35 protein-coding genes and 1 tRNA gene are annotated in these 47,018 nt (G+C 42.2%); 22 read left to right on the forward strand and 14 right to left on the reverse strand.

Going from position 1 to position 47,018, the window contains the following annotated elements:
- Nucleotides 1-373 precede the first annotated feature (373 nt).
- The 6 genes from ACO1R6_RS01890 to ACO1R6_RS01915 are packed head-to-tail and all read left to right on the forward strand — an operon-like array spanning nt 374 to nt 6,901.
- Nucleotides 374-2,398 (forward strand): BatA domain-containing protein, encoded by a 2,025-nt coding sequence (locus ACO1R6_RS01890; protein WP_486261771.1) that lies wholly within the window; start codon nt 374-376, stop codon nt 2,396-2,398.
- A gap of 1 nt (nt 2,399) precedes the next feature.
- Nucleotides 2,400-3,671: a dihydroorotase gene (locus ACO1R6_RS01895; protein WP_486261772.1), complete on the forward strand. Its 1,272-nt coding sequence runs from the start codon at nt 2,400-2,402 to the stop codon at nt 3,669-3,671.
- A 46-nt stretch (nt 3,672-3,717) separates the two neighbouring features.
- Complete coding sequence (locus tag ACO1R6_RS01900; RefSeq protein ID WP_486261773.1) at nt 3,718-4,227, forward strand: DUF4199 domain-containing protein; 510 nt, start codon at nt 3,718-3,720, stop codon at nt 4,225-4,227.
- 16 nt (nt 4,228-4,243) lie between these two features.
- Complete coding sequence (locus tag ACO1R6_RS01905) at nt 4,244-4,783, forward strand: DUF4199 domain-containing protein (RefSeq protein WP_486261774.1); 540 nt, start codon at nt 4,244-4,246, stop codon at nt 4,781-4,783.
- A 5-nt stretch (nt 4,784-4,788) separates the two neighbouring features.
- Nucleotides 4,789-5,772 (forward strand): glycosyltransferase family 2 protein, encoded by a 984-nt coding sequence (locus tag ACO1R6_RS01910; RefSeq protein ID WP_486261775.1) that lies wholly within the window; start codon nt 4,789-4,791, stop codon nt 5,770-5,772.
- A complete protein-coding gene (locus ACO1R6_RS01915; RefSeq protein ID WP_486261776.1) occupies nt 5,765-6,901 on the forward strand; it encodes a glycosyltransferase in 1,137 nt (378 codons plus the stop codon). The genes ACO1R6_RS01910 and ACO1R6_RS01915 overlap by 8 nt, the downstream gene beginning before the upstream one ends.
- A gap of 89 nt (nt 6,902-6,990) precedes the next feature.
- Here ACO1R6_RS01915 and ACO1R6_RS01920 read toward each other — a convergent pair whose 3' ends face one another.
- Nucleotides 6,991-8,091, reverse strand: a complete 1,101-nt coding sequence (locus ACO1R6_RS01920) for a glycosyltransferase family 9 protein (RefSeq protein ID WP_486261777.1) — start codon at nt 8,089-8,091, stop codon at nt 6,991-6,993.
- 87 nt (nt 8,092-8,178) lie between these two features.
- On the reverse strand, nt 8,179-9,528 hold the full coding sequence (gene purB, locus ACO1R6_RS01925) for an adenylosuccinate lyase (protein WP_486261778.1): 1,350 nt from the start codon (nt 9,526-9,528) through the stop codon (nt 8,179-8,181).
- 254 nt (nt 9,529-9,782) lie between these two features.
- Between purB and ACO1R6_RS01930 the strand changes: the two genes are divergently transcribed.
- Complete coding sequence (locus ACO1R6_RS01930; RefSeq protein WP_486261779.1) at nt 9,783-11,783, forward strand: biosynthetic peptidoglycan transglycosylase; 2,001 nt, start codon at nt 9,783-9,785, stop codon at nt 11,781-11,783.
- A gap of 196 nt (nt 11,784-11,979) precedes the next feature.
- Here ACO1R6_RS01930 and ACO1R6_RS01935 read toward each other — a convergent pair whose 3' ends face one another.
- A complete protein-coding gene (locus ACO1R6_RS01935; RefSeq protein ID WP_486261780.1) occupies nt 11,980-12,936 on the reverse strand; it encodes a TerC family protein in 957 nt (318 codons plus the stop codon).
- 152 nt (nt 12,937-13,088) lie between these two features.
- Nucleotides 13,089-13,820 carry a polyprenol monophosphomannose synthase gene (locus ACO1R6_RS01940; protein WP_486261781.1) on the reverse strand — a complete coding sequence of 244 codons (732 nt, stop codon included), beginning with the start codon at nt 13,818-13,820 and terminating at the stop codon, nt 13,089-13,091.
- A 270-nt stretch (nt 13,821-14,090) separates the two neighbouring features.
- On the opposite strand from ACO1R6_RS01940, the gene ACO1R6_RS01945 reads away from it, so the two are divergent.
- Nucleotides 14,091-14,609, forward strand: a complete 519-nt coding sequence (locus ACO1R6_RS01945; RefSeq protein ID WP_486261782.1) for a D-glycero-alpha-D-manno-heptose-1,7-bisphosphate 7-phosphatase — start codon at nt 14,091-14,093, stop codon at nt 14,607-14,609.
- Nucleotides 14,610-14,660: 51 nt separating this feature from the next.
- Here the strand turns inward: ACO1R6_RS01945 and ACO1R6_RS01950 are convergent, their stop codons facing one another.
- Together ACO1R6_RS01950 and ACO1R6_RS01955 are read right to left on the reverse strand one after the other, a co-directional pair.
- On the reverse strand, nt 14,661-14,816 hold the full coding sequence (locus ACO1R6_RS01950; protein ID WP_486261783.1) for a hypothetical protein: 156 nt from the start codon (nt 14,814-14,816) through the stop codon (nt 14,661-14,663).
- 73 nt (nt 14,817-14,889) lie between these two features.
- Nucleotides 14,890-16,293 (reverse strand): type III PLP-dependent enzyme domain-containing protein, encoded by a 1,404-nt coding sequence (locus ACO1R6_RS01955; protein ID WP_486261784.1) that lies wholly within the window; start codon nt 16,291-16,293, stop codon nt 14,890-14,892.
- Nucleotides 16,294-16,561: 268 nt separating this feature from the next.
- Here ACO1R6_RS01955 and argS point away from each other — a divergent pair, with 268 nt between their 5' ends.
- The 3 genes from argS to ACO1R6_RS01970 all read left to right on the forward strand — a co-directional run bounded on the left by argS (nt 16,562) and on the right by ACO1R6_RS01970 (nt 19,936).
- Nucleotides 16,562-18,352, forward strand: a complete 1,791-nt coding sequence (argS, locus tag ACO1R6_RS01960; protein WP_486261785.1) for an arginine--tRNA ligase — start codon at nt 16,562-16,564, stop codon at nt 18,350-18,352.
- 136 nt (nt 18,353-18,488) lie between these two features.
- A complete protein-coding gene (locus ACO1R6_RS01965; protein WP_486261786.1) occupies nt 18,489-19,001 on the forward strand; it encodes a glutathione peroxidase in 513 nt (170 codons plus the stop codon).
- A 23-nt stretch (nt 19,002-19,024) separates the two neighbouring features.
- On the forward strand, nt 19,025-19,936 hold the full coding sequence (locus ACO1R6_RS01970) for a 1,4-dihydroxy-2-naphthoate polyprenyltransferase (RefSeq protein WP_486261787.1): 912 nt from the start codon (nt 19,025-19,027) through the stop codon (nt 19,934-19,936).
- Nucleotides 19,937-19,972: 36 nt separating this feature from the next.
- Here ACO1R6_RS01970 and ACO1R6_RS01975 read toward each other — a convergent pair whose 3' ends face one another.
- Nucleotides 19,973-21,265, reverse strand: a complete 1,293-nt coding sequence (locus ACO1R6_RS01975; RefSeq protein WP_486261788.1) for a DEAD/DEAH box helicase — start codon at nt 21,263-21,265, stop codon at nt 19,973-19,975.
- 415 nt (nt 21,266-21,680) lie between these two features.
- On the opposite strand from ACO1R6_RS01975, the gene ACO1R6_RS01980 reads away from it, so the two are divergent.
- From ACO1R6_RS01980 to ACO1R6_RS01990, 3 genes are all read left to right on the forward strand, one after another.
- Nucleotides 21,681-23,858 carry a T9SS type A sorting domain-containing protein gene (locus ACO1R6_RS01980; RefSeq protein WP_486261789.1) on the forward strand — a complete coding sequence of 726 codons (2,178 nt, stop codon included), beginning with the start codon at nt 21,681-21,683 and terminating at the stop codon, nt 23,856-23,858.
- Between the two features lie 310 nt (nt 23,859-24,168).
- Nucleotides 24,169-24,921, forward strand: a complete 753-nt coding sequence (locus ACO1R6_RS01985) for a YebC/PmpR family DNA-binding transcriptional regulator (RefSeq protein WP_486261790.1) — start codon at nt 24,169-24,171, stop codon at nt 24,919-24,921.
- Nucleotides 24,922-25,067: 146 nt separating this feature from the next.
- Nucleotides 25,068-25,745 (forward strand): hypothetical protein, encoded by a 678-nt coding sequence (locus ACO1R6_RS01990; protein ID WP_486261791.1) that lies wholly within the window; start codon nt 25,068-25,070, stop codon nt 25,743-25,745.
- 27 nt (nt 25,746-25,772) lie between these two features.
- Here ACO1R6_RS01990 and ACO1R6_RS01995 read toward each other — a convergent pair whose 3' ends face one another.
- Both ACO1R6_RS01995 and ACO1R6_RS02000 read right to left on the reverse strand, forming a co-directional pair.
- Nucleotides 25,773-27,647 (reverse strand): ABC-F family ATP-binding cassette domain-containing protein, encoded by a 1,875-nt coding sequence (locus ACO1R6_RS01995; protein WP_486261792.1) that lies wholly within the window; start codon nt 27,645-27,647, stop codon nt 25,773-25,775.
- 556 nt (nt 27,648-28,203) lie between these two features.
- Complete coding sequence (locus ACO1R6_RS02000) at nt 28,204-30,066, reverse strand: ABC transporter ATP-binding protein (protein ID WP_486261793.1); 1,863 nt, start codon at nt 30,064-30,066, stop codon at nt 28,204-28,206.
- 381 nt (nt 30,067-30,447) lie between these two features.
- Here ACO1R6_RS02000 and ACO1R6_RS02005 point away from each other — a divergent pair, with 381 nt between their 5' ends.
- The 6 genes from ACO1R6_RS02005 (at nt 30,448) to ACO1R6_RS02030 (ending at nt 39,241) form a co-directional block, all read left to right on the forward strand.
- Nucleotides 30,448-31,281, forward strand: a complete 834-nt coding sequence (locus ACO1R6_RS02005) for a serine O-acetyltransferase (protein WP_486261794.1) — start codon at nt 30,448-30,450, stop codon at nt 31,279-31,281.
- A gap of 257 nt (nt 31,282-31,538) precedes the next feature.
- Complete coding sequence (gene cysK / locus ACO1R6_RS02010) at nt 31,539-32,453, forward strand: cysteine synthase A (RefSeq protein ID WP_486261795.1); 915 nt, start codon at nt 31,539-31,541, stop codon at nt 32,451-32,453.
- A gap of 719 nt (nt 32,454-33,172) precedes the next feature.
- Nucleotides 33,173-35,698: a PAS domain S-box protein gene (locus tag ACO1R6_RS02015; protein WP_486261796.1), complete on the forward strand. Its 2,526-nt coding sequence runs from the start codon at nt 33,173-33,175 to the stop codon at nt 35,696-35,698.
- Nucleotides 35,699-35,704: 6 nt separating this feature from the next.
- Entirely contained in the window at nt 35,705-36,094 is a 390-nt protein-coding gene (locus ACO1R6_RS02020) for a response regulator (protein ID WP_486261797.1), read from the forward strand.
- A 355-nt stretch (nt 36,095-36,449) separates the two neighbouring features.
- A complete protein-coding gene (locus tag ACO1R6_RS02025; protein WP_486261798.1) occupies nt 36,450-37,232 on the forward strand; it encodes a PASTA domain-containing protein in 783 nt (260 codons plus the stop codon).
- 149 nt (nt 37,233-37,381) lie between these two features.
- Nucleotides 37,382-39,241 carry a T9SS type A sorting domain-containing protein gene (locus ACO1R6_RS02030; RefSeq protein ID WP_486261799.1) on the forward strand — a complete coding sequence of 620 codons (1,860 nt, stop codon included), beginning with the start codon at nt 37,382-37,384 and terminating at the stop codon, nt 39,239-39,241.
- Between the two features lie 515 nt (nt 39,242-39,756).
- Here the strand turns inward: ACO1R6_RS02030 and ACO1R6_RS02035 are convergent.
- On the reverse strand, nt 39,757-40,899 hold the full coding sequence (locus ACO1R6_RS02035; RefSeq protein ID WP_486261800.1) for a site-2 protease family protein: 1,143 nt from the start codon (nt 40,897-40,899) through the stop codon (nt 39,757-39,759).
- Nucleotides 40,889-41,518, reverse strand: coding sequence for an HAD family hydrolase (locus ACO1R6_RS02040; RefSeq protein ID WP_486261801.1), 630 nt, complete (start codon nt 41,516-41,518; stop codon nt 40,889-40,891). Before ACO1R6_RS02040 ends, ACO1R6_RS02035 begins: the two co-directional genes overlap by 11 nt.
- Before the next feature lie 105 nt (nt 41,519-41,623).
- On the opposite strand from ACO1R6_RS02040, the gene ACO1R6_RS02045 reads away from it, so the two are divergent.
- Both ACO1R6_RS02045 and ACO1R6_RS02050 read left to right on the forward strand, forming a co-directional pair.
- Nucleotides 41,624-41,697 (forward strand) — tRNA-Ile (locus ACO1R6_RS02045).
- Nucleotides 41,698-42,278: 581 nt separating this feature from the next.
- Entirely contained in the window at nt 42,279-42,956 is a 678-nt protein-coding gene (locus ACO1R6_RS02050; protein ID WP_486261802.1) for a YdcF family protein, read from the forward strand.
- A 709-nt stretch (nt 42,957-43,665) separates the two neighbouring features.
- Here the strand turns inward: ACO1R6_RS02050 and ACO1R6_RS02055 are convergent.
- From ACO1R6_RS02055 to rnk (ACO1R6_RS02065), 3 genes are all read right to left on the reverse strand, one after another.
- Nucleotides 43,666-44,523 (reverse strand): DUF6371 domain-containing protein, encoded by an 858-nt coding sequence (locus ACO1R6_RS02055; RefSeq protein ID WP_486261803.1) that lies wholly within the window; start codon nt 44,521-44,523, stop codon nt 43,666-43,668.
- A 290-nt stretch (nt 44,524-44,813) separates the two neighbouring features.
- Complete coding sequence (rnk, locus tag ACO1R6_RS02060; RefSeq protein ID WP_486261804.1) at nt 44,814-45,218, reverse strand: nucleoside diphosphate kinase regulator; 405 nt, start codon at nt 45,216-45,218, stop codon at nt 44,814-44,816.
- 224 nt (nt 45,219-45,442) lie between these two features.
- The gene (rnk, locus tag ACO1R6_RS02065) at nt 45,443-45,847 is read right to left on the reverse strand and encodes a nucleoside diphosphate kinase regulator (RefSeq protein WP_486261805.1); all 405 of its coding nucleotides are present in this window, start codon (nt 45,845-45,847) and stop codon (nt 45,443-45,445) included.
- Nucleotides 45,848-47,018: the final 1,171 nt, after the last annotated feature.

The following is a 47,018-nucleotide window of genomic DNA, read 5'->3' on the forward strand; positions in this document are numbered from 1 at the left end:
AGTAGGTAGCCGCCAACCCCTTTTTTTTCTTAGCATATACCTACCGGTATATACCCAAAGAGCCCCTCTGTTAAGAAGGGCTCTTTGCGTTTAGTAGAAAAAGAAAAGGGAATCCTCTAATATGCAATTGCTAGAAAAAATATTTCTCCTATACTTTTCCAAACATGCTCTCACTTACCTTTTCTAGCTATCATTCTTTTTTACCCCAATTAGATAACTAGATCTAAGATTTACTGTTAATGATATATTAACACTATAATCCTGCCTTCATTTAAGTTAAAATTTTACTCGTAAGATTAATTTTATAATATTGAGTTATTCATACGTTTTATTCAAACGGATGCCTATATTGTATTAACTTAAGGAGATTTTCATGAATTTTGTAGCTCCCATTTTTCTTTATGGATTATCGGCTATTGCCATACCTATTATACTGCATTTAATTGAGTTAAGAAGGGCGAAACGGGTAATATTTACCAATGTGTCTTTCATTAAAGAAGTTAAAAATATTACGTCCAGTCATCGGCGACTGAAGCAAATATTAATTCTTTTGGCTCGAATTGGGTTTATTGTTTTTCTGGTGCTATTATTTGCGCAGCCTTTTTTGCCGGCTCGAAATAATTTTAACCAATCACGGGCAATTAAGCTATACCTCGATAATTCCCTTAGTTTACAAAACGAATCGGAGGAAGCAGGTAAAAACTTGTTAGACCAAGCCGTAGAACATAGCCAAAGCGTAATAAACAATCTGGGGCCTTCAACCACCATCAATATTCAGAATAATTCCCGGTCTTCTAGCAATTACACCAATTTTACCCCTGTAAAAGCAAAGAATCATTTAGCTGAACTTAAGTTCTCTACTTACAATAAAAAATTTCCGGCTTTGCTTTCCGGTTTTTCTTTGAGCAGTACCGGCGAATATGATGCTATAATTTATTCTGATTTTCAGAAAAATACGTTCCGGGAAGAATACCTGCGGGAGATGGCCCAATCTGATAATAATTTTTATCTGGTACACCTGAAAGGACATGCTGGTTACAATGCCTCGGTAGATAGTGTTTACTTAGAAGATGAGTTTGTTCGGTTAAATGCAAATAATAAAATTACGGTGCGGTTGCGGAATAGCGGTACCGAAAATATTGAAAACTGTAACGTAAAATTTTTTATCGGTGACCAGCAGGTTTCGGCGCTTAGTGTATCAATACCGGCTAAACAAACCAAAAACGTGGAACTGGTTTACCGTTTAGCCGATGCCAATCTTAAAAAATGCCGCATTGTTTTACAAGATTACCCGATAGATTTTGATAATACCTATTATTTTACTTTGCAAGCTTCGGCCCAGATAGCCATTGTAGATATTTTACAAAGTAATACCGCACCTACCACCCGTTTGTATACCAACGAACCTTTATTTAAATACCAGGCCTTTACACCGCAGCAATTTAATTACACCTTGCTCAAAAACTCAGACCTGATTATTTTAAACTCACTTAACCAATTAACAACAGCTTTTGCCGAGAACCTGAGCGATTATTTAACGGCCGGCGGAACGGTAGCAATAATACCAGCTGCTAAAGGTGAAGCCGCTACATATGCTAATTTTTTCCAAAGGTTGGGTATAGCCAATATTAGTTACCAGGCCGTTGCGCCAAATCCAAGTGCTCAGTCTGAATTAGCGGCTGTAGATGAGAACAATCCGTTTTTCCGGAATATTTTTGAAGCTACTTCTAGTAAAATGAAAATGCCCAATGCAACGCCGGTACTAGCCTGGAATCGTTCATCGGGTGATATTCTTAAATTCCGGAATGGCAGGAATTTTCTTTCCTCTTTCCGGAAGGGGAGCGGCCGGGTCTATATTTTTGCTTCGCCGCTAACCGAAGAATACACCGATTTTGCGAACCATGCTTTGTTTGTGCCGGTCATGTACAAAATAGCCATGCAAAGTTTTAAACAAAAACAGCAGGTGGCCTATACCTTGGGCGGCAATAATATTCAGTACCCAGCCAATAATATTAATGCTAAAGAAGTCGTAAAACTGGTAAAAGATAGTGTAACGTATATTCCGGAACAGCAAATAAATAATGGGATTGCCGCCTTAACTATTCCGGACGAATTAAATGAGAATGGTTTTTACGAGTTGCATTCCGGAAATCAGCCTTTAACCACCATTGCTTTAAATTACAACCAAAGAGAATCGGACCTGGATACTTACAGTGTAGCCGAACTGAAAAGACTGGCCGGTGATGCGAAAAATATCAAAGTTTTGGAAGCTTCGGATGAGGTTGCGATTAAAAAATTGTTTGCGCAAGACAACTTAGGCACGCAACTATGGAAATATTGCCTAATATTGTGTTTAATTTTTGCGTTAACCGAAATCCTGCTAATCAGGTTCATGTAACATGAATATTCTGCTCAAAGGCATCAAAATTATCAGTTCAGCTTCTAGTTTCCATAATCAAGTTACCAATGTTTACCTTCAGAACGGCCATATTAACTATATAGGCCCGGAAGATAAGCCCGCCGACAGGGTAATAGCCGAAGAAGGTTTATGCGTGTCGGAAGGTTGGGTAGATATGCGGTGTTGGGTAGGGGAGCCAGGCTTAGAGTATAAAGAAGACCTGAACTCGGCGGCTTTAGCTGCGGCAAACGGAGGCTTTACCGAATTGGTTTGTATGCCAGATTTACAACCGGTAGTACAAACCAAAAATGCTATTGGCTATTTACAACGGCAATCAGACACTTTACCCGTAAGCTTTTATGCGGCCGGCGCAGTTACCGTAGATATTCAGGGAAAAGATTTAACTGAAATGATTGACCTGAACCGGGCCGGTGCGGTTTATTTTACCGATGGCGATATACCGGTACAACAGGCCGATGTTTTGGTAAAAGCCTTGCATTATGTGCAGTATTTTAATGGACTAGTAGTGCAACGGCCCCAGGATAAATACCTAAGCCAATTAGGCCTGATGCACGAAGGTACCGTAAGCACCCAGCTGGGCTTAAAAGGCATTCCGGCCCTGGCCGAAGAAGTATTGGTAGAAAGAGATTTACAATTGCTGGCTTATGCGGGAGGTAAACTCCATTTTTCTTTAATTTCCAGCGCTGGTGCTTTAGCCCGAATTAAAAAAGCAAAAGCCAATGGTTTAGCCGTAACCTGCGATGTAGCCAGTTACCAGGTAGCCTTTACCGACGAAACCATGCTGCCTTTCGATACCAATTATAAAGTAGACCCACCTTTCCGCTCAGAATCAGATCGCGAGGCAATCATAGAAGGGTTAAAGGATGGCACTATCGATGCTTTGGTATCGGCGCACAAACCGCAAGACACCGAATCGAAAAAACTGGAGTTTGACCTGGCCGAATTTGGCATTATAAACCTGGAGACGGCTTACGCGGTAGCAAATACATTTTTGGGGGCTGCTCTAGGTACCGAAAAAATAATTCAGAAGTTTACGAGTGCACCCCGGGCTATCTTAAATTTACCCGGCTTGGTGATAGAAGAAGGGGCTCCGGCCAATTTAACTATTTTTAACCCCGAAAAAAAATGGGTGCCGCAGGTAACTAATTCGGCTTCTAAGTCAGATAATAGTCCGTTTTTTGGACAGGAACTTACAGGGCAGGTGCGCGGTATTGTGCACAAAAACACATTAACCTTAAACGAAAATTATTAAATGCTTACCGCCGCTATTTTAGGTGCGGAAATTAAAAATTGAATGAATGTTTGAACAAGCAGTAATGCGAACCGGAATCCGGTATGGCGTTTTGTGCGCACTGGTAAGTTTTGGTATAACTTTAACTTTGTATTTTGCCGGAGCCAACCCTTACGGGCAAACCAGCATTTTTAGTTTAGTTTTTATGCCGGTTTTTATATTTTTAGGTTGTGCTAATTTTAAAAAATATAACGATCAGAATATTGGCTTTTTAAAAGCATTAAGAGTAGCTTTAACTATTACATTTTACGCTGCATTGGCATCGGCTATGTTGCTGTATATTTTTTCGGTGTTTGCTGGCTTAGAAGCCATTGAACGGCACATTGCCGAAATGAAAGAAATGTTTGAGGCTACCCGGGGTGAAACCATAAAAATTATCGGCGAAGCAAATTACAACCAAACCTTGGCGCAATTAGAAAAAACCACGCCTTACCATTTGGCTGCCGACGATTTTATGAAGAAATTAATGACGGGGTTTATAATATCTATTATAGCGGCTGTTTATTTCCGTAAATAACTTTAACCTAATCTCTATGAACGAAGATTTTACTTTAGAGCAAAGTCCCCGGGCCAGTGTAAAAGCCGTAGGCCTCCGTTATGGTTTACTGGTAGGTATGATCATGATGATCTATAGCCTGATACTCTATGTAACCGAGCTGAATAATAACCAGTTTTTGTCTATTATTTCTTTTTTAATCCTGATTGTTGGAATATACTTGGCTCACCAACACTTTAAAAAAGAAAATGGCGGTTACATGACTTACGGGCAGGGGCTAGGTACTGGTTCTTTGTTATCGGGCATTGTGGGGGTGCTTTCGGGGTTGTTTACCTTTGTTTACATGACCTTTATTGACTCCGGTTTTATGAACCGCGCCCAGGAAATGCAAATTGCCGAACTGGAAAAGCGCGGCATGAGCGACGAACAAATAGAACAAGCTTTAAAAGTGGCCCAGAGTTTTACCAGCCCCGGCATGATGGTTATCTGGTCTATTGTCGTAATGTTATTTTTTGGCTTTTTACTTTCGCTGGTAATTGCCGCCATCACCAAAAATTCCCGTTCGGAATTTGAATAACCTGCATGCAGCAAAATACGCTTAATATTTCTGTCGTTATTCCTTTATTAAACGAGGCCGATTCTTTGCGGGAGCTTACCCAATGGATTAGCCGGGTAATGCAGGAACATCATTACACTTACGAAGTTATCTTGATCGACGATGGTAGTACCGATACCTCATGGGCCATAATTCAGGGCTTGGCTACCGAAAACAATAATATCAAAGGCATCCGGTTTAACCGCAACTACGGCAAATCGGCGGCCTTAAACGTGGGCTTCCGGCAGTGTATCGGCGAAGTGGTTATTACTATGGATGCCGATTTACAGGATTCGCCGGACGAAATACCGGAACTTTACGATTTAATCAAATACGAAGGTTTCGACCTAATTTCGGGCTGGAAAAAGAAGCGCTACGATCCGCTTTCTAAAACTATTCCAACCAAATTATTTAATGCTGTTACCCGAAAATTGTCGCGCATTAACCTGCACGACTTTAACTGCGGCTTAAAAGCGTATGACCAAAGGGTGGTAAAAAGCATAGAAGTGTACGGCGAAATGCACCGTTATATACCCGTAATTGCCAAATGGAACGGATTTGCTAAAATCGGCGAAAAGATAGTACAGCACCGCGAGCGCAAATACGGTATAACTAAATTTGGTTTAGAACGATTTGTGTACGGCTTTCTGGATTTACTCTCCATTACCTTTGTATCGCGGTTTAAGAAAAGACCGATGCATTTTTTTGGTACCATGGGTACTTTATCTTTTCTGATTGGTTTTTTAATTACCCTTTGGCTGATCATTGAAAAGGTATATTATTCTTTGTTTCTGCACCAGCGGGTCAGGAATGTAGTAGACCAACCGCTTTTCTTTTTGGCTTTAGTGGCCGTTATTATTGGGGTGCAACTGTTTTTAGCCGGTTTTCTCGCCGAAATGGTTTCTTTATCGGGCAGTCGTAAGAACGAATATCTTATCCGCGACCACATCGGCTTACAGGTGAATGGCTAAAGTAGTAATTATTGGACCGGCTTACCCTTTACGGGGAGGTTTGGCTACGTACAACGAGCGCTTGGCCCAGGCTTTTCAGGAACAAGGCGATATTGCCGAGATTGTAACGTTTAGTTTGCAATACCCGGGTTTTTTATTTCCGGGTCAAACGCAATATTCTACCGAAGCGGCTCCCGCCAACCTACATATTAAAGTTATGATTAATTCGGTGAATCCGCTCAGTTGGGTTAAAACCGGGTTATATCTGAAAAAAGAACGGCCCGACTTTATTCTTTTCCGTTTTTGGTTGCCTTTTATGGGACCCGCTTTTGGTACAATAGCTCGTATTGCTGCCCAAAACAAGCACACTAAAATTATTGCCCTTACCGATAATGTTATTCCACACGAAAAGCGGATAGGCGATTTACCTTTTACAAAATATTTTTTAGCCGCTTGTCAGGGATTTATTACCATGTCCAGATCTGTGCTGCAAGACTTAGCGCAGTTGCAGCCAGCCAAACCCAAGTTTTACCACCCGCACCCGCTCTACGATAATTTTGGTGCCCCCGAACCTCAACCAGATGCCTTAAAAGCCTTAAACCTCGATCCGGCGTACCGTTATATTTTGTTTTTTGGGTTTATCCGGGCCTACAAAGGTTTAGATTTGCTATTGCAGGCTTTTGCCGATGCACGGCTGCAAAGCTTACCGCTAAAGCTAATTATTGCCGGCGAATTTTACGAAGATGCCCAACCGTACGAAGCCCTTATCCAAAAACATAATTTAGAACACAAGCTGGTACGGGCTACCACGTTTATACCCAATAGCCAGGTAGTGCATTATTTTTGTGCCGCCGATATAGTAGTACAGCCTTACCGACACGCTACTCAAAGCGGCGTATCGCAAATTGCTTACCACTTTAATAAACCCATGTTGGTTACCGATGTGGGGGGCTTGGCCGAATTAATTCCGGACGGAAAAGTGGGTTATGTAACACCCGCCCAACCCCAATTTATTGCCGATGCCCTGTACGATTTTTATAGCCTAAACCGGGCCGAAGAATTTATCGCCAATATTCCGGAAATTAAAAAGCAGTTTTCGTGGGAGAGTATGGTAGCCACCATGAAACAGCTGGCCAGGCAACTAAATTAATTTAGCTCTCAGAATACAATTTATACTGATTGCAAAACAGGATTAAGTAGGCTTTAGGCGTATTGTCGTTAAACTCAGTATTAATTAATTTAGGAAGCCACATTTGCTCCTAAACAGGCTTGTACGTGATGAAAAACTTTGGTAGCCGGCAAGTCCTCCATGCAAGATGTTCCAAACTGGCAGGTACCGCGGTAAAAACAAGCACATTCCTTATCCGGCGAAACGATAAAGCCCCGGCCGTATAACTCAAATTCGTACGGATTAAAAATATTATTCATCAATACAATTTGCTTTTGCAGCGCAATGGCAATGTGCATGGCCATGGTAACTTGGGTTACAATCACGTCCATCTGGTACATGAGGTTTATAAACTGCTCTAGTTTAAAATACCCCAAATAAACAGCACCCGTTCTGTTTTGCAAAACCTGGTTACGGGCATCTTCCTGCTCGCCGCCCAATAGTACTACCGTGTAATTTTCTTTTTGCAGTTGTTCAATCAAAGCAATCCACTTTTCATCCGACCACAAACGGGTGGTCCAGCGGTCGCCGCAACCGGTATTTAAGCCAATTAAATATTTGCTGCGGTCTAAATCCCAACTATAGCCTTTGTCTTGGTGGTTGTCAAAAATGTATTCTTCGCCGGCAAACTCCCAGCCACAAATTTGGAATATTTCGGCTACGTACGATTGTTTATTCTCCAGGCTGATTTGGTCGAATATGCCGGTTAAATATTTATGATTGGCTAAACTGTTAGACGGGAAGGCAACGCCGTTGCGCAAACTATAGCCATATTTCTCATCGGCCCGGATGCTGTCGTGTAACGCGCAGGCTTCTTTATCTTTATCCAGGTTATACAAAACATCAAAGCTGGTATTTTGCAGATACAGCACGGCAGCCAAATCAAACTTTAATATTTCGTTTATCTCGTCGCGGGGTAAAATAGCCGGCGTGTGGGTGAGCCAGGTAATTTTTGCATCCGGATATAAACTTCTGATTTTTCGGATAAGCGGCGTGGTCCGGATAACATCCCCAATGGCACCTAACTTAATAATCAAAATCCGTTTCTGAATGGGCGTATAAACCGGACAATTGCCACACTGGTAACCAGCTTCCTTGTTGGGTTTACACGGTATATCGCCCCGGAAATGAATACAATTGGTATGGACGGTAACGTTATTTACTTCTGCCATTGGTTAAGTAATAGAGAATTAAGAATTAGAAATTACCGGTTTGTAAGAAAATATTTAAACATAATTTCTAATTCTTAATCTTATAAATTATAATCTTATGCCCGTGTATGTGGCTGGAGTTATTGCTTTCAGTTCGGTTTTAATGGCATCAGTAACCTCTAAACCATCAATAAATTGCGAAATGCTGGTAGCGGTAATTTTTTCGTTGGTGCGGGTTAAAGCTTTTAACGCTTCGTAGGGTTGCGGATATCCTTCTCGCCGCAGAACCGTCTGTATGCCTTCGGCTACTACTGCCCAGTTATCTTCTAAATCCTGGTTCAGGGCATCCTGATTTAATTCTAATTTACCTAATCCTTTCTGCAACGATTTTAAAGCCAATAAACTATGTGCCAGCGGCACACCCAGGTTCCGGAGTACAGTAGAATCGGTTAAATCGCGTTGCAGCCTGGAAACTGGTAATTTAGCCGCTAAATATTCAAACAAGGCATTGGCTAATCCTAGGTTTCCTTCGGCATTTTCAAAATCGATGGGGTTTACTTTGTGGGGCATGGCCGATGAGCCTACCTCGCCGGCTTTGATTTTTTGCTTAAAGTACCCCAAGGAAATATATTGCCAAACGTCGCGGGCAAAATCTGTTAAAATGGTATTTAACCTTTTCAGGCCATCGCAAAAAGCAGCCAGGTTGTCGTAATGCTCTATTTGGGTGGTAAATACGCTTCTTTTTAGGCCCAACGTATTTTCTACAAAATTTTGGCCAAAGGCTTGCCAGTCGGTGCCCGGGTAAGCTACATAGTGGGCATTAAAGTTGCCGGTGGCGCCCCCAAACTTAGCCGAAAAAGGTACTTGCTGCAAAAGTTGCCGTTGTGCCTCCAGGCGTTCTATAAAAACGTATATTTCTTTGCCCAGCCGGGTAGGGGAAGCCGGTTGCCCGTGGGTACGCGCCAGCATGGGAATATTTTGCCAGGTATCGGCCAGTGTTTTCAGCTTTTCTATTAGCTGCTCGTAAGCCGGCGAAATTATTTGGGTATAAGCTTCTTTTAACGATAAAGGTATGGCGGTATTATTTACATCTTGCGAGGTAAGGCCAAAATGAATAAACTCCATGGAAGCCGCTAAACCCAAAGCCGCAAATTTTTCTTTCAGGAAATATTCAACAGCCTTTACATCGTGATTCGTTGTTTTTTCGAGTTCTTTTATTTGCGTGGCATCGGTCTGAGAAAAATTCTCGTAAATACCCCGTAAAGCCGGGAAAATAGCGGCCGGCACTTCCTGTAACTGGGGCAAAGGCAACTGGCACAACGATATAAAATATTCTACCTCAATCCGGACACGGTAATAAATAAGCCCGTACTCCGAAAAATAAGGGGCCAGTTCTTTTAGTTGGTGGCGATACCGACCATCAATCGGCGAAATGGCCGTGAGGGCATTCAAATCCATAGCGGTTGTTTTTTAGGCAAAATTAATAAAATATGCCACTTTAGCACGTTAGAAATTGGCCTGTAAGCCGCATTTAACAGATAATACTACATTAAAAAAGAAAGGCATTGTATTTGCTCCTATCCTGTGCGAAATTTTTACGTTAAACAAGCGTAAAGCAGAATATAAATATATAGTTGCGCGGTTTTTTTTAAAAGCAGCTAATTTATTAAGCTATATTCTGTTATTTCGCACAATTATTCAATTAGAAAAATTTGAACTGGAAAGCATATTTTAAAAGAACCTGGAAGTGGTGGGCTATAGGGGTTTTCTCTTTTTTATTTATAACCTTTACCTTACTCTTTGTTTTTCGGGCGCGCATTCTCCGGATAGTGGTGCGGGAAGTTATAACCAAGGTTGAGCAAAAGTACCCGGTAAAGTTTACCATCCAGAGCGCCGATTTTAGTAATTACAATACGGTCCGGATGAAAAATATTGCCCTGGTACCAATTGATAGAGATACCTTGCTTAAAACCAGCAATATTGATGTTGAGATTAGTTTTAGATCGATGTTGTTTTTCCGGCCGGTATTTAGTCACTTAACCATCGAAAACGCTTTTCTGACGGCTGTAAAACACAATGGCCAGGACAATTATTCTTTTTTACTCAAGAAGAAAAGTACCGCCCCTACCCGCGAAACCTCTAAAAACCGGAATTACGGCGAAGTGTTAAATCGCTTAATTGAAACCGCTTTTGAGAATGTGCCCGACGAAGTAGATTTTCGAAATTTCCGGGTAAACTACGAAAGCGACAACCGAACCATAGATATTGCCATGCCCGAGCTAAGCATTGAAGATGGCAACATTGAAACCAATTTATTAGTAAAAGCCGATACCATTGTAAATAGTTTACGGGTAAAAGGCATTATCGACCCGGATGATTACCACCTGGAAGGTAGCCTGTACACCAACGATCCGGCCGGTATCCGGTTACCCTACATTCAGCAGAAATGGGATGCCAAGGTTTCTTTTGATACCTTACACGTAAGCCTGGCTAATAAAACGTACCGTAACGACCGCTTAACCGTACGGGGCACCGCCCGGGTACATAACCTGGAACTAAACCATCCGAGAATTGCTGATGCCGACGTGCGGGTAAATAATAGTGCCATTAATTATGTGATTACCCTCGGCGAAAATTATTATTCGCTGGATAGCTTAAGCAAAGTAACGGTAAACAAAATGGTAGTTTACCCGCAAGCTTCGCTCGAAACCAAGCCTTCCAAAAAAATAACTTTAAAAGTTAGGTCGGCTAAAACCGAAGCCAATGATTTTTTTAGTTCGTTGCCCGAAGGGATGTTCGAGTCTTTTGAAGGTTTAAAGGCGCAGGGTTTTCTTACGTACAATATGAACTTTTTTGTTGATCTGGACCAGGTAGACAGCCTTAAGTTTGATTCGCGCTTAGATGCACAATATTTTAACATTTTACAGTATGGCAAAACCGATTTCCGGAAACTGAACCAGCCTTTTGAGCATACTGTATATGAATACGGAAAACCCTTGCGCACCTTTGTGGTAGGGCCGGCCAATCCTAACTTTACGCCTTATAACCAAATTTCGCCGTACCTTAAAAATGCCATTTTAACTTCCGAAGATCCTCGGTTTTTTACCCACAAAGGTTTTCATGAAGGTGCCTTCCGGCATTCTATTATCGATAATATTAAAAAGCAAGGTTTTGTGCGGGGGGGCAGTACCATTTCTATGCAATTGGTAAAAAATGCTTTTCTCACCCGCAATAAAACCATTGCCCGGAAAGCCGAAGAAATATTGATTGTTTGGCTGATTGAGAATAACCGTATATCGTCGAAGCAGCGGATGTACGAAGTTTACCTGAATATAATTGAATGGGGGCCTAATGTGTACGGGGTAAAAGAAGCCAGTCGCTTTTTCTTCGAAAAACACCCGAGTCAGCTTAACCTGGCCGAGAGTTTATTCTTAACCAGTATAATTCCCAGTCCTAAACGCTACAGTTATTCGTTTGATGCTTACGGCAACCTGCGTAGCCGGCCACGTTATTATTTTAAATTAATTTCGGGTATTATGCGCCGCAAAGGCTTAATATCGGATTATGATTACGAAACGCTTTACCCGGCGGTAACTTTACGCGGCCGGGCCCGCAGCCTGATTGTAACGGCTACGCCACCCCCCGATACCACTATTGTAGAAAGTTTGCCTATGGATTTAGATTTAGATAGTCCCATCGATTTACTGGATTAATTTGCCTGGTAAAAAGTAAAGCCAATATCTTTAAACAGGTATTGGCTTTTTTTATGTGAGGCTACCCCAACCAATAATAATAGTTACAACCAGTAAATTAAATCAGGTATAAATTACCCCTAGCGTACTTAGCCTAAGTTGGTAGCAGAGTTAAAGGCTCCTTGCTAATTCTTAACAATACTACTGCACAAATAAGCTATTGTTCGGGGTTATGCTTATTGGGTGGTAATACATCTTTAGGTGGTTTCTGCGGAAATATTATTGATAATATTATCGAAACAGCCAGAATGAAAACTACTATCAGCAACGCATACAGCATATCCAGTTTTATGTAATTGGCGAGCAATAATTTGGCACCAATAAATACCAGTATAAGCGATAACCCATAATGCAAGTAATGAAACAGTTTCATGATACCAGCCAGCGCAAAATAAAGGGCTCTTAATCCCAGTAAAGCAAATACGTTAGAGGTATACACAATAAAAGAGTCTTGCGAAATAGCCAGAATAGCCGGAATGGAATCGGCGGCGAATACCACATCAGTGGTTTCTACCATTACCAAAACAATAAAGAGGGGGGTAGCATAAAGGGTTTTATTTTCCCGTACAAAAAATTTTCCCCCAGCCAAATGGTTGGTAATCGGCATAAAACGGCTTACAAACCTTACCAACGGGTTGGCTTCGGGGTCAATGCCTTCTTGTTGGGAGGTGGCCATTTTTATACCGGTAAACACCAGGAAAGCTCCCAGAATATACGTGATAAAATGAAATTTCTGGAGCAAAGCTACGCCCACTAAAATAAAAATGCCCCGTAAAATTAAAGCCCCAAAAATGCCCCAGAATAAAATTTTATGTTGGTACTGGAGCGGTATCCGGAAATAATTAAAAATCATCAGGAACACAAACAAGTTGTCTACACTGAGGGATTTTTCGATAAGGTAACCCGTTAAAAATTCAATGGCCGGCTGCGAGCCATCGCGCAGGTAAATAAATAAATTAAAAGTCAGGGCCAGGGCAATCCAGAAACAAGTCCATAGCAACGACTCTTTTACTTTTACCTCGTGGGCTTTCCGATGAAATACAAATAAATCCAGGAACAGCAGCGCGAGGACAAATATGTTAAACCCTACCCAGAAAGTTATGCTATAGTCCATTTTCGGGAAGTAAAGGCGGTTTATTGTAAATATTACAAATGTATTAGCCAGCTTAAGATTACAGGTAATAATTTAAACTAGCTAACCTCCTATACGGGATAAATGGTAAAGCAGCGGGTTCCTTTTAGTGATTAAGGCAACGCCAGCTTATATTAACGGTTAAAATGCCGGAAATAACTGTTTATTTTCATGGAAATAACACCGTAAAAGGCCTCTTTAATAATGCCTTTGCTCATTTTAGAATGCCCTTTGGCGCGTTCCGTAAAAATAATAGGTACTTCCTTTATCTTAAAGCCGTATTTATAAGTCAGGAATTTCATTTCTATCTGAAATGCATACCCAATAAACCGGATCTCGTCTAGAGGAATTGTTTGCAGCACCTGGCGCGTATAGCATTTAAAGCCGGCTGTCGCATCCTGAATAGGCATACCGGTTACCATCCGTACGTAATAGCTGGCAAAGTAAGACATAAGTACCCGGTTCATGGGCCAGTTAATTACGTTTACGCCACCAATATAACGGCTGCCAATGGCCATGTCGTATCCTTCGTCGGCGCAGGCTGCCCGTAACCGGATTAGATCTTCGGGATTATGCGAAAAATCGGCATCCATTTCAAAAATATAGTTATACCCCCGGCGTAAAGCGTATTTAAAACCATGAATATAAGCTGTACCCAAGCCCAGTTTGCCTTTACGTTCTTCCAGAAATAGACGGTCGGGAAATTCTTTTTGCAGTTCCCGGATTATCTGGGCTGTACCATCGGGAGAGTTGTCGTCAATAATTAAAACATCAAAAGGTACAGACAGGGAAAATACCTTTCGGATAATGTCAGGCGCGTTTTCTTTTTCGTTGTAGGTGGGAATTACAACAAGGGAGTCATTCATGGCCCAAAGATAGGAAATTGTCTTTAAAACGTTTCAGCGGCTAAATAATTAATGTATAATATTGCCTTGGTTAACCCGCCAGATTTACAAATTTAATTTGCGACCAGAATTTTTTTAATTTTGACCGGATTAATATTATCAAACAAGCTGATAAGTTGGTAATTAAAAATGGCTGATTGGGTTAGAGAAAATAGCTACTTCTGATTAACCCGTAAGTAAGCCCAATAATAATTTAGTATAAACTGTTTTTATCAGCATATATTTTAACGCATGCCGCAACAAAAATGTGTTTTCCTGGATCGGGATGGTGTTCTGAATGAAGAACGGGGCGAATACACGTACCAACCCAACGACTTTAGGATAATTCCGGGAGTGCCCGAGGCTTTAACTTTACTTAAGCAAAATGGCTATAAGTTAGTAGTAGTTACCAACCAGGGCGGAATAGCCAAAGGCGTATTTACCCGAAAAGATATGCAGGCATGCCACCAAAAATTACTGGACGCTTGCCCCGGTTGCATCGATGCCATTTATTATGCCCCGGCGCACCCGGCGGTATCGGCGTCGCTGGCCCGCAAACCTGATTCGCTGATGCTGGAGAAAGCCATTGCCCGGTTTAATATAGATGTAACCCAATCGTGGTTGGTTGGCGACCAAACCCGTGATTTAATTGCCGCTCAGAAAGTTGGTATAAAACCTATTTGGATTACTAGCAATACTGCATCTGCAACGGCCGGCGTTTTAAAAGCTACTAATTTGTATGCGGCCGCTCGGTTAATTCTACCGCAATAAAAAAGCCGGTAATTTTTACCGGCTTAATATAAGTGCGTAAACCCTAAAACTTTAGCTGCGTACGGCAATTATTTTAGCGCCGGCAGTGTCCTTGGCATAGTGGGTTGGGGCCTGGTTCTGGCCTTTAGAATAAGCCGGACAGGTTTTTTGGGAGCAAGAGGCCATACCCATCAGGCAAACCGCCGCAAAAAATGTTAAGAGTTTCATGTATCTGCTAAATATTAATAAGCCAAAAATATAATTTATTTAATAATAAGCAAAATATAGTAAAAGAAATATTTTACTTATATCCCAAAATTTGCAACATCGAATCGCTGCTTTGCTCTTCGGCAAACAACCAGCTCTTTAAATTACCTGTTTCGTCCCGATCAATAATTACGTGTTTGGGCGCCGGAATAAGGCAGTGTTTAATGCCGCCATAACCACTCAGCGACTCCTGGTACGCACCCGTATGGAAGAATCCAATATATAACGGTTCGGAATCTTGTTTTGTTATCTTGGGTAAAAAAACCTGGAACGAGTGAATTTCGGAATTATAATAATCCTGGCTGTCGCAGGTTAAGCCGCCAATTTGTATCCGCTGGTAATCTTTACGCAAGTGGTTTATGGCCAATAAAATATAGCGTTGGCTCAGCGCCCAGGAATCAGGCAGGTTGGTTATAAAAGAACCATCTATCATGTACCAAAGCTCTTTATCGTTCTGCAGTTTTAAATCCAGAATAGAATAAATATTAGCCCCGCTTTCGCCTACCGTAAAAATACCAAACTCCGTAAAAATATTGGGTTCCGGCACGCCTTCGTCTTTACAAATCCGCTGGATGGTACGCAATATTTCTTCTATCATGTACCGGTAATTGTAATCAAACTGAATAGAAGTTTTAATCGGGAAACCACCGCCAATATCAATCGAATCCAGTTCCGGGCAAACTTTTTTCAGCTCGCAATATTTATGCACAAAACGGCTCAACTCACTCCAGTAATAACTGGTGTCTTTAATACCGCTGTTAATAAAATAATGAAGCATTTTTAGCTCAAACTTGCTGTCGCCTTTAATTTTATTCAGGTACAAATCTACCACGTCGTTGTACCGGATACCCAACCGTGAGGTATAGAACTCAAATTTAGGTTCTTCGTCAGATGCTACCCGGATGCCCAACCGTACTTTGTTGGGGGTATTTACATGCTCTTTGTAATAATCTATTTCTTCGAGGTTGTCCAGAATGGGCGTGCAGTTATAAAAACCATCGTTAATCAGCTCCGAAATATAGCGGCGGTACAGCTCGCGTTTATAACCGTTGCAGATTACGTAGGTATCTTTGCTGAGCTTGCCCTTTTCGTTTAAAGCCCGGATAATCGGAATATCGTAAGACGAAGAAGTTTCGATGTGAATGTTGTTTTTCAGGGCTTCTTCCAGTACAAAAGAAAAATGCGACGATTTGGTGCAATACGCGTACGTATAACTGCCCTGGTAATTTAGTTTTTCCATCGACTCCCGGAAAAGCTTTTTTGCCTTCTGAATCTGGGAGCTGATTTTAGGTAAATAAGTAAGTTTTAAAGGAGTACCGTATTCTTTTATTATTTCCATCAACGGAATGCCGTTGAAAATCATCTGGTCGTCTTCTACGTGAAATTCTTCTGTGGGGAAGTCGAAAGTCTGATTTATCAGATCTATGTATTTATCCATCTTTTATGTTTAGCCCTAACTGGTCGTGTAAAATTGTTTGTATTTTACCATCTTTGCAAAACTTTGTTCCGGTAAGCCGGAAATTAGCGTAAGTTTTACCGTTCTAAATCCCCGAATAATTAAATATTAAAAACGATTGGGATTTAGGAAAAGATTTAAAACCGAAAAATAAACAAAATAGCGGTGTAATAATTCAATTTACCGGCCGCAATTTTACTAAATTTTTACCTGTTCTTTTTATTTGAATAACAGGTAACACAACAACTTTATGATAGCTTTAGAAAAAAATATTTCGGCGGCCGTTAGCCAGGCATTACAGGAGTTATTTGGCATTGTTTTGCCGGCCGAAGAAGTAAACCTGCAACCCACCCGCAAAGACTTTGCCGGTACGTTTACCCTGGTAACTTTCCCCTTTACCAAAGCAGCCGGCAAAGGACCCGAGCAAATTGGAAATATTTTGGGCGAATATTTAAAGAGCCAGGTAGCCGCTATTGCCGATTTTAACGTGGTAAAAGGCTTTCTGAACCTGGTTATCAGCAACGAAACCTGGCTACATGTTTTCCGGAACGTAGTAGCTCCCGAAGCTGCCGCAGAAGAAGGGCCGCGGCAAAAAGTAGTAATTGAGTATTCTTCGCCCAACACCAACAAGCCTTTGCACCTGGGGCATTTACGCAATAATTTTTTAGGTTACTCGGTGGCCGAAATCTTAAAAGCCAACGGCAATGAGGTCGTAAAAGTAAATCTGGTAAACGACCGCGGTATTCATATTTGTAAGTCGATGGTGGCTTACCAGTTGTTGGGCAACGGCGAAACGCCTGCTTCTTCTGGAGTTAAAGGCGACCACCTGGCCGGTAAATATTACGTAGCTTTTGATAAACTGTACAAAGAGCAAATAGAGCAACTGGTAGCCAACGGGGTAGAGGCCGATAAGGCCAAGAAAGAAGCGCCGGTAATGCAGCAAGCCCAGGAAATGTTGGTAAAATGGGAGCAGGGCGAACCCGAAATCATAGATCTGTGGCGTACCATGAACGGCTGGGTGTATGCTGGTTTCGACGAAACGTACCGCACCATTGGCGTTGATTTTGATAAATTTTATTACGAGTCCGAAACGTATTTACTGGGCAAAGACTCCGTGGCCGAAGGTCTGGATAAAGGTGTGTTTTTCCGGAAGCCCGACGGCTCGGTGTGGGTTGATTTAAAAGACGAAGGCCTCGACGAAAAACTTGTGCTCCGCGCCGACGGCACCTCGGTGTATATTACCCAGGATTTAGGCACGGCCCAACTTAAGTACGACGATTTCGCCTACGATACCTCTATTTATGTAATTGCCGATGAGCAGAATTACCACATGCAGGTACTTAAAGCCATTCTGCGCAAATTAGAAAAACCTTATGCCGCCGGTATTTACCATTTATCGTACGGTATGGTAGATTTGCCCAGCGGTAAAATGAAATCGCGGGAAGGAACCGTAGTAGATGCCGATGAACTGGTAGCCGAAATGGTGGAAACGGCCCGCCAGCGCACGGATGAATTAGGTAAGATAGAAGGCTTAAGTACCGAACAAGCCGAGCAACTTTACTTAACCCTGGCTATGGGTGCACTTAAATATTTCTTGCTTAAAGTAGATCCCAAAAAGCGGATGCTGTTTAATCCCGAAGAGTCCATCAACTTTGTGGGCAATACCGGTCCGTTTATTCAGTATACGCACGCCCGCATTGCGGCCATTTTGCGCAAAGCAGCTGAGTTAAATATTACGGCTGCGCCCGAAGATTTTGCCCCGCTTACTCAATTACACGAAACCGAAGCTGAAGTAATTGGTTTATTAGCTAATTATCCGAAGGTGGTAGCAGAAGCTGCCCATTTATTTGCGCCCTCAGTAATTGGGCAGTTTGCCTACGATTTAGCCAAAGCGTATAATCGTTTTTACACCGAAGTTTCTATTTTCCAGGAAACCAATCCGGCCGCTTTGGCTTTCCGGGTGGCCTTATCGGGGCAAGTAGCCGGCACTATTAAAAAGGCCATGCGCTTGCTGGGCATTGATGTACCCGACCGCATGTAAAGAAAGGAAACGTATTAAATCACTCATGTTATTTCTTTAAAACCGCAATCTCGTGTCTAAACTTATCTGGCTAATATTAGTATGTGCTGGAATGGCTGCTTGTCGGCAGCCTTCAGAAAATAAACAAGTTACTACTATGGAAAACAATGCGAATCAGGCGCAAAGCAACGCCCCGGCTTCTGTTTACGATTTTGAATTTAAAACCCTGCAGGGCGAAACCATTGCCTTAAATGAATTTAAAGGCCGTAAAATATTAATTGTAAACGTGGCTTCGGAGTGCGGCTATACACCCCAGTACAAAGAACTGCAAGAACTTTACGATAAGTACAGCAGCAAAGTAGTGGTATTGGGGTTTCCGGCCAACGATTTTGGCGGCCAGGAACCGGGTTCTAACGAAGAAATTGCGACTTTTTGCGAACGCAACTACGGCGTGCAATTTCCGGTTTTCGAGAAAATAGCCGTTACCGGTCCCGATACACATCCTTTGTATAAATATTTATCAGATAAATCGATGAATGGGGTAACCGATGAAGCCCCTACCTGGAATTTCTGTAAATATTTAATTGATGAGCGGGGGCACGTAGTTGAATTTTTTCCATCTAAAGTAAAGCCTTTAAGTCCGGAAATTGTAGACGCCATAACGCAATAATTTAGTACCTAAGGCAAATATTGGTGGCGAATAAATTAAAGGTAAAAGCCTGGATTTCGGCTTTTAGGTTACGCACCCTACCGCTGGCGCTGGCCTGTATTGGCATGGGTAGTTTTTTAGCGGCAGCCCACAACAGTTTTCGGGTAGAGGTAGTGGTGTGGTGTACGCTAACTACGCTGTTCCTGCAAATATTATCTAACCTGGCCAACGATTACGGCGATACCAAACACGGCGCCGACAGTGAGCACCGGCAGGGACCAAAGCGGGCTGTACAAGCCGGATTAATAACTTCTAACCAAATGAAACAAGGGATAATTATTTTTACCTTACTCTCATTTGGTTCGGGCGTAATGTTGCTCTGGACTGCCTTTGGCCGCGAAGGTATTTATCTTTTTCTACTGTTTTTAGGCTTAGGATTGGCAGCAATTTGGGCTGCTATTAATTATACGGCGGGTGCGCGCCCTTACGGGTACGCCGGTTTTGGCGATATTTCGGTTTTTTTGTTTTTTGGATTCATTGGCGTAGGCGGCACTTATTATTTACAGACGCAAGAATTAGACCTTTCTATATTATTACCAGCCGCCAGTATTGGTTTTTTCGCTACGGCCGTACTCAATATTAATAATATCCGCGACATAGCCTCAGACCAGCTGGCTGGTAAATATTCTTTACCGGTCCGGATTGGTCCAACCCGGGCCCGCGTTTATCATCTTTTTTTATTGGCCGGTGGCTTTTTCTGTGCTTTGGCTTACACCCTTATTAATTATACCAGTACCTGGCAATTTTTATTCCTGATAGCGTTGCCCTTGCTTCTGGTAAATGCCCGCCAAGTCTGGCAAATCCGCCAATCTGCGTTATTAGACCCTTACCTGAAACAAATGGCATTGACTACACTAATATTTGTATTAACCTTTGGTATCGGCCTGTTGTTATAAGTTATAAGTAGTTGCTGGAGCACATTATTTTATAGCTTAGCTTTGCGCCGCAGCGCCGGTTGGGTTCGTTCCTTTGTCGCGTTGGTCGTTTGAGCGAGGGCGGTTAGGTTTCCGGTTTTTGTTAAACGGCTTTTTATTCCGCTTTTTGGCTTCTCCATTGCCTTTGGGGCTACTTGCCGAAAGTTCCGGAGCCGGGCCTAATTCGGCCGGTATAGGGTATTTGGGTAGTTCTTTTTCTATGAGCCGTTCAATCCGGTTTACCCGGTAAAATTCTTTTTCGTTTATAAAAGTAATAGCGGTGCCGGTAGTGGCGGCCCGGGCGGTGCGGCCAATCCGGTGAATGTAATCTTCGGCATCGTGCGGCACATCAAAATTTATGATGTGGCTAATGTTGTCTACATCTATACCCCGCGATAAAATATCGGTAGCTACTAATATTTTAAATTGCTTATTCCGGAAACCTTGCATGGCGGCTTCCCGCTCTTCTTGCGTCCGATCCGACATTATTCCTTCGGCTGTATGTCCCATGCGGAGCAAGGCCCGTACAATTTCGTTTACCGCCGATTTACGGGATGTAAACACAATCATGCTTTGCACCTCCATCTCTTTAATAAGATGCTGCAACAAAGGCAATTTTTGCTTGTCGTACACGATATAACTGCGCTGATCAATCCCCTCGGCCGGTTTAGATACGGCCAAACTAATTTCAGAAGGCTGGTTTAATATTTTACGGGCCAGGTCTCTTATTTTACTCGGCATGGTGGCCGAAAACAAAAGTGTTTGCCGTTGTTGGGGCAAATGTCGCACAATGCGCATAATATCATCCATAAAGCCCATATCCAGCATTTTATCGGCTTCATCCAGAATCAGGTATTCCAGTTTATCGAGCTTTAAATAACCCATGTTCATGTGCGCAATTAAGCGGCCCGGCGTAGCAATAATAATATCGGCACCGCTGGTAATGGCTTTCTTTTGAGCATCCCAACTGTCGCCTTTGTTGCCGCCGTAAATGGCAATAGACTGGGCCGAAACAAAATAGGCAAAACCTTCTACCTGTTCATCAATCTGTTTAGCCAGTTCGCGGGTGGGCACCAATACTAAAGTACTGGTATGGTCGTGGTTGGCGTGCGATATTTTATTAAGCAAAGGCAATAAATAGGCGGCTGTTTTGCCAGTGCCAGTTTGGGCACAGGCTATTAAATCTTTACCGGTTAAAATTTCCGGGATTGCTTGTTTTTGTATAGGAGTAGGACTTTTAAAGCCCATGGCCTGAATACCAGCCATTAAATCCTCGTGTAAACCAAAAGCGTCAAAGGTTTCTTCGGTCATCTCAATTATCTGTGTTTTACTGTTTGTAAAAGTAGGAATAATTTTCTTGTCAATTTACAGAATTTATACCTCAGTATAAATACTGATGTGGTAATGCATTTCTATAATTTTCCTAAGAATATTTTGAGATTTTAGGTAAGTGATAAAAAGGTTGCGCTGAAAAGTTGAAATTATTTAAAAAATTACATTTCAAATTTGAAACCCAAATATATATAATATTATATGTAACCTAAAAATGAGTAATTAAAGCCGATAATTGTATAAATGGTTTAAGAAAAATATATAACTATTAAGTTTTAATTGAGGAAAAATGCAACTACAGTATTTAAAGGTCGTTTAAGAATATTAATAAATCGGGCAACGGGGCCTGGTTGTGAAGATAGACCTGATTGTTGAACTTTAACTCTTTTTTAAAATGAAAAAATACTTACCTTCTATAATTATATTCTTTTTTTCCATCTTTATAGTTCAGTTTTCTTTTGCCCAGGGTAATGGCAACGGCAATGGCGGCAATGGGGGCAACAACAATGGTGGCAATACTTACCGGATTGTAGGTAACCAAAAGCCTTGCGTCGGAACATTAGAAACCTATTCAATTGAGCCTAATCCGGGTAATAATGCAATAGAATGGTCTTGGGATGGCCCTCGGGCCCAAGCTAGTGAAGCTGAATGGCAAGTTGTTTCTATTTCTTCAGATAAATCAAAAATTACTTTTAGAGTGGGTGATAAACCCGGCACCGTGCGGGCTAAACCAATTCCTGGTTCTAATAACACCGAGAATTTACCCGTACACCCCGGCGAAGGCATTCAGGTGGTACTGGAAGGACCCAATAGCGTTTGTGCCAATGTGCAACAAGTTTATAATGTAGTTATCAAAAACCTGGGTAAAGGCAAAAAAGATGGCAAAGACATTAGCCTCGATGATTTAAAAATTACCTGGTCATTGCCAAGTGGTTTATCTGTAGTGACCGGACAAAATACCAGCTCTTTAACCGTTTTACCTTCGACCAGCTTTACTGGTGGTAGTGTAAGTGTTACGGTAGATGTGCCCGCCGATGCTGGTAGCGGCCCCGGTAACAATGGCAATGGGGTAGGTGGTTTTACTGGTTTTTGTGGCGGCTCGGTAAGTGCTAATATGCAGGTTGCATTGGGAACTAACTGTATGCCTCTTTGCCCCGTGACCAATGTTTCAATTGCTGGTCCGGCTATGGTTTGCCCGGAACAGGATGAACTGGTTACCTACTCGGCCAATGTAACCAATGGTACTGCTAATATGCAGTATGCCTGGACCGTGCCCGCTGGCTGGACCATTGCCGCTGGTGCTGGTACTAACCAAATTCAGGTGCGGGTAGGTACTACACCGGGCCAGGTAAGCTTAAGTGTGAGAAATAATTGTTCGGCTACGCCTGCCACTACCAGTAGGTTAATAACGTTTAGTAATAATTGTGGTACGCCATCATCGGTATGTCCTATGCCTTCGGTCATTATTAATGGTCCGGCTTCGGTATGTGCCAACCAGACTAAAACAGTGAACTTTACGGCTGCGGTAAGTAACAGCCCGGGTAATATCACTTATAACTGGTCGGTTCCGGAGGGTTGGGTTATCCAGAGTGGTTTAGGAACAAATCAGATTGAAGTAAAAGTAGGCAGTTCGGTTGGAACAGTAGGCGTTAATATTACCAACGATTGTGGTAACCAGGCCGGCACTGTACGCAATATAACTTTAAGCAACGATTGCGGAACTACCCCGCCGGTATGTAATGCCCCTCTTGTAAACATTTCCGGACCCGATAGTTTGTGTGCTTTCCAGGACGAACCTGCCATATTTACAGCCATCGTTACCAACAACACGACCGATATTACTTATGAATGGGAAGTGCCCTCTGATTGGCTTATTCTTTCAAATAACGGTCCGGTGTTAGAAGTATTAGTCGGTTTTGAATCGGGACCAGTTACGGTTACAGTAAAAAATACCTGCGGCGAAGCAGTTAATGCGCGAGTACCTTATGTAGGAGAAGATTGTTCGCCTATTATACCGCAACCAGTGGAGCTGCTAAGTTTTGCCGGCGAATCGACGAAGAGCGGGGTATTGTTGCAATGGCGTACGGCTACAGAAAAAGACAACGACCGGTTTGAAATAGAACGGAGCAGCGATGGCCGTACCTTTGCCAAAGTTGGTCAGGTAAAAGGTAATGGCACCAGCAATACCCAAAAAACTTATACCTTGCGCGATAGCCGCGCCGGAAAAGGAACGCATTACTATCGCCTGAAGCAAGTTGACTTCAATGGCGACTTTGAGTACAGTAAAATTATTCCGGTAAACCACAGCTACGGCGTTACTTTGGCCGAGATGGTGATTTCGCCAAATCCGGTAAGTAGTGGGCAGTTTACCCTGCGTTTGCCGCAGGCAGCTACTAATGCCCAGGTGCAGCTTATCGATATGAATGGCCGGGTACTTTATACCCAAACCTTACAGGCCGGTAGCAACGAAGCTTCCTTCTCGACGCAAAGTCTGAACATGCGGCCTGGTTTATATTTAATAAAACTCCATGACGGAGACCAGATTAGCCAGGGCCGTTTGGTAGTAAAATAAAGTACTTCATAAAACTATGAAAAAGTTGGCGGCAGTTACGGGGTAAAGTACCGTAGCTGCCGCCAACTTTTTAGGTTAATTGTAAAAACAATAAAGTTCTGACAAAATAGCTAAAAAGGTGTTGGTTAAATTGGCGCATTATCCAGGAAATATTGGTACAAACTATTAAATGCTTTAATATTGGATACTTATTATCTAAGCATAATTTTTACGCTTCTAAAGGCGTTAGTATAGACTAAAGTAGTTTTAACCCAACCAAATTTTTATTTAACTTGGGCTTTCCTTAAAACTAAAAACAGAATTAAGCTTTATGTCAGGGCATAGTAAGTGGTCAACAATTAAGCGCAAAAAAGGGGCTTTAGATGCCAAAAGGTCTAAATTATTTACCCGGATTATAAAAGAAATAACCGTTGCCGTACGCGAGGGTGGCCCCGACCCGGACGGTAACCCGCGGTTGCGATTGGCCATTCAGAACAGCAAGGCCGCCAATATGCCTAAAGAAAACGTAGAGCGGGCTATTAAAAAAGGCAGCGGTTCCGACGGCGACAATTATACCGAGGTATCATACGAAGGCTATGCCAGCCACGGGGTAGCGGTATTTGTAGAATGTTTAACCGATAACTTAAACCGAACGGTGCAAAATGTGCGGTCGGCTTTTAGCAAAAACGGTGGCAGTTTAGGTACCAAAGGTTCTTTAGAATTTATTTTTGACCGGAAAGGTGTTTTTACCATTAAACGCAGCGACAACATTCCGTTAGACGAAGAAGATTTTACGCTGGAAATGATAGATGCCGGCGCTGAGGATATAGTATTTGAAGAAGATTACGTAACCGTATATTCTTCGATGGAAGATTTTGGGGCCTTACAAAAGAGAACAGAAGAGCTAAAACTGGAAGTGGAAAATGCGGAATTACAGCGCATTCCAAAAACTACGGTGGGGTTAGATGCCGAAGCAGTAATAAAAGTTTTTAAACTAATAGACGCACTGGAAGACGATGATGATGTTCAGAAAGTGTATCATAACATAGAATTAAACGAGGAGGCTATGGCAGCTTTGGCTTAATTTTTTCAACAAAATTTGGTGTTCTTTCTTATATTGTAAAATAAACCGGCTAAATAAAGAGATTTTTTAATTATGTCAGGTTTAAATATAATGTAAATAATACAAGGCGCAGTTTTAAAGCTGCAGTTTAAAATCAAGTTTGTACAATGGAGGATAAACTGGAAATTATTTTCGAAGGTTTAAAGCAAAAATCTACAACCAAACAAATAATTTATCGCAATACAAAAGAAATGTTCGAACAATTACGGGTTGTCGCCTCGGAAATTGTTGAACAGCTAAGTAAAAAAATTACTGAAGTAGATTCGAGTGTAATTATTGAGTACCGGAACATTAATGATTTTGAGTTTCAGATTAAGTTCTCCGGCGACTTACTCATTTTTGTTATGCACTCAAATGTAATTACGTTCCCGGAAGACCACGACCTCCTGAATACTCCTTACGTAGAGGAAGATTTCCGGCGGCGCTTTTTTGGGCACATTATGGCCTATAATTTTATGGCCGATTCTATTAAATACGGCCGTATGACCGATCCTGGTTATTTATTGGCCCGTTTGCTCATTAACGTCGAAAATCATTTTTACCTCGAAGGTGTAACCCAGTTAGATTTGCCCTATAACGATATGGCCAACAATGTTATATCCGAAGATACTTTACGGCTTTTTGTTGAAAGTGCCATGATTGCATCGGTAAACAACGATTTAATGGCACCAGATTTAGATGATATTAAGCGCATTACGGTTAAGCAAAAAATGGAGAACCAGCAGGTTAGCCGCGGACAAAAACTAGGCTTTAGTTTTAGCTACGAACAGCAACAAATTAAATAAAAGAAAAAGGGCCTTTACGGCCCTTTTTTAATCCATTATATCTGACAACTCCAGCCAGCGTTCGGTTTTCTCATCCAGTTCGGCTTCCAGGGTTTTAAGTAAAGCGGCGGCTTCGGTTATTTTCCGGTGGTCGGCGTCTTCGGCGTTCATTTCCTGCAATAAGGCCGCTTTTTTATCCTCTAATTTCTGAATGGCGTTATCTAATTCCTCAAATTCCCGCTTTTCGTTATAAGAGGCCTTGCGCTTTTTAGTGGTATCGGGTTCCGATACTGTGGGGGCAGCCGGTTGCGGCTTAGCTACTGTTTTTTCAATTTCTTCTTTTTCGGCTAAGTATTCGCGGTAATCGGTGTAATTGCCAGGAAAGCTCTTAACCTCGCCGTTGCCTTCAAACACAAACACGTGTTCTACCAGGCGGTCCATAAAGTAGCGGTCGTGCGATACAATGAGCAAGCAACCACCAAAGTTCAATAAAAAGTCTTCCAGAATATTCAGGGTTATAATATCCAGGTCGTTGGTGGGCTCATCCAGAATCAGGAAGTTAGGATTTTTAATGAGTACCCGCAACAGTTGTAAACGCCGTTTTTCGCCGCCGCTTAATTTGCTTACGTAGGTGTATTGCATAGCCGGGCTAAACTGAAAATGCTGCAGAAACTGGGCGGCAGTAATAACTTCGCCGTTGCCGGTTTCTACTACTTCGGCTATTTCTTTTACAATATCAATTACCCGTTGGTCTTCTTTAAAGGTAAGTTCGTTTTGGGTATAATAGCCAAATACAGTGGTTTCGCCGGTATTTATTTCGCCGCTATCGGGTTTTAGCTGGCCAATAAGCATGTTCAGGAAAGTGGTTTTACCGGCCCCGTTTTGCCCGATAATGCCAATCCGGTCTTTTTTCTTAAATACATAAGAAAAATCTTCTACAATTTTTTTATTGCCAAAGGCTTTACTGATGTGCTCAACCTCAATAATTTTACCGCCCTGGCGGGTTGTTTTTACCGATAGCTCCAGGTTAGATTTGCTTACCTTAGAGTTGGCTTTGTCTTTTAAATCGTAAAAGGCTTCTATCCGGGATTTAGATTTAGTGCCGCGCGCCTGCGGTTGTCGTCGCATCCATTCCAATTCTTTGCGCATCAGGTTACGGGCTTTCTCTACTTCGGCATCCTGTATTTGTTCGCGTTCTTCTTTCTTCTGAATAAAGTAACTGTAGTTGCCTTTGTAGCTAAATATTTTGCCCCGGTCGAGTTCGGCAATTTCGGTGGCTACACGGTCCAGGAAGTAGCGGTCGTGGGTAACCATTAATAATGTTTGCTGCGATGCGGCTAATAAACCTTCCAGCCACTCAATGGTATCTAAATCCAAGTGGTTGGTAGGCTCGTCCAGAATTAATAAATCTGGCTCATCAATTAAAACCCGCGCCATGGCTACCCGCTTGCGTTGCCCGCCCGATAAATGACTGATTTGGTTTTCGAGGTTGTTAATGCCTAATTTCGATAATATTTGCTTTATTTTTAGCTCGTATTCCCAGGCTTGCAGCGCATCCATGCGTTCTATTAACTCCTGCATTTTGGTGGCACTGGTGTTGGGGTTTTCTAAACAGCGTTCGTACTCCCGAATGGTATCGAGTATTTCGTTGCCACTGGCAAAAATGGTTTGCTGTACGGTGAAAGCTTCGTTAAAAATTGGTTGTTGGGGTAAAAAGCCGATTTTAATGCCTTTACGCGTACTTACTGAGCCACTATCGGGTGGAATGGTACCCGCCAATACGTTTAATAGAGTAGTTTTGCCGGAGCCATTAATGCCTACCAAAGCTACTTTCTGGCCTTGGTTTAAGCCAAAGTTCAGGTCCTGGAAAAGCGGCTTTTCGCCGTATGATTTAGATATTGAGTCAGCGGAAAGAAAATTCATAATACAAAGTTACCTAAAATAAGGTAATGGGGGAAAAAGAATCATGTTTTGTAACTAATACGTTTTATAGTAGTGGACCTAAGATGATTCTTTTGCAAGATTTTCATCTTTCAGGGCGTTGGTGCTAACGGTTGGTTGTGGCATAAGTTTGCTCTAGGCTGCGAGGGGGCGTCGGTGCGTTCAGACGGTCTAAGATTCCTTTGCTCGTGCCTCGCAATGCTAAAGCACCGGAATTCAAGAAGAGAATCTTCCAGAAGAGAATCTTCCAGAAGGTCTTCACCTCACCGACTGCGATATTTGCCTGTAGTAAATGCTATTCTGTATTACACTAGCAGGAAAAATTCTTTTCGCAATCCTTTATTACAACAAGTCTACTGCCGAAGCTGCGTTAGTGCAACATCTTCCGTAATTTAGGGAAGTGCCCCGAGGGCGGAAGGGTAAATTTCTACTTGAAATAATTTTAAAAGTTGGAGGTTTGATTTATGAAAAACATAATATTCTTTTATTCCCTTTATCCCAAATGTTAATTTAGCACCATTCCAAATCAACTCAGGTTTTATTGATAACCCTTGGCTTGCAGGTTAAATAATTCGGCGTAGCGGCCATTACGGGCTAATAATTCCTGATGCGAACCTATTTCCAGGAGTTCGCCGCGTTCAATTACCAAGATTCTATCGGCCATGCGTACCGTTGAGAAACGGTGCGAAATGAGCACCGCAGTTTTGCCGTGGGTAAGTTCGGCAAAACGCTGGAAAACCTCGTGCTCGGCACGGGCATCCAGGGCAGCAGTGGGCTCATCTAAAATTAACAGTTGCGCATCGCGCATGTAAGCCCGGCCCAAAGCAATTTTCTGCCACTCGCCTCCCGATAAATCTACGCCTTTGGCAAACCGGCGCCCAATCATTTGGTTATAGCCTTCCGGTAACTTATTTATAACCGTATCGGCCAGGCTTTGGGCAGCGGAGCTTCGGATGCGCGGGTCATTGTCTTTTTCTTCGATGCGGCCCACAGCAATATTATTCGAGGCCGTCATCTGGAAACGGACAAAATCCTGGAAAATCACGCCAATATTTCGGCGTAAATCTACCGGGTTGTATTCGCGCAGGTCGTAGCCATCGAGCAAAATACGGCCCTCTGTAGGGTCGTAGAGCCGCGACAGGAGTTTAACGAGCGTAGTTTTACCGGCACCATTTTCGCCGACCAAAGCCAGTTTTTCGCCGGCCTGTAAAGTAAAGTTTAAGTGCCGGATAGCCCATTTATCGGTATTGCGGTATTTAAAACCCACATCATCGAACCGGAAACCTTCCCGAATAGGAGAGGGAAAAGGACGGGCATCATTTTTAGGCTTAATATGCGGTTGAATCGAGAAAAAATCGAAGAAGTCTTGCAGGTAAAGAGCACCTTCGGCAATGCTCGAAAAGCGGCTCAGAATGGTTTCTAACAGACCTCGCAAGCGGGCAAACGAACCGGCGTAAAAAGTAAGGTCGCCAATGCTAATGTGCCCGTTTACGGTTCTGACTAAAATGTACAAATACGCCGCGTAGTAGCCAGCGCTGCCCAAAGCGGCAAACAACGTTCCCCAACTGGCCCGCCGCACGGCTAATTTGCGGTTATCTAAATAAAATTTGCTAGATAACTCCCGGAAGCGGTCGATGAGAAAGCCGGATAAACCGAATATTTTAACTTCTTTGGCGGTTTCGTCGCTGGCACCGGTTAGGCGCAGGTAATCCAGTTCGCGGCGTTCGGGTGTCCAACTGTGCACCAACGAGTAACTACGTTCGTTAAAATGCGATTCGCCCAAAAAAGCAGGAATTACGGCAACAACCAACAAAATAATAAGCCACGGATTAAAAGTAAGTAAACCTACCGCCAGGAAAACCATGGTAATGGCATCTTGCATTTGCCCCAATACCTGCGACATAAGCACCGTGCGACTTAGGGTTTGCCGGCGCGCCCGCTCCAGCTTATCGTAAAAATTAGCATCTTCAAACTGATCCAGATCTAAGGATGCGGCGTGCTCCATTAGCTTTACCGAGGTGTTGTTGGCCAGCAAATCGCCGAGCAAACTATCCAGCAAAGCCGCGCCGCGGTTTAGTACATCCGAAAAAATGGCCAGCCCAAATTCTATGGCTACCAAACTAAATAAATAAGAATGGCTGTACTGTCCATCGTGTTGGGTCAGGAATATTACCTGGTCGATAATAAGCCGGGCAATGTGCAGCATGGCCAACGGAATAGCCGCCCGCACAATCCGGATAAAAATACTGCCAATGGTCATGGCTGGATTGGTTTCCCAGATTAGCCGCAGAAAAGCCGGAATATTTTTTAAAGCCGTAAAACGATCTTTAACCGATAAAGGTGGCTTGCCATTGGCGGTAGCCGGTTTAGTTAAATATAGTAATCTGGTCCAGAAAGACATGTGCGTTTTTTATGGCGTAAATTAGGGTTTATACCTTTTAACAGGTTAAACCTGAGATTACCCGGCAATTCCCAAATCAGGAGGCCGGTTGTAAAACAGCAATATATGTAAATAGTTGCTGCCGATAATCGCTGTCCAAGGTGCAGCTAACCTTATACGATTGATATTTGAAATAATGTTTATTACTGCCGGATAAAATCAGAACACCTCCAGCACTGCGACAAAGGTTTATAATTATTAATATAATCCGAATTAATGCAGCGCCCGGCTATTGTTTTTTGATTTTTAACCTGCGCTTTTTGTTATAATTCAGAACGTAGTAAAAAATAAAATAATTAAGCCGAACTTTACCCGGTTTTATTCTTAGCCGTTTAAATAAACATGAAAAAACAGTTTGCCCAGCAACTATATATGGCCCATGCGCAGGCCGGTACTTCCGTACCCCGCTCGGCTATCTGCCAGTTTATGGATAGTACTTTGCAATTATTATTTCCGGAACTGGCCGAACAAAAATTTAATTCGGAAAAAGATATTTTGCTGCACCTGGATTTATTGGAGCAAAATTTATTAAAAATACTAACCGGCATGCCCTTGCCGTCGCATTTGGTGCCGGCCTTGCTGGCCAAAACTTTTATCTCCGGCTTACCGCAAATTTACGAGTTACTTTTAAAAGATGCCCAGGCTATTGCCGAAGAAGACCCGGCAGCCCAGTCCCTGGACGAAGTAATCCGGACTTACCCCGGTTTTCTGGCGATTGCTATTCACCGGTTGGCCCATGCCATGCACCTGTTACAAGTGCCTCTATTGCCACGGATTATGGCCGAGGCAGCCCATACCAAAACCGGTATTGATATTCATCCGGGTGCCCGCATTGGTTCTTATTTTTGTATAGACCATGGTACCGGAATCGTAATTGGCGAAACAACTGTAATTGGCAATCATGTTAAAATTTATCAGGGGGTTACTTTGGGCGCTATGAGTGTAGCCAAAGAAATGGCCCGTATTAAACGCCATCCAACCATCGAAGATCACGTGGTTATTTATGCCGGGGCCACCATTCTGGGCGGTAATACCGTAGTGGGTAGCCACAGTGTTATTGGGGGTAATGTGTGGCTCACCGAAAGCGTGCCGCCGTATTCCCGTTTATACCATAAAGCACAGATCCGGGTAAGCCGCAGCGAAGATCCCGAGGATAGCATTGTGTTTAGTATTTAGTTGTTAGGTTTAAGATATTTGGGCAGTTTAATTTTTAGATGATGCATAAGGCCTGAATAAACCTTGTTGGAAATAAAGACTTATCTATATTTTTACTATCCTGTACAATGCAATGGAAAGAGAATTTTAGATTTACTTTATTTTCTTTTCGGAACAAAATAAAGTAAACCTAAAACAAACTTTTGGCTGCTGTTTATTTATACCCCGCAAATATAAACTAACAATTAATCACTAATTACTTATTACTAGCTACGAATATGAAGTTTAACAATATATTAGAAACCATTGGCCGGACGCCTTTGGTCCGGATAAATAAATTATTCCCAAGTAATATTGAGGTTTGGGTAAAACTAGAGCGGGCTAATCCCGGTGGCAGTATCAAAGACCGGATAGCCTTATCCATGATTCTGGATGCTGAACAGAAAGGCTTACTCACGCCCAACAGTATTATTATTGAGCCCACTTCGGGTAATACCGGGGTAGGGTTGGCAATGGTAGCGGCTGTTAGAGGGTATAAACTCATTTTAGTAATGCCCGAATCTATGTCGTTGGAACGCCGGCGCCTCATGACGGCTTTTGGCGCCACTTTAGAACTTACACCCCGCGAAAAAGGAATGCGGGGAGCCATAGAACGGGCGAACGAACTATTGCAGGAGCTACCAGATACCTGGATGCCGATGCAATTTGAAAACGAAGCCAATACCCAAATTCACATTCAAACCACTGCCCAGGAGATAGTAGAAGATTTACCGGAAGGCTTCGATTATCATATTACCGGCGTTGGCACTGGTGGGCACATTACCGGCGTTACCCGGGTGCTGAAAGAAAAATTTCCGAATATTAAGACATTTGCCGTAGAACCAACTTTATCGCCGGTTATAAGTGGCGGAGCTCCTGGTCCGCATCCCATCCAAGGTATTGGCGCTGGTTTTATTCCGGCTATTCTGGATACTTCGCTTTTAACCGGTACCATCCAGGTATCGCAACACGAAGCTTTTGAATATGCTCGCCGGGCGGCACGCGAAGAAGGTATCTTTATGGGAATTTCTTCCGGGGCATCATTGGCCGCCATTGCCCAAAAACTTCCCGATATACCAGCCGGGTCGCGGGTATTAACTTTTTGCTACGATACCGGCGAGCGGTATTTGTCGGTAGAAGGGTTGTTTGTGTAGGTTTAAAGAAAGTAACTACCCCAGCTACATCTAAAAGGGTTCGGGGGGCTTATCTGGTGTTGGTAATAAATAATACCTGATAAAATTTATCAAACACCAATCAAGGTTTATAAAGTAGTAAAGAAGCCTTCCTGATTTAAAGGAGGGCTTTTTTGTTTATTGCCGGTCTGCCAACTGGTTTAATCTGGACTGATATACTTGCTTTTACCAGACCTTTCTGCTAAGACAGGTTTAATAAATTTATTAGATGCAGGAAAGACATAGGAGTATATAACAGATTTCTGAAACCTTTCTCCAAATGTTTAGGCCTTAAACGTAGGAGGGGTGATAACTGCCTTTCTAGACAAAAGGTCTTGACTGTTTTAAATATTGATTAATTTATGTGTGTTGCTTGGGTGTTAAAGAAAATAATTTGAATAATAGGAGCTTGGTAATTTGCATTGTGTATAAATTGATATAAAAAAATAAAAAAAACTAACTTTTTTAAAATTAGATTATTAAGTGCTTTGTGTACGTGTTTTGCTTAAAAAAATATTGTTTATGTAAGGTTTGTTATTATCTTGATCCATTTCTAAAATAAATCTCGTTATAATTTATTCTTTTTGTTTTATATATAATTTTTTAAAGTTGTTAGTTTAATATGTATTTTTGTAAAATATAATTATATAAATAAGGAGAGTTTGTCTCTGAAATGAAAAATGGATGATAACTCTAGCGCAATGATTTTTGAAAAGTTGGTTAAGTACTCGCTGGATATAATTTGTGCTATCGACCGGCAGGGAAAATTTTTATTTGTAAACAAGGTTTGTGAAAATATTATTGGGTATACGAGCGAGGAATTAATAAACCAGCACTACACAAAATTTATTCATCCAGAATACCGGGAGCTAACCCGCGTAGCAGCGCAAAATATTATAAGCGGTGCCAACACCAATAATTTCGAAAATTGCTTTATTCATAAGAATGGTCAACAAATAAGGCTGCAATGGTCGGTATTTTGGTCAGGAGAAGATGAAACGTTTTTTTGTGTGGCGCGCGAGGCAATGGCCCAGGAAATGGCTTGGCAAAAGCTAAAAGAAGAAAAAGAGTTACATCAAACCCTTATAGAGCATACCTCTGATGGAATAGCTTTGTTAGATGAAGCCGGAAATTATATTTACGTAAGTTCTTCTATCCGGAACAGTACTGGTTATGAGCCGGATGATCTTATCGGTAAAAACGCTTTCGAGCGAATTCATCCGGATGATTTACCTAATGCGCAGGAATATTGGTCAGAACTGGCTACCAAAAAGCAGGTTGAATTTTTCGATTTCCGTTTTCGTGATGCCAACGGAGAATGGCTTTGGTTCGAAACCATTGTAAATAACCAGTTACACAACCCAGCCATCCGAGCGGTAGTAGTAAATTCGCGTAATATTACCGAACGTAAAATCAGCAGTTTTCAGCTAGCCGAAAGCGAACAACGCTTTCGATCTCTTTTCGAGAATAATCCGGACATGATTCTGATTGAGAACCACGACGGTATTATTGTGGATGTAAATCCGGCTACCGCAAACTTTATTAACCTACCCCGGAAAGATTTAATCAATCGGCCGCTCTCAGATTTTTTACCGCCGGATATTACTACTATTTGCATGAGTCATTTGCAAAAGGCTTTAGCCGGCAACACCACAAAATTTGTATTGGAACTGCCGGTAAACGATAATAAAGACAAAGTAATTTTAGATGTTTTAAAAGTACCGGTGCAGGTAAATGGCCAAATTACGGGTGTTTATAGTATTCTGAGTGATATAACCGCCATTACCCAATACCACAACACCATTAAAGAACAAGCCAAAAAGCTCAATACCATTTTTGAAAGTATTACCGATGCCTTTTTTACCTTAGATAAAAACTGGCATTTTACTTACATTAATAGTGAATTCGACCGGATATTAGAAGTTGAACATCGATATATGCTGGGAAAAGAAATCCGGGAATTTTTTCCGGAAGAAAGGAACCAGGTTTTTTTTCAGCAATATCGCTATGCTCTTGAAAATAACAAATCAGTTCATTTTGAGGCTTATTACCCAGAAAAGGATATTTGGGTAGAGGTTAAAGCCTTTCCGTCGGAAGAGGGCTTATCAGTATATTTTGATGATGTAACTGAAAAAGTAAAAGCAAAGCACGAACTCGAAAAGTTATCGTTGGTGGCCAGCAAAACTACCAACAGTATTCTTATTAGCGATGCGAACGGCCATATTGAATGGGTTAATGATAGTTTTACCCAGCTCATGGGTTACGCTTTGCCCGATTTAAGAGACAAAAAACTAACTGAATTATTTCTGGGGCCTGCCACCGACAAACAAACCATAAACCTGGTCCGGGAGAAAATAATTTTTGGCGAGCCTTCTCTAACCGAAATACTGGTTTACAAAAAAATGGGCGAACCTTTGTGGATTTCCCAGAATATAACGCCGGTACTAAACGATGCAGATAAAGTTTCGCGGTTTATTGTTATCCAGACCGATATTACAGCCCGCAAAGAAGCCGAAGCCGCACAGTTAAAATTAACCAACGACCTGTACCGGCAAAACCGCGATATGCAACAGTTTACCTATATTGTTTCGCATAACCTGCGCGCACCGGTAGCTAATGCATTGGGCTATGCGCAATTGTTGGTAAAAGTAGATAAAAACACCAACGTATTTGATAAATCATTGGCTAATCTTAAAACCAGCATTATTCGCCTCGATACTTTGCTGAAAGATCTTAACCTGATTTTGTCTATTCAGGATAATAAAGAAACCATTGATAAAGAAAAGGTAGATGTAGCACTGGTATGCCAACAGGCAATAAGTAGCGTGCAGGAATCGCTGCAGGCCTGTGGGGCTAAAGTAACTATGGAGTTAAAAGAAGAAACTTTTTTGCACGGCAATAAAGCTTATTTTTATAGTATTTTTTATAATTTACTCACCAACGCTATTAAATACCGCTCTCCGGAGCGGCCATTACAAATTACCATTACAAGTATTATAAGCGCCAGCGCAGGAACTATAATTTCGTTTGCCGATAATGGATCGGGTTTTGATCAGGAAAAAGTAGGCAAAAATATTTTTAAACTATATAAAAGATTTCATTCCAGTGCCGAAGGCCGCGGCATTGGTTTGTTTTTAGTAAAATCCCATATAGAATCGTTGGGCGGACACATAGAAGTACAAAGCCAGGTAAACCAAGGCACCAAATTTTTAATTTTTTTGAAATAATTCCCCATGAAAATTTTTCTCATTGATGATGACGAGTTAAGTATATTTCTCACCCAACATATATTAAGGCTGGAGGGGTATAAAAATATTCAAACTTTTTTATCGGCTACAGAGGCCTTAAAATATTTAGTGAATAGCAACCTGGCCGAAATTCCGGATGTAATTCTTCTGGATTTAAATATGCCCGTCATGACCGGTTGGGATTTTCTGGATGCGTTAACCCCTTATCAAACCAAGTTGCAGGGTAAATGTGATATTTATATTCTTACTTCGTCGTTAGATGTAGCCGATACTGTCAAAAGCAAAGAATATGCTTTGGTGTGTGATCTGTTGCACAAACCCATTTCCCCCGAAGATATTTTACTCATTTCCCAGAAATGTAAGGAAAGGTCTTAATGGTTAAAAACCTGCCTTTAAACTCTTAAACTTAAATGTTTACCGAAAAACACTTTTACAAACCACTGTTATTAGTTTATAGATAATTTATTCTGCGCGCTGGCATTAGTTTTTCAGAATCCTTTAGAGCAGGATTTTGGTCTGGTCTATTACTGATAATCAGAATAAAATAATTTTATATCTTGCGGGCTAAAGTCATTCCAGAAAAGTTGGGAAAAAGCTTTGCGGCGAGTTCGTGGCGAATTATTAAATTTGCCGGACAATGGCCGGTATATTAAGCCTGGCTATTAAATAATATAGTAGGGCCGGCGCATGGCCTTACTTAGATTTTGTTTTTAAATTAATCAGCATAAACGTGTTTTTAAAAGCTAATACCTTCGGCGACGTTATCAAGCATATAATCATTATTGCTATTATTATTGCTTTAATGTTGTTCGGATTCTTTTTTGTGTATTTGCCGGCTACCACTAACCACGGCGAAACTTTTACGGTACCCCAGGTAGAAGGCATGCAATTGCAGGAAGTAGAAGATTTTCTGGAGCAGCGCTCGTTACAGGTTTATGTGCAGGACTCTAGTTTCGACTCCAACAAAGAACCCTTTGTGATTACTAAACAAGAGCCCCGGGCCGGTGCTAAGGTAAAAGAAGGTCGCAAGATTTATATTACCTACAACATGAAAACGGCTCCCATGATTAAAATGCCGAAACTGGTAGAAGGCTCGGTAAAAAATGCCGAGATGATCCTGAAAAGTTATGATTTACGCCTGGGTAAAAAAGAGTTTGTGCCTAACCTGGCCCAAAATCAGGTTCTAAAGCAATTGGTAAATGGCCAGGAAATTCCGGCCGGTGCGCCCATTGCTAAGGGTTCTACGGTAGATTTAATTGTGGGCGATGGTTTGGGTACTTCGGAGTTCCAGATACCCAGTGTAGTAGGTATGCCAGTAGATGAAGCCACTACTCTGTTGGTAGGAGCCGGTTTACAAATAGGTTTGGTGCAATATATTCCGGCGCCAAACGGCGAAGCCGATGGTACCGTAATCCGGCAGCGGCCGAATGCCTCGCCGGGTTCTATGATACGTGTAGGCGAGTTGGTTGATATGTGGGTAGCTGGTCCGGAACCGGTGCAGGGAATAAATTAATCTGCCGGTTCAGGTTAGCTGCTACCGCCGGCAGGCACAGAAAATCCGTAAATTATTTAATTCTAATACGCAACGGCAATATTTAAGTCAGATCGCTCGTAAACAGAAGATAAAGCCAGTTTTATCTTTAACCTAGCTACCTTAACCGAATGTTTAAATTTTTTGCCGGGTTTTTATTTACATTTTTATTAAGTGGTGCGCTGCCGGCTCAGGTTCTAACCCCTTTAGATTCCTATAACCTGGTGCATACACGTAAAACTACGGCAAACCGCCATGCCCGCACAACCGCCGAAGGAGATACTTTAAAGTTGCCTTTCTTTGATGATTTTGCCGATTATACGGGTAAGCCCAGTGCGCAATATTGGCAAGCCGGAGGCGGCGTTTACGTAAATAACCAGTTTGGTGTAAATCCGCCGTCTATTCACGTAGCTACTTTTGAGGGGGTAAATGCCGCCGGTTTACCTTACAGCAATGCTGTTGCGTACGGCTATACCGATTCGCTTACTTCCAAGCCCATTAATTTAACGGGCTTGCGTCCGGTCGCCGATTCGGTGTATCTGAGTTTTTATTGGCAGGCCGGGGGCTTGGGTGGTACGCCCGAAACAAATTCTGAGGCGCAGCCTTCTTTTCTAGAACTCGAATTAAAAGACCAGAATGGCAACTGGCAATCGGTGTGGCGCCAGCCCGGCAATAACCAGAAAACCGAATTTGCCCGGGTAGTGCTGGCTGTTAATAATCCAGTTTATTTTCATCGGGGTTTCCAGTTCCGGTTCCGGAGTGCGGGTATCCGCAGGGGCACCGGCGATACCTGGAACCTGGATTATATTTACCTGAATAGCCGCCGCAATCCTAACCGGCCCGATTTACCCGATGTAGCTATTGCGCAACGTTTGGGCTCTTTGCTGGAGCGGTACACCGCTATGCCGGTAAACCAGTTTTTCGCTAAACCCGCTACCGAATTAAACGATTCGGCGAGTACCCGCCTGAATAATTTTAATAATTTATTTGCGCCCATTGCCTGGCGCGGCTACGTAAAAACATTAACCCCGGCCACGCCCGCCGATACTTTTTTGCGGGGCAACGCTGCGTTGGCCCCATTAACGCAAAGGTTTTTAATTACCGGACAACCCAATGCGGCGGCAGTGCCAAACGGTGCCAATGCTTTACAAATTAAACAATCTTTGTTTTTGAGCACCCGCGAGAGCGATGCCCGCCTGCGCCAGAACGATACCGTAACCCGCCTGACCGAACTAAGTAATTATTTTGCCTACGACGATGGCACCGCCGAAACTAATTTTTCGCTGAATAATTCGGGTACCCGGCAGTTGGCTTATCGGTTTGATGTAAATGAACCCGATTATGTGCGGGCGGTGCAGGTATATTTAACCAAAACCAATGTGCCCGGCACGGTTATGAATTTCCGGATTTGGAGCGACGAAAATGGCCGGCCGGTTAGTACCCCTTTGGCCCAACGCTCGTTTACCATTCCGCCTATCGACTCCCTCAATCGCTTCTACGAAATCAGTTTTCCGGCGCCTATATTGGTTAGAGATAGGTTTTACATTGGTTATAGCTTAACATCATCGGTTACCAGTTTTGTAAATATTGGTTTCGATTTAAACGAGAAAGCCCCGGAGCGCATAAACTACAACAATGGGGGTGGTTGGGTGGCGTTTAACGAAGAAAGCGGCGCTTTAATGCTGCGGGCCATTACCGATAATATTACCAGTAGTCCCGATGAATTTCCGGACAGCCCTATTGAGCAGCCCGGCGACCCTACTCTAACCGATATTGTAATATTCCCCAACCCCAGTACCGGCTTAATACAGATTAAAGGTAATTACAAAGATCTGTGCCTGCTGGATGTAGCCGGTAAAGTAGTGCTGTGCAAAAACAAAGCAACGGCTGGTTCGCAATTAGATTTAAGACACCTCGCCAAAGGCCTGTACGTGCTGCGCCTGACCCAAAAAGATAAGGTTGTTATCCGGAAAATAATTCTCCGCAATTAAAAGAGTTGTAGAAATATTCTTTAAAAGGTAGCCTAAGCGCCATAAATATTATTACAGTGCCAATATTTATTCTCTTACCGGTGAAAATGCCCGGCAAGTACAACTGTTTACCCTAGTTCTAAAACGTTAAACAGGTTCATTTTACCAATACACCAGTGGGCTTAATCCAATGCTCTCGCCAGCGTCTCGCTGGTGATGTTTTCTACCGGCCTCTGGTCGCATTATTCTTAAAAAAATAATCAGTTAGCAAGTTTCTACTGGCCAGAGGCCGGAAAATAAGACTCAGGCAAGGTGTGCCCGCGGCATATACCATCTGATGCTTATCCTCATCAAGCACAAAACAAAAGTAATAATGATATTAAAAGAACAATAACTTTAGAAGCAATTATTTAAAAACCTTTTAATTATAATTTCTAATCAGTAAATATTTATCTCAGATTAGGTTAAACCTAAACGCTTTAGGTTGCCAGGTAAAACCGGCTTAGCTGCCAGAGATATACTAACTGGCTCAAATATTATTCTACTACAAAAGGCATAGGCGAAAAGCAAAGAATAAAAACCAACAGCGCCAGGCAACCCAATAATTTGCGGCCTACCGAAAGTGGCCGCTCGTCGGGAGCGGGCGGGTGAAAAATACCTAAAAACCGCGATAAGATTAAGCCAAAAACCAACCAGCCGTGGTAGCCGTTCAGGGTCGGGAATAATACTGCCAATCCGTACTGTACCGCCATTACGCCTACTACAAGTACATACGCGTATTTTACTTGCGGCACTGTCCGCTGAAATACCAGAAAAAGGTATACGGCATAACTGGGGTACAGCCATTGTGCCGTATCGTTGGGAACCGCCGGCGACAAAATACCTAAGCCGGCGTACCCAATAAAAAATACAAATAATACCGGCGAAAACCGATTAAAATTCCGGTACCCGATTAAACCGTATAAAATATGACCGCCATCTAACTGACCAATGGGTAATAAATTTAAGGCCGTAAAAAACAACGATAAATATCCGGCAAACAGCAAAGGATAATGCATTAATTCGTACCGGTTGGGTACCAGGCTAGGGTCGGGTGCTACGTAAGTCTCAAAAAAAAGAAATAATAAATTTTGCCCCAGCGACAAAGAGCCGAAAGTATCGCGGTATACATGTTGGGCATAATTAAGGCCGTATTTTTCGTAATCCGGATGAATTTTAAAAATATATTCCGGCTCCGGCAAATGAGTAAAACCGTAAAATAATAAAGGCAGTGTAACCACAAACCCGGCCAGCGGACCGGCAATGCCCACATCAAAAAACTCTTTTTTAGAAAAAATGCGGTCTTTAATGCGAATAAAAGCCCCCATGGTGCCAATAGTAGACGTAAAACCCAGCCAGATAGGAATGTAATAGGGCAAAGTTACCCGGATGCGGTAAAGGCGCGCCGTAAAATAATGCCCGAATTCGTGGCAGGTAAGTACAAACAAGAAAGGTAAAGAAAACCATAACCCTTCCTGAATCATTTCCCAGGGCATACGCTGCACCAGTTTAAAGCTAGTAGTAAAGCTGAAAACGGTGCGTCCGTAAATCCATTCGGCGCCGGCAATGGTAGTGGTAATAAGGGTAAGTAAAAAAAGGAATATATGTAAAAAATAACCTTTTGCTTTTTTATAAAGCATCTTTAAAAGCTTCGTTTATGGTAAGAGGTGGCGCCAGATGTAACGTTTTTAACCCTATTTTATTTGCACTTTCAATGTGCTGAATACTGTCATCGACAAACAGGGTTTCGGCGCGATTAAGGTTGTGTTGGGCCAGTATCTGTTCAAATACGACGGCATCGGGTTTGCGTTGTCCAATCAGGTGCGAATAATACGTTTGTTCAAATAACGAATCGAGGCTGGGAATATGAAAAGTATCGGCCACCATTTTGGTAAACTGCACCAGGTGTAAGGCATTGGTGTTGCTGAGTAAAAATAACCGGTATTTTTTGCCGAGTTCCTGAAGCAGGGCAATCCGTTCGGCCGGAATATCGAGTAAAAGCGCGTTCCAGGCGGCATCAATTTCGGTATCGGTGCCTTCTATGGCATATTGCTCGCGCAGCGCCTGCCTGAATTCGGCATCGGTAATGCGGCCGGTTTCGTAAGCATCGAACAAACCCGATTGCTGGGCTTGGGTAAACGCCAGCTCCTGACCGTTTTTGCTTAGCTTCCGGAAAGCATCGTGGGTTAACTTAAACTGGATGTTGAGAATGACACCACCTAAATCGAAAATAATATTTTTGACACCGTCTAAAAGCATGGGCCGTTAAATTTGTTTAAAAACGTAAATATTTATTTGGAAAATGCGCTGCAAATATGTAAAATTGCACCTCCAAAATCAAAGAGAACCACAATTCTTTTTGACGGGCCTATAGCTCATTCGGTTAGAGCAACTGACTCATAATCAGTAGGTGCTTGGTTCGATTCCAAGTGGGCCCACCTGCTAATCAGCCACTTACAAGATAAAACTTGTGAGTGGCTTTTTTATTTGTACACATTTTTGCTTCTTGCTGAGTAACCTTGCAACAGGTGCAAAAGCTGGAGCCGCTATTCATTTGCCTTGTCAGAATCATTTTAACCTGACTACTACTAGCTCTGGTTAGGATATTTACCTGATATTTATTCACGTGCAGCGCCTGAACCAAAAGCTGGTACATACCATGCAGAGCGGGAACAGAACGGCATTTATAACTGCTCTAAAATTTTTATTCAGCAGACAGGGGTAAGCTTAAAGGGAATTTTACTTTTAATCTGGCGGTTGGCGTAGAGTTTTACCGGACAGGATAAAAAAACGCTCTGGGAAGTGTAATTTTTATTGAGCCATAAGATAAAAAGCCACGACCCAACGGTATTTGTTCCGTTATTACTGCCAATCAGTAGCCTTTGCCTTTTTCTTTACTGGGTTACTGCGGCTAGAGCTAAATTATTTGTTAATCTTGATATTCTAAACCGGTTCAATATTGAGATTATTAATCTGTGCCTTTTTACTAGATTCTGGCAGTACTTTGTAAATTTGGGATATGCAATTAAATGACGAAGTTTTAGCCTTAAGCCAGCTTATCTGGGATTACCACCACGTAAACCATGCCTTAGAACCGGCCGATTGTATTATGGTACTGGGTAGCCACGACCTCCGGGTAGCCGAAAGAGGTGCTGAATTATGGTTAAAGGGATATGCTCCTTATATTTTATTTTCAGGAGGGTTAGGCCGCTTAACAGAAGGCATGTGGCAGGAAGCCGAAGCAAATAAATTTGCCCAGGTAGCCATAAGTATGGGGGTGCCGGCTGATAAAATTTTAATTGAAAACAAATCTACGAACACCGGCGAAAATATAACTTTTAGTTACCAGTTGCTACAAGAGCACCAAATTAAAGTAAAGCAACTTATTCTCGTCCAGAAACCTTACATGGAAAGACGCACCCTGGCTACTTTTGAAAAGCAATGGCCTGGTCCGCCCGTTACTTTTCAGGTTACATCTCCCTTGTTAGCTTTTTCTGAATACCCCAATGCAGAGATTTCACAGCAAGCGGTAATTAGTATTATGCTGGGTGATTTGCAACGGATTAAAATTTATCCGGCAAAAGGATACCAAACGTACCAGTTTATTCCGGAAAATGTTTGGCAAGCTTTTCTAAAGCTTACAGAAAAGGGTTTTACTAATCACTTGTTACCGGAATATTACTTGAATAATAAATAATATAGGTTCTTACTTGGTAAAAAAGGGGCATCAGTAGGCTGAATAAACCAGTCATTTTGTTGTGGTAGAGTATTGGCCATTGCATTAAACCCGTTAGGGCTGAAGAACTTGGTAGATTTTAATATGAGTAGAAATAAATATATGAGGTATGGCTTTAGTTAACTGATATTATATTCCGATATGCCTCTTAGATTATTAGTTTTTTTAAAGCATACTCGGCTACTTTGGTTGATGTCTTTACCGTTGAATAAAATGAGTTGTCTCCGCTGCCTGGAGCCTTCCGCAGGAAACTCCAGGCTTTAAAAGGAGCTTGAAGGGCGCATCAAGAAACAGGCAGCTACATAATGTAAAAGTCTGCTTCTTCACAGGAATAAGCTTTTACCTGTGCAGCCAGAAGTCGGTTTTAGCCTGTTCTCCTGAAAGAGGCCTCAGAACCGGTTCTATATGCTAGAAGTCAGCTACGTTTTCCGAGAAGAAGTTCTTCAGCTTTTTTTTGGTGAGCATCGTGTCAATCATTTTAAAGACCAATAAAGCATTGTTTATCTTAGGTTATATAAGAAGGCCGGGCCAGAGGCTCTCAGGTCATTCCAGCGTTATGGTATAGATACTTGTTTAAACTATCGGGTATTAAACCAGAACCGCTCTTCCCGCTTAAAAATCCTGATTTTAACCAGTACCGGTTAGTTGATAAAATATTGCCGCCGAAATATTATGTAGAACGGCTGACTAAAATATCGGCAATATCGTCGCCATCTTCCCGGGTTTTATCTATTTCCAGAATCCGGGTGCGGCAGCCCACTTGTTTTAAAATAGCTTGCATTTTGTTCGCGCCTTGCCGGCCGGTCAGGTGCATGTCGGGTATTATCATTACCTTCCGGCCTTTTAATACTTCGGCTCTTTCTTTTTTCAAACTCATGGCGCCGCCCGTAGCCAGCCAAATAAAATCCGGGAAATGCACGTGGCCAATTATGGCCGATTTTTCACTTTCTACAAGTACTATTTTGGCTGTACTGGGGTAGGTAGCCAACTGAAATTCGCCGAATAAACAATAGGCATAACCGGCCTGGTTGGTAAATATAAGCGGACTGGGTTTGCTTTTGTATTCATTTTCGTCGGCTTTTACCCGGTGGCCATTTGCGTGATAATATATTCTTTTGGGTTTGCGGTAATTTCCGTTTTTATCCTGGTACCAGAAAATAGTGCCCCCATCTTTGGTGGTACCCACAGAAAAGTAAGCTAACAAATAATCGGCGGTGGTGGGGTATTTCTCCTGCAGCCAAAACGCAAAATTATTCAGGTGATAGCTTTTTTGCGTTCTTTTTACCAAATCGGTTGCTACATACTTTATTTCTGGCGGAGGTAAAGGTTTTAAAACTGCGGCCAGTCGGCTTTTTTCTTCAGAATTACTCGGGAAGAAACTATTGCCGCAACTGTGGCAGTGCCCGTAAGCCGGATTGGGTACCCCATCCAAAAGAATAGGTGAAAATTTGCCGTCGCGATTGCTCTTGCCACACGGGCACGTAGCGGCCACTTTAAACCGGTTCGCCTCCAAAAATTTAAATGTCATAAACTCAAGTATCAGGCCGCAATTTCTGGCTTTTTAAGTATTTCTGCATTTAAAAAGGTAAAAAATGGCATTAAATATTGCAGGTAGCGTAGCTTTTTTCAGGCAAGTTAAAAAGGTCATACAGCAGGCTTCTGCAATTTTTATAAAGCGGTTTTGCTACAATTTTAATCAGCAGCAGAGTTAAATTATTAACGCCGGTTAGCAAACTAACTTTTAAAAGTAGCATTGCTAACCGGCGTTAACCAAGCGCTAACTTGTTTTAGATGTAGCGCCTTTATTTATTTAAAATATTAATGCTGTAAGTCGCCTTCGGCCTGCGGCTGGTAAACAATTTCTTCTACTTTGTAAATCCGGGTACCATCTGGTACGGGCCACTCTATTTCATCGCCTACCTGGCAGCCCAAAACTGCCGTGCCCACCGGAGCCAGTATTGAAACTTTTTGCTTGCGTAAATCGGCATCTTTCGGATAAACAATGGTTATTTCCATTTCGGTTGCGCTTTTTATTTCCTTTATTCTTACCCTGGAATTCATGGTAATTACATCCGACGGAATTTCCATTGCCGAAACTACTTTGGCACGCTGCAGTTCTTGGGTAAGTGCTGCTACTACTTGGGGCCGGGTGGCTAAACGTTGGGCTTGCACCATGTTTTGTAAGCGCTGATAATCGTTCTCGGTTAAATAAATTGGTTTCATATTGCTTTATTAGTTTAAGTTGATTAAAAATATTTAGGGTAATTGTTAATTTCCTGACCTGTAGGTACCTGTCAACCCATGAGGGATGGCCGGATACTTTTGGGGGTATATTTTATTTAAAACCAGGTTTGTATTCTGTTTTTGGTTAAAAGCCTCTGGTATTTAATAGTTGTTGGTCTTTTTTGATGTAGGGTATATAATTGCCTTTAAATCAGCAGAAAGTCTTAAAGATGAAAATCGCCGGCTGCTTCTGGTTGGTAAATTATTTCTGCTATTTGGTAAGTAGCTTCTGCTTCTGGGGTTGGCCAGCTTACCTGTTGCCCCACACTGCTACCAATAACGGCTGCTCCGACCGGCGACAAAACGGAAACTTTTCGGGAAGGCATGTGGTGTTCTTGGGGGTAAACCACGGTAATAATCATTTCGGCAACGCTATCTACAGCCTTTAACCTTACCGTAGAGTTCATGGTAACAACATTCGGCGAAACTTCCAGCGTAGGTATTACCTGGGCTCGCGTTATAACTTGGGTAAGCGGTAGGGGTTGTTCGTTTTCCGGATCGGATTGGTTTGCCTGAACCATGGTTTGCAGCCGATGATAATCTTTTTCGGTTAAATAGATTAATTTCATATTAGTTCAGATTTAAATGTATGATTAGGTTTTTAAGTTTTTTGAGTGGAGGTATCTGGCAAGCCTCTTAGCAGTGCTGTCGCTACCCGACACCAGGCAGTAAAATTTTTTGCAAGAATTAAACTACTGGTGCGGCTAAATCAAAAGCACACAGTTTTGCCGGTAAACCAGGTTTAAAACAATAGCCAAGGCTTGCACGCAAGTTGGCCTAGTAAAGAGCTATGGGGCTAAAAGGCTAGGACAAAATTTTGCCTGGCGCTAATTTTAATAGTCATCGGGAGAAATTATTTACAACAAAAAACTTTAAAACGGATGTAGAAAGCTGCTGCACCTGGTGGGTACAGAACCAATAGGTTTGGCATGATAGCTATAGCCGGAAGCACCCGGCTTCCGGCTTATTTATTAAAGTCTTTAGGCGCTGTAAAAAAAGGAAGGCAATAACCGTTCAGCACATCACTTAAAGATACGTGATGCGAGGCTGCTACCAGGCCGGTGAGTGGCTTGGTAAATAAATAGATATGTTGTTTTGTTGGCAGCAAGGTTTTTAACTAATAAGGTAAAGTAAGTTAATTATCGGCACAATTGCAACTAAAAACGACCGGTAATGTTAAATTCCGCTTGCCTGGTTTTAAAACAAAGGATTTATTTCTGCTGGTAGAATTAAGCAAATACTACTATTTAAGAACGATGAGTAGTGGGAAAAGCGCAGATTGATGCAGAGAATTTAAGGTATATGCCTGTTTATAATGATTAAAGGGAGAGAAATTAACTAAAATGGCTGCTCTGATTATTAGTTGCGAATTGGTCTCTGAATAGCCAGTAATAAAATTTAACTGCTTTTGCTTTTAACGATAGATTAATGGAGTATCAGGCTTGTTGCTGTTCTGGGCTTGCTGGGGCCGTGATGTATACGAGATTATAAATAAAAAAGAACCTCTCGCTTTACGTGAGCTAAATGGCACGCAAACGGAAGGTTCTTTTATTTAATGTTAAACGCCGGAGCTAATTATTTTCCGGGTTAGACTCTGTTTTACAAATGCGCGATAGGGTCAGGGGTGTTGTCTTTGTCGCCAATAACCTGTCCAATGCTGTTGATGGCATTGCCTTTGAGCAGCAGCAAGCCAGCTAAGTGGGGAGCGGCAAAAGAAGTACCGGTGCCGGAAACCGTACC

This window comes from Adhaeribacter sp., from assembly GCF_057359045.1.

Coding starts and splice junctions, on each gene's coding strand:
- ACO1R6_RS02020 (WP_486261797.1), top strand. CDS start 35,705: ATGAAAATTTTTCTCATTGATGATGACGAGTTAAGTATATTTCTCACC.
- ACO1R6_RS01920 (WP_486261777.1), bottom strand. CDS start 8,091: ATGGCAGAAGTAAATAACGTTACCGTCCATACCAATTGTATTCATTTC.
- ACO1R6_RS01910 (WP_486261775.1), top strand. CDS start 4,789: ATGCAGCAAAATACGCTTAATATTTCTGTCGTTATTCCTTTATTAAAC.
- ACO1R6_RS02030 (WP_486261799.1), top strand. CDS start 37,382: ATGTTTAAATTTTTTGCCGGGTTTTTATTTACATTTTTATTAAGTGGT.
- ACO1R6_RS02035 (WP_486261800.1), bottom strand. CDS start 40,899: ATGCTTTATAAAAAAGCAAAAGGTTATTTTTTACATATATTCCTTTTT.
- ACO1R6_RS01940 (WP_486261781.1), bottom strand. CDS start 13,820: ATGAATGACTCCCTTGTTGTAATTCCCACCTACAACGAAAAAGAAAAC.
- ACO1R6_RS01980 (WP_486261789.1), top strand. CDS start 21,681: ATGAAAAAATACTTACCTTCTATAATTATATTCTTTTTTTCCATCTTT.
- argS (WP_486261785.1), top strand. CDS start 16,562: ATGATAGCTTTAGAAAAAAATATTTCGGCGGCCGTTAGCCAGGCATTA.
- ACO1R6_RS01950 (WP_486261783.1), bottom strand. CDS start 14,816: ATGAAACTCTTAACATTTTTTGCGGCGGTTTGCCTGATGGGTATGGCC.
- ACO1R6_RS01900 (WP_486261773.1), top strand. CDS start 3,718: ATGTTTGAACAAGCAGTAATGCGAACCGGAATCCGGTATGGCGTTTTG.
- ACO1R6_RS01955 (WP_486261784.1), bottom strand. CDS start 16,293: ATGGATAAATACATAGATCTGATAAATCAGACTTTCGACTTCCCCACA.
- rnk (WP_486261805.1), bottom strand. CDS start 45,847: ATGAAATTAATCTATTTAACCGAAAAAGATTATCATCGGCTGCAAACC.
- ACO1R6_RS01905 (WP_486261774.1), top strand. CDS start 4,244: ATGAACGAAGATTTTACTTTAGAGCAAAGTCCCCGGGCCAGTGTAAAA.
- ACO1R6_RS01990 (WP_486261791.1), top strand. CDS start 25,068: ATGGAGGATAAACTGGAAATTATTTTCGAAGGTTTAAAGCAAAAATCT.
- ACO1R6_RS01935 (WP_486261780.1), bottom strand. CDS start 12,936: ATGGACTATAGCATAACTTTCTGGGTAGGGTTTAACATATTTGTCCTC.
- ACO1R6_RS01915 (WP_486261776.1), top strand. CDS start 5,765: ATGGCTAAAGTAGTAATTATTGGACCGGCTTACCCTTTACGGGGAGGT.
- rnk (WP_486261804.1), bottom strand. CDS start 45,218: ATGAAACCAATTTATTTAACCGAGAACGATTATCAGCGCTTACAAAAC.
- cysK (WP_486261795.1), top strand. CDS start 31,539: ATGAAGTTTAACAATATATTAGAAACCATTGGCCGGACGCCTTTGGTC.
- ACO1R6_RS02015 (WP_486261796.1), top strand. CDS start 33,173: ATGATTTTTGAAAAGTTGGTTAAGTACTCGCTGGATATAATTTGTGCT.
- ACO1R6_RS01965 (WP_486261786.1), top strand. CDS start 18,489: ATGGAAAACAATGCGAATCAGGCGCAAAGCAACGCCCCGGCTTCTGTT.
- ACO1R6_RS01895 (WP_486261772.1), top strand. CDS start 2,400: ATGAATATTCTGCTCAAAGGCATCAAAATTATCAGTTCAGCTTCTAGT.
- ACO1R6_RS01945 (WP_486261782.1), top strand. CDS start 14,091: ATGCCGCAACAAAAATGTGTTTTCCTGGATCGGGATGGTGTTCTGAAT.
- ACO1R6_RS01975 (WP_486261788.1), bottom strand. CDS start 21,265: ATGACCGAAGAAACCTTTGACGCTTTTGGTTTACACGAGGATTTAATG.
- purB (WP_486261778.1), bottom strand. CDS start 9,528: ATGGATTTGAATGCCCTCACGGCCATTTCGCCGATTGATGGTCGGTAT.
- ACO1R6_RS02050 (WP_486261802.1), top strand. CDS start 42,279: ATGCAATTAAATGACGAAGTTTTAGCCTTAAGCCAGCTTATCTGGGAT.
- ACO1R6_RS01890 (WP_486261771.1), top strand. CDS start 374: ATGAATTTTGTAGCTCCCATTTTTCTTTATGGATTATCGGCTATTGCC.
- ACO1R6_RS02055 (WP_486261803.1), bottom strand. CDS start 44,523: ATGACATTTAAATTTTTGGAGGCGAACCGGTTTAAAGTGGCCGCTACG.
- ACO1R6_RS01995 (WP_486261792.1), bottom strand. CDS start 27,647: ATGAATTTTCTTTCCGCTGACTCAATATCTAAATCATACGGCGAAAAG.
- ACO1R6_RS02005 (WP_486261794.1), top strand. CDS start 30,448: ATGAAAAAACAGTTTGCCCAGCAACTATATATGGCCCATGCGCAGGCC.
- ACO1R6_RS01985 (WP_486261790.1), top strand. CDS start 24,169: ATGTCAGGGCATAGTAAGTGGTCAACAATTAAGCGCAAAAAAGGGGCT.
- ACO1R6_RS02040 (WP_486261801.1), bottom strand. CDS start 41,518: ATGCTTTTAGACGGTGTCAAAAATATTATTTTCGATTTAGGTGGTGTC.
- ACO1R6_RS02000 (WP_486261793.1), bottom strand. CDS start 30,066: ATGTCTTTCTGGACCAGATTACTATATTTAACTAAACCGGCTACCGCC.